This is a genomic window from Extensimonas vulgaris, assembly GCF_003337425.1.
In the GTDB taxonomy this organism is placed as follows: Bacteria; Pseudomonadota; Gammaproteobacteria; order Burkholderiales; family Burkholderiaceae_C; genus Extensimonas; species Extensimonas vulgaris.
Map to the genome: position 1 here is coordinate 506022 of NZ_QPJU01000001.1, position 56918 is coordinate 562939.

General features: G+C 65.3%; 51 protein-coding genes and 2 tRNA genes (1 of these 53 only partly in view). 30 read left to right on the forward strand and 23 right to left on the reverse strand.

Annotated features, from left to right (window positions below; translation table 11 throughout):
• Positions 1-62: 62 nt before the first annotated feature.
• Complete coding sequence (locus DFR45_RS02315; RefSeq protein WP_425320869.1) at positions 63-296, reverse strand: I78 family peptidase inhibitor; 234 nt, start codon at positions 294-296, stop codon at positions 63-65.
• A gap of 329 nt (positions 297-625) precedes the next feature.
• Between DFR45_RS02315 and DFR45_RS02320 the strand changes: the two genes are divergently transcribed.
• Positions 626-1450, forward strand: coding sequence for an undecaprenyl-diphosphate phosphatase (locus tag DFR45_RS02320; protein WP_114482206.1), 825 nt, complete (start codon positions 626-628; stop codon positions 1448-1450).
• A gap of 131 nt (positions 1451-1581) precedes the next feature.
• Here DFR45_RS02320 and mutS read toward each other — a convergent pair whose 3' ends face one another.
• Complete coding sequence (gene mutS, locus DFR45_RS02325; protein WP_114482061.1) at positions 1582-4233, reverse strand: DNA mismatch repair protein MutS; 2652 nt, start codon at positions 4231-4233, stop codon at positions 1582-1584.
• Positions 4234-4256: 23 nt separating this feature from the next.
• A complete protein-coding gene (gene cysM, locus DFR45_RS02330) occupies positions 4257-5159 on the reverse strand; it encodes a cysteine synthase CysM (protein WP_114482062.1) in 903 nt (300 codons plus the stop codon).
• Positions 5160-5198: 39 nt separating this feature from the next.
• Here cysM and DFR45_RS02335 point away from each other — a divergent pair.
• The 3 genes from DFR45_RS02335 (at position 5199) to DFR45_RS02345 (ending at position 6391) form a co-directional block, all read left to right on the forward strand.
• Positions 5199-5283, forward strand: a tRNA-Leu gene (locus DFR45_RS02335).
• 134 nt (positions 5284-5417) lie between these two features.
• Positions 5418-6248 (forward strand): enoyl-CoA hydratase/isomerase family protein, encoded by an 831-nt coding sequence (locus DFR45_RS02340; protein WP_158636989.1) that lies wholly within the window; start codon positions 5418-5420, stop codon positions 6246-6248.
• A 66-nt stretch (positions 6249-6314) separates the two neighbouring features.
• Positions 6315-6391, forward strand: a tRNA-Arg gene (locus tag DFR45_RS02345).
• Positions 6392-6734: 343 nt separating this feature from the next.
• On the opposite strand, the gene eda is transcribed toward DFR45_RS02345, so the two are convergent.
• The 5 genes from eda to DFR45_RS02365 form a co-directional block, all read right to left on the reverse strand.
• Positions 6735-7370: a bifunctional 4-hydroxy-2-oxoglutarate aldolase/2-dehydro-3-deoxy-phosphogluconate aldolase gene (gene eda / locus DFR45_RS02350; RefSeq protein WP_114482064.1), complete on the reverse strand. Its 636-nt coding sequence runs from the start codon at positions 7368-7370 to the stop codon at positions 6735-6737.
• A gap of 97 nt (positions 7371-7467) precedes the next feature.
• Positions 7468-9303: a phosphogluconate dehydratase gene (gene edd, locus DFR45_RS02355; RefSeq protein WP_114482065.1), complete on the reverse strand. Its 1836-nt coding sequence runs from the start codon at positions 9301-9303 to the stop codon at positions 7468-7470.
• Positions 9304-9476: 173 nt separating this feature from the next.
• On the reverse strand, positions 9477-9734 hold the full coding sequence (locus DFR45_RS14310) for a hypothetical protein (protein WP_147269956.1): 258 nt from the start codon (positions 9732-9734) through the stop codon (positions 9477-9479).
• A gap of 95 nt (positions 9735-9829) precedes the next feature.
• Positions 9830-11161 carry an MFS transporter gene (locus DFR45_RS02360; protein WP_114482066.1) on the reverse strand — a complete coding sequence of 444 codons (1332 nt, stop codon included), beginning with the start codon at positions 11159-11161 and terminating at the stop codon, positions 9830-9832.
• Positions 11162-11196: 35 nt separating this feature from the next.
• Positions 11197-11724 carry a gluconokinase gene (locus DFR45_RS02365; RefSeq protein ID WP_241659385.1) on the reverse strand — a complete coding sequence of 176 codons (528 nt, stop codon included), beginning with the start codon at positions 11722-11724 and terminating at the stop codon, positions 11197-11199.
• A 155-nt stretch (positions 11725-11879) separates the two neighbouring features.
• Between DFR45_RS02365 and gntR the strand changes: the two genes are divergently transcribed.
• Complete coding sequence (gene gntR, locus DFR45_RS02370) at positions 11880-12923, forward strand: HTH-type transcriptional regulator GntR (RefSeq protein ID WP_114482067.1); 1044 nt, start codon at positions 11880-11882, stop codon at positions 12921-12923.
• A gap of 235 nt (positions 12924-13158) precedes the next feature.
• The gene (greB, locus tag DFR45_RS02375) at positions 13159-13734 is read left to right on the forward strand and encodes a transcription elongation factor GreB (protein ID WP_114482068.1); all 576 of its coding nucleotides are present in this window, start codon (positions 13159-13161) and stop codon (positions 13732-13734) included.
• 5 nt (positions 13735-13739) lie between these two features.
• Here the strand turns inward: greB and DFR45_RS02380 are convergent, their stop codons facing one another.
• The 4 genes from DFR45_RS02380 to DFR45_RS02395 all read right to left on the reverse strand — a co-directional run bounded on the left by DFR45_RS02380 (position 13740) and on the right by DFR45_RS02395 (position 17924).
• Positions 13740-16004: a RelA/SpoT family protein gene (locus tag DFR45_RS02380; RefSeq protein WP_114482069.1), complete on the reverse strand. Its 2265-nt coding sequence runs from the start codon at positions 16002-16004 to the stop codon at positions 13740-13742.
• 107 nt (positions 16005-16111) lie between these two features.
• A complete protein-coding gene (rpoZ, locus tag DFR45_RS02385; protein WP_114482070.1) occupies positions 16112-16315 on the reverse strand; it encodes a DNA-directed RNA polymerase subunit omega in 204 nt (67 codons plus the stop codon).
• 20 nt (positions 16316-16335) lie between these two features.
• Positions 16336-16956 (reverse strand): guanylate kinase, encoded by a 621-nt coding sequence (gene gmk / locus DFR45_RS02390; protein WP_114482071.1) that lies wholly within the window; start codon positions 16954-16956, stop codon positions 16336-16338.
• Between the two features lie 50 nt (positions 16957-17006).
• A complete protein-coding gene (locus tag DFR45_RS02395) occupies positions 17007-17924 on the reverse strand; it encodes a YicC/YloC family endoribonuclease (RefSeq protein ID WP_170132836.1) in 918 nt (305 codons plus the stop codon).
• Between the two features lie 173 nt (positions 17925-18097).
• Between DFR45_RS02395 and DFR45_RS02400 the strand changes: the two genes are divergently transcribed.
• The 12 genes from DFR45_RS02400 to mgtA all read left to right on the forward strand — a co-directional run bounded on the left by DFR45_RS02400 (position 18098) and on the right by mgtA (position 31580).
• Positions 18098-19105, forward strand: a complete 1008-nt coding sequence (locus DFR45_RS02400) for a serine/threonine protein kinase (protein ID WP_114482073.1) — start codon at positions 18098-18100, stop codon at positions 19103-19105.
• Complete coding sequence (locus tag DFR45_RS02405) at positions 19102-20016, forward strand: PP2C family protein-serine/threonine phosphatase (RefSeq protein WP_114482074.1); 915 nt, start codon at positions 19102-19104, stop codon at positions 20014-20016. Before DFR45_RS02400 ends, DFR45_RS02405 begins: the two co-directional genes overlap by 4 nt.
• Positions 20017-20326: 310 nt before the next feature.
• Entirely contained in the window at positions 20327-21055 is a 729-nt protein-coding gene (gene rph, locus DFR45_RS02410) for a ribonuclease PH (protein ID WP_114482075.1), read from the forward strand.
• 45 nt (positions 21056-21100) lie between these two features.
• Positions 21101-21706 (forward strand): RdgB/HAM1 family non-canonical purine NTP pyrophosphatase, encoded by a 606-nt coding sequence (rdgB, locus tag DFR45_RS02415; RefSeq protein ID WP_114482076.1) that lies wholly within the window; start codon positions 21101-21103, stop codon positions 21704-21706.
• A 7-nt stretch (positions 21707-21713) separates the two neighbouring features.
• Positions 21714-23009: a radical SAM family heme chaperone HemW gene (hemW, locus tag DFR45_RS02420; RefSeq protein WP_114482077.1), complete on the forward strand. Its 1296-nt coding sequence runs from the start codon at positions 21714-21716 to the stop codon at positions 23007-23009.
• 143 nt (positions 23010-23152) lie between these two features.
• Positions 23153-24907 carry a type IV-A pilus assembly ATPase PilB gene (gene pilB, locus DFR45_RS02425; protein WP_114482078.1) on the forward strand — a complete coding sequence of 585 codons (1755 nt, stop codon included), beginning with the start codon at positions 23153-23155 and terminating at the stop codon, positions 24905-24907.
• A 13-nt stretch (positions 24908-24920) separates the two neighbouring features.
• Entirely contained in the window at positions 24921-26141 is a 1221-nt protein-coding gene (locus tag DFR45_RS02430; protein WP_114482079.1) for a type II secretion system F family protein, read from the forward strand.
• Positions 26141-27049 (forward strand): prepilin peptidase, encoded by a 909-nt coding sequence (locus DFR45_RS02435; protein ID WP_114482080.1) that lies wholly within the window; start codon positions 26141-26143, stop codon positions 27047-27049. Before DFR45_RS02430 ends, DFR45_RS02435 begins: the two co-directional genes overlap by 1 nt.
• A gap of 158 nt (positions 27050-27207) precedes the next feature.
• Positions 27208-27828: a dephospho-CoA kinase gene (coaE, locus tag DFR45_RS02440; protein WP_421782333.1), complete on the forward strand. Its 621-nt coding sequence runs from the start codon at positions 27208-27210 to the stop codon at positions 27826-27828.
• Positions 27829-27929: 101 nt separating this feature from the next.
• Positions 27930-28685: a cell division protein ZapD gene (gene zapD / locus DFR45_RS02445; RefSeq protein ID WP_114482209.1), complete on the forward strand. Its 756-nt coding sequence runs from the start codon at positions 27930-27932 to the stop codon at positions 28683-28685.
• Positions 28686-28689: 4 nt separating this feature from the next.
• Positions 28690-28917 carry a DNA gyrase inhibitor YacG gene (locus DFR45_RS02450; RefSeq protein WP_114482081.1) on the forward strand — a complete coding sequence of 76 codons (228 nt, stop codon included), beginning with the start codon at positions 28690-28692 and terminating at the stop codon, positions 28915-28917.
• 89 nt (positions 28918-29006) lie between these two features.
• The gene (gene mgtA / locus DFR45_RS02455) at positions 29007-31580 is read left to right on the forward strand and encodes a magnesium-translocating P-type ATPase (RefSeq protein WP_114482082.1); all 2574 of its coding nucleotides are present in this window, start codon (positions 29007-29009) and stop codon (positions 31578-31580) included.
• 289 nt (positions 31581-31869) lie between these two features.
• On the opposite strand, the gene DFR45_RS02465 is transcribed toward mgtA, so the two are convergent.
• Entirely contained in the window at positions 31870-33699 is a 1830-nt protein-coding gene (locus DFR45_RS02465; protein ID WP_114482084.1) for a glutamine--tRNA ligase/YqeY domain fusion protein, read from the reverse strand.
• 206 nt (positions 33700-33905) lie between these two features.
• Here DFR45_RS02465 and DFR45_RS02470 point away from each other — a divergent pair, with 206 nt between their 5' ends.
• The 7 genes from DFR45_RS02470 to DFR45_RS02500 all read left to right on the forward strand — a co-directional run bounded on the left by DFR45_RS02470 (position 33906) and on the right by DFR45_RS02500 (position 40602).
• The gene (locus DFR45_RS02470; RefSeq protein WP_114482085.1) at positions 33906-34253 is read left to right on the forward strand and encodes a hypothetical protein; all 348 of its coding nucleotides are present in this window, start codon (positions 33906-33908) and stop codon (positions 34251-34253) included.
• A 155-nt stretch (positions 34254-34408) separates the two neighbouring features.
• Positions 34409-34852, forward strand: a complete 444-nt coding sequence (aroQ, locus tag DFR45_RS02475) for a type II 3-dehydroquinate dehydratase (protein ID WP_114482086.1) — start codon at positions 34409-34411, stop codon at positions 34850-34852.
• 5 nt (positions 34853-34857) lie between these two features.
• Positions 34858-35715: an alpha/beta fold hydrolase gene (locus tag DFR45_RS02480; RefSeq protein ID WP_114482087.1), complete on the forward strand. Its 858-nt coding sequence runs from the start codon at positions 34858-34860 to the stop codon at positions 35713-35715.
• Between the two features lie 112 nt (positions 35716-35827).
• A complete protein-coding gene (locus DFR45_RS02485; RefSeq protein ID WP_114482088.1) occupies positions 35828-38722 on the forward strand; it encodes a valine--tRNA ligase in 2895 nt (964 codons plus the stop codon).
• 56 nt (positions 38723-38778) lie between these two features.
• Positions 38779-39666, forward strand: a complete 888-nt coding sequence (gene galU / locus DFR45_RS02490) for a UTP--glucose-1-phosphate uridylyltransferase GalU (protein ID WP_114482089.1) — start codon at positions 38779-38781, stop codon at positions 39664-39666.
• A 115-nt stretch (positions 39667-39781) separates the two neighbouring features.
• A complete protein-coding gene (locus DFR45_RS02495; RefSeq protein WP_114482090.1) occupies positions 39782-40324 on the forward strand; it encodes an NUDIX hydrolase in 543 nt (180 codons plus the stop codon).
• A 50-nt stretch (positions 40325-40374) separates the two neighbouring features.
• Entirely contained in the window at positions 40375-40602 is a 228-nt protein-coding gene (locus tag DFR45_RS02500; protein WP_114482091.1) for a sulfurtransferase TusA family protein, read from the forward strand.
• A gap of 243 nt (positions 40603-40845) precedes the next feature.
• Here DFR45_RS02500 and gshA read toward each other — a convergent pair whose 3' ends face one another.
• The 3 genes from gshA to acnA form a co-directional block, all read right to left on the reverse strand.
• Positions 40846-42408: a glutamate--cysteine ligase gene (gene gshA, locus DFR45_RS02505; RefSeq protein WP_114482092.1), complete on the reverse strand. Its 1563-nt coding sequence runs from the start codon at positions 42406-42408 to the stop codon at positions 40846-40848.
• A 106-nt stretch (positions 42409-42514) separates the two neighbouring features.
• The gene (locus tag DFR45_RS02510) at positions 42515-43777 is read right to left on the reverse strand and encodes an FAD-dependent monooxygenase (protein WP_114482093.1); all 1263 of its coding nucleotides are present in this window, start codon (positions 43775-43777) and stop codon (positions 42515-42517) included.
• An 18-nt stretch (positions 43778-43795) separates the two neighbouring features.
• Entirely contained in the window at positions 43796-46591 is a 2796-nt protein-coding gene (acnA, locus tag DFR45_RS02515; RefSeq protein WP_241659386.1) for an aconitate hydratase AcnA, read from the reverse strand.
• On the opposite strand from acnA, the gene DFR45_RS02520 reads away from it, so the two are divergent.
• A complete protein-coding gene (locus tag DFR45_RS02520; protein ID WP_114482095.1) occupies positions 46590-46850 on the forward strand; it encodes a hypothetical protein in 261 nt (86 codons plus the stop codon). The two genes, acnA and DFR45_RS02520, sit on opposite strands and share 2 nt — an antisense overlap.
• Before the next feature lie 252 nt (positions 46851-47102).
• Here DFR45_RS02520 and DFR45_RS02525 read toward each other — a convergent pair whose 3' ends face one another.
• The 7 genes from DFR45_RS02525 to DFR45_RS02555 all read right to left on the reverse strand — a co-directional run bounded on the left by DFR45_RS02525 (position 47103) and on the right by DFR45_RS02555 (position 53464).
• A complete protein-coding gene (locus tag DFR45_RS02525; protein WP_114482096.1) occupies positions 47103-47402 on the reverse strand; it encodes an H-NS histone family protein in 300 nt (99 codons plus the stop codon).
• 201 nt (positions 47403-47603) lie between these two features.
• Positions 47604-48158 (reverse strand): class I SAM-dependent methyltransferase, encoded by a 555-nt coding sequence (locus DFR45_RS02530; RefSeq protein ID WP_114482097.1) that lies wholly within the window; start codon positions 48156-48158, stop codon positions 47604-47606.
• A gap of 256 nt (positions 48159-48414) precedes the next feature.
• A complete protein-coding gene (locus DFR45_RS02535) occupies positions 48415-49647 on the reverse strand; it encodes an MFS transporter (protein ID WP_241659387.1) in 1233 nt (410 codons plus the stop codon).
• A 25-nt stretch (positions 49648-49672) separates the two neighbouring features.
• Positions 49673-50122 (reverse strand): dUTP diphosphatase, encoded by a 450-nt coding sequence (gene dut / locus DFR45_RS02540; RefSeq protein WP_114482098.1) that lies wholly within the window; start codon positions 50120-50122, stop codon positions 49673-49675.
• A gap of 73 nt (positions 50123-50195) precedes the next feature.
• Positions 50196-51419 carry a bifunctional phosphopantothenoylcysteine decarboxylase/phosphopantothenate--cysteine ligase CoaBC gene (coaBC, locus tag DFR45_RS02545; RefSeq protein WP_114482099.1) on the reverse strand — a complete coding sequence of 408 codons (1224 nt, stop codon included), beginning with the start codon at positions 51417-51419 and terminating at the stop codon, positions 50196-50198.
• A 25-nt stretch (positions 51420-51444) separates the two neighbouring features.
• Positions 51445-52497, reverse strand: coding sequence for an NAD(P)H-dependent flavin oxidoreductase (locus DFR45_RS02550; protein ID WP_114482100.1), 1053 nt, complete (start codon positions 52495-52497; stop codon positions 51445-51447).
• A 25-nt stretch (positions 52498-52522) separates the two neighbouring features.
• Positions 52523-53464, reverse strand: coding sequence for a Bug family tripartite tricarboxylate transporter substrate binding protein (locus tag DFR45_RS02555; protein WP_241659388.1), 942 nt, complete (start codon positions 53462-53464; stop codon positions 52523-52525).
• A gap of 362 nt (positions 53465-53826) precedes the next feature.
• Here DFR45_RS02555 and DFR45_RS02560 point away from each other — a divergent pair, with 362 nt between their 5' ends.
• From DFR45_RS02560 to eno, 4 genes are all read left to right on the forward strand, one after another.
• Positions 53827-55566: a CTP synthase gene (locus DFR45_RS02560; protein WP_114482101.1), complete on the forward strand. Its 1740-nt coding sequence runs from the start codon at positions 53827-53829 to the stop codon at positions 55564-55566.
• Positions 55567-55585: 19 nt separating this feature from the next.
• Entirely contained in the window at positions 55586-56443 is an 858-nt protein-coding gene (gene kdsA / locus DFR45_RS02565; RefSeq protein WP_114482102.1) for a 3-deoxy-8-phosphooctulonate synthase, read from the forward strand.
• A 49-nt stretch (positions 56444-56492) separates the two neighbouring features.
• Positions 56493-56783 carry a DUF1330 domain-containing protein gene (locus DFR45_RS02570; protein ID WP_114482103.1) on the forward strand — a complete coding sequence of 97 codons (291 nt, stop codon included), beginning with the start codon at positions 56493-56495 and terminating at the stop codon, positions 56781-56783.
• Between the two features lie 101 nt (positions 56784-56884).
• Positions 56885-56918: the start of a phosphopyruvate hydratase gene (gene eno, locus DFR45_RS02575; protein WP_114482104.1), read on the forward strand. Its footprint extends 1253 nt past the window's final position; only the first 34 of its 1287 coding nucleotides appear in the window; its start codon is at positions 56885-56887; its stop codon lies off the right edge, out of view.

The following is a 56918-nucleotide window of genomic DNA, read 5'->3' on the forward strand; positions in this document are numbered from 1 at the left end:
TGCGCTCTCGGTACGCTGCACGCAGATAGCGCACACGCCTGCAGCTTTTCAACCGCAGCCCATTAACCGCAGCGCACGGCCGTGATGCGCCCCTGCGCATCGACGATCAGATTCAGCCGCTCGGCGTTGAACTCCAGCGTCACCGCCTGCCCCTGGCGCAGCACCCGCGCCATGGCCGCGCCCGAAAGCACGCGCGCCTGCTCCACCACCGAAGCCGTGCCCTGCTTGCCGATCACGGCCTGGGCCGGCTGCGCATTGCAAACGCCGCCGCGCGGGCCTGGGCTCGGGAATGCCACTTCGTTTGGGCCGGGCGGCGCAGCGCAGCCGGCGAGCAGACCAAGGCCTGTTGCAGTCAGAAAAAGGAAAACGATACGCATCCAAAAACTCCAGAGTTGCAGGGTTGAGCGAGGCCTTGCGCAGGCGGTGCGCAACGATAGCGCCACCCACTTCGCGCCCCGTCACCAACGGTAAGCGCAGAATGCCCGTTCCGGGCGGGGCTGCCGGAGTCTGCGCTGCTCGTGCCACGTCATTGCGAAGGCCGTCTGGGGCATGGCAGCCCATGCGCAAGCGCACGCAGCATAATCGCGGCCACTTTTTCACCCTGCACCCTTTCCCCGGAACCTCCATGGACATCGTTTTGCTGATCAAGGCCGCCGTCATGGGCGTGGTCGAAGGTTTGACCGAGTTTTTGCCCATCTCCTCCACCGGCCACCTGATCCTCGTGGGCGCGCTGCTGCACTTCGACGATGCCAAGGCCAAGGTGTTCGACATCGCGATCCAGACCGGGGCGATTTTTGCCGTGATCCTGGTTTATTGGCCCAAGATTCGCACCACGCTCGCGGGGCTGCCGCGCGAGCGCAGCGCGCAGCGGCTCGCACTCAACGTGCTGATCGCGTTCCTGCCCGCGGTGGTGCTGGGGCTGCTCGCGGGCAAGGCGATCAAGGAACACCTGTTCACGCCGCTGGTCGTGGCCAGCACCTTCATCGCGGGCGGCTTCATCATCCTCTGGGCCGAGCGCCGCGCACCGCGTGCGACGCGCATCGCCACCGTGGACGAGCTCACGGCGTTCGACGCGCTCAAGGTCGGCCTGGTGCAGTGCCTGGCCATGGTGCCGGGCACGAGCCGCAGCGGCGCGACCATCATCGGCGGCATGCTGCTCGGGCTGTCGCGCCAGGCGGCGACGGACTTCTCCTTCTTCCTCGCGATTCCCACGCTGATCGGCGCGGGCGCCTACAGCCTCTACAAAGAGCGCGCGCTGCTGTCGCTGGCCGACATGCCGCTTTTTCTGACGGGGCTGGTGTTTTCGTTTCTCAGCGCCTGGCTGTGCGTGCGCTGGCTGCTGCGCTACATCAGCACGCACGACTTCATCCCGTTTGCCTACTACCGCATCGCCTTCGGCCTGCTCGTGCTGCTCACGGCCTGGACGGGCTGGGTGCAGTGGGTGGAATGAGCGGCACGGGCACCACCGCGTGATGCGCTATGCATTGCGGAGCTGCTTACGCTTGCAACTCGGCCGTCTCAAGCTGTTTTTGCTTGAAGAGCGCATGAAATCAGCGCAAGCAGCTCCTGGAAAAGGAGCAATCACTCCTGCAAGCGCTTGAGCCGGTACAACGCCTCGAGCGCCTCGCGCGGGCTCAGCGCGTCGGGGTCTATGGTGGCAAGCGCCTCTTCGACCGCGCTCGGCGCCGCCAGCGCGGTGTCGGGTTCGGGCGGCGGGGCGAACAAATCGACCTGCAATTGCCCGGCGCGCGCACGTTCTTCGAGCGTGGCGAGCGTGTGGCGCGCGTGCTGCAGCACGGCGGCCGGCATGCCCGCGAGCTTGGCGACCTGGATGCCGTAGCTGCGGCTCGCCGGGCCGGGCTGGATCTCGTGCAAAAACACGATGTCGCTGCCCGACTCGGCCGCGCTCACGTGCACGTTCACGGCGTGGCGCGCGCTCGCGGGCAGCTCGGTGAGCTCGAAATAATGCGTGGCAAACAGCGTGAAAGCGCGCGTCTTGTCGTGCAGGTGCGTGGCGATGCCGCTGGCGAGCGCAAGGCCGTCGAAGGTGCTGGTGCCGCGCCCGATTTCGTCCATCAGCACCAGGCTGTGCGGCGTGGCGCTGTGCAAAATTTGCGCGGCCTCGGTCATCTCGAGCATGAAGGTCGATTGCGCGTTCGCGAGGTCGTCGGCCGCGCCTATGCGCGTGTGGATCGCGTCGATCGGCCCGAGGCGGCAGGCGCGCGCGGGCACGTAGCTGCCCATGCTCGCGAGCAGCACGATCAGCGCCACCTGGCGCATGTAGGTGGACTTGCCGCCCATGTTGGGGCCGGTGATGATCTGCATGCGCATGTTCGCGTTCAGGCGCGTGTGGTTCGCGATGAACGCGCCGCGCGAGGTTTCGGCCAGGCGCGCCTCGACCACCGGGTGGCGCCCGGCTTCGATCTCGATGCAGGGCTCGGGCGCGAACTGCGGCGCGCACCAAGCTAGCGTGAGCGAACGCTCGGCCAGCGCGCACAGCACGTCGAGCGCCGCGAGCGCCTGCGCGAGCCGCGTGAGCGCGGGCACATGCGGCTGGAGCTGGTCGAGCAGCTGCTCGTACAGCCATTTTTCGCGCGCCAGCGCACGCTCCTGCGCCGACAGCGCCTTGTCCTCGAAGGCCTTGAGCTCGGGCGTGATGAAGCGCTCGGCGTTTTTCAGCGTCTGGCGGCGGCGGTAGTCCGCGGGCACGCGCTCCAGGTAGCTGCCCGTGACTTCGATGTAAAACCCGTGCACCTTGTTGAACTGCACGCGCAGATTCGGGATGCCGGTGCGCGCTTTTTCGCGCCCTTCGAGGTCGAGCAGAAAGTCGTCGCAACCGGTTTGGATCGCGCGCAGCTCGTCGAGCTCGGCGTCGAACCCGGGCGCGATCACGCCGCCGTCGCGCACCAGCGCCGCAGGCTCAGGCGCTATCGCGCGCGCGAGCAAATCCACGCAGGCGGCGGGCGGCTGCAGCGCTGCAAAAATTTGCATCAAATACGGCTCTTGCGCAGGTAAATCCTGCGCAAGCAGCTCTGTTTTTTGGAGCGTCCTGCCCAGCGCCAACAACTCGCGCGGACGCACCTGGCGCAAGGCGATGCGCGCCGTGATGCGCTCCACGTCGCTCACGCCCTGCAGCGCAGCGCGCAGCGCCTTCCAGGCGCCATCGCCGTCCATCCCACGCAAAGCCGTGATCGCCGCGAGACGCGCGCGCGCCGCGCTGCGCTCGCGCTGCGGCGTGAGCAGCCAGGTCTTGAGCAAACGGCTGCCCATGCCCGTGCAGCAGGTGTCGAGCAGCGAAAACAGCGTGGGCGCATCGTCGCCGCGCAGCGTCTTGACCAGCTCCAGATTGCGCCGCGTGGCCGGCGGCAGATCGATCAGCGCGTCGTCTCGCTGCACCTGCACGCCGTGGATGTGGCTCAGCGCCCGACCCTGCGTGTGCTCGGCGTAAGCCAGCAAAGCCGCCGCCGCCGCGTGCGCGAGCGGCAAGTCTTGCGCATTCCAGGCGTGCAAGCTCGCTGCGCCCAGCACTTCGAGCAGCTTGCGCTCGCCCAGCGCGCTGTCGAACTGCCAATCGGGCCGCGGGCTCAAAGGGCAGGCCAGCGTGCCGCTGTGGCGCAGCGCTTGCAATTGGTTTTCGAGCGCCGTGCTGCAGCCCGCGCTGTAGATCAACTCGCTCGGCGCGATGCGCGCCAGCCAATCCGCGAGCCCTTGCGCCGTGCATTCGGCCAGGTGCACCAGCCCTTGCGTGACGCTCGCCCACGCCAGCCCATAGCGCCCGCGCGGCCCCTGATGCAGCGCGAGCAACAGCGCCTCGGCCTTGTCGGGCAGCAGCTCGGCGTCTGTCAAGGTGCCGGGCGTGACCACGCGCACCACCTTGCGCTCCACAGGCCCCTTGCTGCTTGCCGGATCGCCCACCTGCTCGCAAATGGCCGCCGATTCACCAAGCCGGATCAGCCGCGCGAGGTAATTGTCGAGCGCATGAAACGGCACCCCCGCCATCGGAATCGGCTGCCCCGCCGAATGCCCGCGCTGCGTCAGCGTGATGTCGAGCAAGCGCGCGGCCTTTTCCGCGTCGGCGTAAAACAGCTCGTAAAAATCGCCCATGCGGTAGAGCAGCAGCGTATCGGGGTACTGGGCCTTGAGGGCCAGGTACTGCTGCATCATGGGCGTGTGGGTCTTGTCGGGCGCGGCGCCCGCTGCGGCCGCGGCAGAAAAGTCGTTGCGTGGCTTCATTTCTGGAACAGCACCGCCCTGCGTCAGACCGGGAACACGCCCGTGGAAAGATAACGGTCGCCGCGGTCGCAGACCACGAACACCACCGTCGCCTGCTGCACGCGCGCGCCGATCTGCTGCGCCGCCCAGCACGCCCCGGCCGCAGAAATGCCCGCAAAAATGCCCTCTTCGCGCGCGAGGCGCCGGCACATGTCCTCGGCGTCGTCCTGGCCAACGTAGATCAGTTCATCGACCAGGCCAGGGTCGTAAATTTTGGGCAGGTATTCCTCGGGCCACTTGCGTATGCCCGGAATGCGCGCGCCCTCCTGCGGCTGCGCACCGATCACTTGAATGGCGGGGTTCTTTTCCTTGAGGAAACGCGCCACACCCGTGATCGTGCCCGTAGTGCCCATGGCGCTCACGAAGTGCGTGATGCGCCCGCCCGTCTGCTCCCACAGCTCGGGCCCCGTGGTTTCGTAGTGGCTGCGCGGGTTGTCAGGGTTGGCGAACTGGTCGAGCACCTTGCCTTCGCCGCGCTTTTGCATGGCTTCGGCGAGGTCGCGCGCGTACTCCATGCCGCCGCTCTTGGGCGTGAGCACGAGCTCGGCGCCAAACGCCTTCATGGTCTGCGCGCGCTCGATCGAGAGGTCTTCGGGCATCACGAGCACCATGCGGTAGCCCTTGATGGCCGCGGCCATGGCCAGCGCAATGCCGGTGTTGCCCGAGGTGGCCTCGATCAGCGTGTCGCCGGGACGGATCTCGCCGCGCTCCTCGGCGCGGCGGATCATCGAAAGCGCAGGCCGGTCTTTCACCGAACCGGCAGGGTTGTTGCCCTCGAGCTTGGCCAAAATGACGTTGCCGCGCGTGGCGCTGTCCTGCGCACCGATGCGCTGCAAGGCCACGAGCGGCGTGCGGCCTACGGTGTCTTCTATGGTTGGGTATTGCATGGCCTAACTGTGCCATAATTGCCGGCTTCATTGCATGCCGCCCGGGTGGTGAAATTGGTAGACGCAGGGGACTCAAAATCCCCCGCCGCGAGGCGTGCCGGTTCGAGTCCGGCCCCGGGCACCAGCGCAAAAAAGAGCCGCTCTGTCGTTTGTGACGTGCGGCTTTTTGCTTTTTCTGGCGCAAAAAGCGGGCTGCAGCCTCAAAAACCATGGCGTAAGATGGCCTTGCCCATCAACAAGAAACGAAGGAGACGCACCATGGAACCAGCCTCGAACGAATTCGACTACAGCACGCCCGCGCCAGGAATCGGCGTCTTGCGCCTGCAGCGGCCGGCGCGCCGCAACGCGCTGCATCTGGCGCTGATGCAAGCGCTGCACCGGCTCTTCGACCAGATCCTGGCCGGCGGCACCCTGCGCGCGCTGGTGCTGTATGGCGAAGGCGGGCATTTTTGCGCCGGGCTCGACCTCAAGGCGTGGGTTGAAGACAAAGGCTTCGATGACTCGGACGTGCTGCAAGCCATGCGTCTGCAGCAGACTTTCGCGGGCTTGATCCAGCGCTTGCGCGCCAGCGACGCGGCCGTGATCGCCGCCGTGGATGGCGTGGCCGTGGGCGCGGGCATGGCGCTGACGCTGGCGGCCGACGTGCGCTTTGGCACCGCGCGCACGCAGTTTCACATCGGCGCCGTGCGCATTGGCCTGACCGCGGGCGAGTGCGGCATCAGCTACCACCTGCCACGCCTGATCGGTGCGGGCCGCGCGTTCGAGTTGATGCTCACGGGTCGCCCCATGCCCGCCGACGAAGCATTGCAAGCGGGCCTGCTCAGCGGCCTCGTGCCGCCCGAGCAGCTGCTGCCGCGCGCGCTCGAATGCGCACAGCAGATCGTCGCCAATCCACCCTACTCCACCGCGCACACCAAGCGGCTCATGTGGCAAAACCTGGACGCGCCCAGCCTGGCGGCCGCGCTCGAACTCGAAAATCACGCGCAAGTGCTCGGGCTGATGACGCCGGACTTCAATGCTGCAGTGCAGTCCTTCGCGCAAAAGAAAGCACCCCTGACTGCCGCTGCAGTGGCGTCCCCGCAAGGCTGAAAACCAGCAAAAGAAGTCGGATATTTTGATCGCCATCGCAAATTCACCACTATAATTCGAGGCTTCGCGGCTGTAGCTCAGCTGGATAGAGTACTTGGCTACGAACCAAGGGGTCGTGGGTTCGATTCCTGCCAGCCGCGCCAGAATTAACGTTCTAGAGCAACGGGTTAGTCACAAAAGTGACTAACCCGTTTTTCTTTGTTGGCGGATTTGACGGCGGCGCCTCAGAGGCTCAGAGTTTTTGAACCTCTGCGTAAATTTCCTGCAATGTGCTCTGGCAAGCACCGGCCCAGCCTACAGTTCGTAAATCCGCGAATCACGCCTTCAGCACGCATCAGTGCAGCCTGATGGCCCTTGCTTCTTGTCATACGCTCGTCCAGCAGCCTGTCGGACTTTGGGCGTCGATAGCGAGAATGGGCCACTGCGGCGCATTCGCAGCCGACGATTCCAAAGTCCGACAGGCTGCCAGGCTCGTCTGGCGATACCTCAGCGCAGCAGGTTGCTCGCCTCGCGCGCCAAAGTCTCGATGCGCGCCCAGTCCTTCTGCGCGATCGCATCCGCAGGAACGACCCACGAGCCGCCAACGCAGGCCACGTTGGCCAGCGATAGGAACTCGGCCGCATTGCCCGCGTGAATACCACCGGTGGGGCAGAATTTGACGTCGCCAAAGGGGCCCTGCCAAGCTTTGAGCATAGGCGCACCACCCGCCTGCAGTGCAGGGAAGAACTTGAGCTGCTGGTAGCCATCTTCCTGAGCCAGCATGATTTCGCTGCTAGTGACTACGCCGGGCAGCAGCGGCATTCCCAAGTCGAGGCAGGCCTTGCCTACGGCGCGGGTGTAGCCCGGACTCACGCCAAAACGCGCGCCGGCCAGCGCGGCGGCTTGGGCATCGGCTGCGCTGCGGATGGTGCCGGCGCCGGCTACGGCCTCAGGCACTTCTTTGGCGATGCGCTCGATGCATTGAAGGGCCACCGGCGTGCGCAGCGTCACTTCGAGCATACGGATGCCGCCGCCAACCAGCGCCCGGGCCAGGGGCGCGGCATCTTGTGGATCGTTCAACACGATGACGGGAATGACGGGCGCATCATGCATCACGTCGAGGGCAGTGAAGGTTGGTGTCATGTCGTTGGATTTTCAGAAGGCGGCCAAACCAGGGGCGGATACGGCGGCAGCGTGCTCGACGCCAGAAACTGCCATCGCGCCCGGTGTCGCCGGTAATTCAGAACCAGGTGCAGGCACCTTGCTCTGCCGTAGCGGCGTTGCGGCGCATGCTGGCAAAAAGTTCGCGGCCCAGGCCACGGCCATTGGCCGCGCACTGGGCAGCCGGCATGGAGGCCGTTTCGCGCTGAGTCCATTCACCCTGCGGCACCAGCACAGCCAGCGTGCCGGCTACGGCGTCGAGGCGGATCAGGTCGCCGTCACGCACCTTGGCCAGCGGTCCACCGGCAGCCGCTTCAGGTGACACGTGGATGGCTGCAGGCACCTTGCCCGACGCACCGCTCATGCGGCCGTCGGTGACCAACGCCACTTTGAAGCCTTTGTCTTGCAACACCGACAGCAGTGGGGTCAACTTGTGCAGCTCGGGCATACCATTGGCCTGCGGCCCTTGCCAGCGCACCACACAGACCACGTCGCACTCCAGCTCGCCGGCGGTGAAGGCATCCTGCAACGCCGCCTGAGAGTCAAAGACCCTCGCCGGAGCCTCGATCACCTTTCGGTCGTCCGGCACCGAGGAAACCTTGATCACGCCACGCCCCAGGTTGCCAGTGAGCAGCCTAAGGCCACCGGTGGCGCTGAATGGGCTGTCGACCGGTCGGGCCACCTCCAAGTTTTTCGACGGCCAGGCGGGCACCCAGTGCAGTCCGGCGCCGCTCTGGGTGACCGCCGGGATCTGGGTGTACTCGGCCAGGCCCCCTGGGCGCACGGTCAGGACGTCGGCGTGCATCAGCCCCGCCTCCAGCAGTTCATGGATCACGAAGCCCGGGCCACCTGCGGCCTGGAAGGCATTTACGTCAGCCGTGCCATTGGGGTACACCCGGGTCAGCAGCGGCACCACGTCTGATAACTGCGAGAAATCGTTCCAGTCAATCAGGATGCCCGCCGCGCGCGCGACAGCCACCCAGTGGATCAAGTGGTTGGTGGAGCCGCCCGTAGCGAGCAGTGCGACCACCGCATTGACGATACAACGCTCGTCCACCAGTTGGCCGATGGGTGGCACCCGGTAGTTGCCCGGCGCGGGGGTCTTGCCGAGCACGGTGCGCACGGCCTCGCGCGTCAGACGCTCGCGCAGGTCGTCACGGGGTTGAATGAAGGCCGTGCCGGGCACATGCAGTCCCATTGCCTCCAACAGCATCTGGTTGCTGTTGGCCGTACCATAAAAAGTGCAGGTGCCTTGGTCGTGGTAGGCCTTCATTTCAGCATCGAGCAGGCCCTCGCGGCCCACCAGGCCCTGGGCGGCCCGCTCGCGCACTTTGGCCTTGGCGCTGTTGGACAGACCAGATGACATGGGGCCGGCCGGCACGAACACTGTGGGTAGATGTCCGAAATGCAGCGCGCCGATCAGCAGGCCGGGCACGATCTTGTCGCAGACGCCCAACATCAGCGCGGCGTCGAACATGTCGTGCGTCAGTGCGATGGCGGTGCCCATGGCGATCACGTCGCGGCTGAACAAGCTCAGATCCATGCCCGCTGTGCCTTGCGTCACCCCATCGCACATGGCAGGCACGCCGCCTGCCACCTGTGCGGTGGCGCCCAATTTGCGGGCCTCGTCCTTGATGACTTCGGGATAGGTGCGCAAGGGTGCATGGGCGGACAGCAGGTCGTTGTAAGCCGTGACGATGCCAATGTTCGGCCCGTGCTCGGCCAGGATGCGCAGCTTGTCATTGGCTGGCAATCCGGCCACCGCATGGGCGACGTTGGCACAGCCCATGCGGTCGGTACCACGCGCGCGAGCACCGATTTTGGCAATCTGCTGCAGGTAAGCCGCGCGCAGATCGCGGCTCTTTTGGCGAATGCGTTCGGTGACGGCGTGGAGCGTTGGGTGGAGCATGGTCATGGCGCGCGGTGAAAGGGAGGGTGCCGCCCTTCTATGAGAGCGGCCAAGCGAACGATTTCGGTTTCATCGGACCTCGTGGCCGGCAGCGGAACCCATGCAGCAAAGGCCCGAATGCTTGCGCACGACGTTGGCAACCGTCTCCATCAAGGCATCGGCTCAACCCAGATGGTTCATTAGGAGACGGGCCGATGGCGAGGCGGCTGGCAAGGCAGTTTGGTTGCGGATGAGGAGTTCCTGGTGCTGTCACGAACGACGAAGCCGCGGCTCAAATGACAGGCTGACGTCCGCCAGCGCCCGCGTAGATGCACAGCACCGCCTAATGAACAATCTGGATTCAAGTCCATGCCGCAGGCTAGGAGCCTGTCGGACTTTGGAATCGTCGGCTGCGAATGCGCCGCAGCGGCCCATTTTTTACCGTCTTCTTGCCCCATAGCACCACTATGGGGCTGCGAATCCGGCAAAAACTGGCCTCGCTGGGGCGCATTCTCGCTATCGACGCCCAAAGTCCGACAGGCTCCTAGGAGCATCAAGCCGATGGCTCGGTGATTGGCTCAATGCGCCCCAGCAGAAACATGAAGGCACCGATGCCGACGATCAGGATCACGCCCGCCAGTAAGAAGGCATTGATGAAAGAGCCGGTGGCACCCACGATGAAGCCGGTGGCGATCGGTGCGGCGGCGCCCATCAGGTTGTTGCCAAAATTCATCAGCCCACCTACCGTGCCGACTCCGCCCTTCGGCGCTATCAGAGAAGGCAGCGACCAGCTCACCGGCGCTGCGGCGGCCAGGCCACCCAGGGCGATGGAGATCCACAAGATGGCCCACACCGGGTCTGTAGTTTGCGTGGCGCCAAACACCGCCAAGCCGAGCACCATGCCGCACACCAGCACCGTTTTTCGCACTATTGACTCAGGATAGCCCTTGGCGATCAGGTGGTCGATCAGCCAACCGCCGACGAACAGATCGGTCAGTGTGGCCACCATCCACGGAATGGCTGCAAAGCCGGCTGACTTGAGGATACTCATGTGCATGGCCTGTACCAGATAACCTGGCAACCATGTCAAAAAAAGATAAAAGGAATAGCCATAGGCAGCGAATCCCAGTATCAAACCCCAAACCTTCGGCTGGCGCAGCAGGAAGCCCAACATGCCGCTCGTGCCGCCGGCCGGCGCACCTTCAGGCGCTGCACCGCCCTCGACGATGTAGCGACGCTCGGCGGCGCTGAGCTTCTCGTCCTGACTCGGATCGCGATAGATCAGCAAGAATGCAAAGAAATAAAGAAAGCTCAGCACCGCACACACCCCAAAACCCCAGCGCCAGCCAAAACCCACCACCACGAAGGCCACCAAAGGCACGCCGATCACATTCGAGAACTTGGCCGCTGCATCGAAGATAGCGGTAGCCAGCGCACGTTCGCTTCGTGGAAACCAATAGCCCGTGGCCTTTGAACTGACCATAAAGCCTGGCGCCTCGGCAATGCCCAGCAACATGCGTGCGGCAAAGATGCCGGCCCAGCCGCTGGCCAGAGCCGTCAACGTCGAGGCAATGCCCCACGCCAGCGCACCCCAGCGCCCGATGCGCGTGGGGCCGTAGCGGTCCAACAGCATGCCGGCCGGCACCTGCAAAAGCGCATAGGTCCAGAAGAAGGCGGAGAGGAAGAAACCAATCTGCTCGGGCGAAAGGTGGAATTCCGCTTGAATCTGCGGCGCTGCCACCGACAAGCTCAGGCGATCGAAATAGTTAACCAGCACACCCGCGCCGAGCAGGCCGCCGATGCGCCAGCGCCGGTTGGGTACAGGGCTCTGCTGCGCTGGGAATTCCGCCGTGCCCGTGGCGAGTGAGGAGGATGTGGTCGTCATGATGTCTTTTATCGAAGGAACGTGATAGGGAAGGATCAGCTGGCAGCCGGTGGTTCCTGCTGCAGCCATGCGCGCACCCGTGCAACGGACTGCGCTAAAGGCGCAGTGGCTTGCACTGCCAGCACCCCGGGCTCGCCGACAGGAGACTCCAGAGTCTGGAACTGGCTGTCCACCAGGCTGGCGGGGAAAATATGCGCTGCTTCACGGGCCTGCACCCTGGCGGCGGCCTCGTTGCGGTCAATCTGCATGAAGATGAAGCACAAGCCTGGAACTGCAGCACGCAGTCGGTCGCGATAGGCACGCTTGAGAGCCGAACAGGTGAGTACTGCGCCGCTTTGGTGAGCCGCCATTTCCTCGCCCAGGCGTTTCAGCCAACCTGCGCGATCAGCGTCGGTCAGGGGGGTGCCGCTTTTCATCTTGCGGATGTTGGATTCCGGATGAAAGTCATCACCCTCGATCAGCGGTAAGCCCAACTCGGTCGCCACCGCATGACCCAAGCTGGACTTGCCGCAACCTGCCACGCCCATGACCACCAGCCAGATGGGTTTGTGCGATGTCTCCATCGGATCTCCTCTTTGGATAGCGCTATCTTCCGGGCGCGGAAAAGAGGTCGCTGCGACCCCCAGGTTGCTTTGGTGAGCCTGCCGATGTGGCGACCCTCTTGGATAGCGCTATCCTAAAGCATAATCATCGTTCAAATTACTAGGGTTTACACCAAATGCTCTGCCCTGACAGGGATGCCAAGTCTCCCCGAAGTGGCCGTCGGAGCACCGGCCGCGTAACTTTGCAGGATGTGGCTCGCGCCGCAGGCGTGAGCCCGATCACCGTCTCGCGCGCGCTACGCGGCGAGCGAGCCGTTGCGCCCGAGCTGGTGGCACGCGCCAGGGCCGCCGCGGAATCACTGGGCTACGTACCTGATCCTGCGGCCCGCGCCCTTGCCTCGCAGCGCAGCAGCCATGTGGCAGTGCTTATCCCTTTGCTGACCAATACCCTGTTCGTCGACTTGCTGGAGGCCGTGCAGTCCACCCTGCGCACTGGCGGTTACCAGACACTTATCGGGGTGACTCACTATGATCCCCACGAGGAAGAGCAATTGCTGCGCGAGCAACTCGCACATCGCCCTGCCGGCCTGATCGTGACCGGCTTCGAACGCAGCGAAGGAGCTCGTACCTTGATCCAGACCAGTGGCGTGCCCTGTGTGCACATGATGGAAATACGCCGCGCCCCTGGCGTGTACTGCGTCGGCTTTTCGCAGCAGGCCGCTGGCCAAGCACTCACCGAGCACCTGCTGGCCCGTGGCGCTCGCCGCATTGCCTATGCCGCGGCACAACTGGATGCCCGGGTGATGCAGCGCGCTGAGGGCTATCGCCGCGCCCTGCAGAACGCGGGCTGTTATGACCCGGCACTGGAATTTCTGTGGCCCGAGCCATCGTCCTTGGCCCTGGGCGCGCAAATGTTTGCTCACATCATGGTCGAGGCCACGCCCGATGCTATCTTTTTCTGTAACGACGACCTGGCCCAAGGCGCGCTGATGGCCGCGCCACGTCTGGGCATCTCGGTGCCCACAGACGTTGCAGTGGCTGGATTCAATGACCTGCCCGCTAGCGAACAACTGGTACCCAGCCTGACCAGCGTCCATACACCACGGCGGGAGATCGGACAGACGGCGGCGCAGATGCTGCTGCAATTGATGCGTGGCGAGCCTATTGAATCTGAGTGCATCGAGCTGGCATGGAAAGTGGTGCAGCGCGAGAGCGCCTGACATGAGATAGGGCCGGCTCTATGCCCTTTCCGCTTTCGGGTGAAACTTGACCCTGGAATCACCATCGGTTGCTGGGCGTGCCTTTTTTCACCTTTAACCCAGATTGTCCATTAGGCGGCGCTGCGCGCCTACGCGGGCGCTGGCGGACGGCTGCCGGTCAAACTGCCTCACCAACCGTCTCGCCATCATCCCGCGTCCTAATGAACAATCTGGGTTTGATTTTCTTTTTCGCGCCATGAGCAAAGCCTTTACCAAGGAAACCGACGCGCCAGAAGATGAAGCGCTGGCGCTGCCGCCGCTGCCTGCAGGCGGCAAAAACTACATCACGCCACAAGGCTACGCGCGCCTGCGCGCCGAACTGCTCGACTTGATCGACAACGAGCGCCCGAAGGTCGTCGAAGTGGTGCACTGGGCTGCGAGCAACGGCGACCGCTCGGAAAACGGCGACTACCTCTACGGCAAAAAACGTCTGCGCGAGATCGACCGGCGCATCCGCTTCCTGACCAAGCGCCTCGAAATCTCCGAAGTGGTCGATCCCTCGCTGCACGCGGGCAGCGACCAGGTATTTTTCGGCGCCACGGTGACCTACGTCGATGACCTGGGGGAAGAGCGCACGGTGACCATCCTCGGCATCGACGAGGCTGACACCACCCAAGGTCAGGTGAGCTGGATTTCACCCGTCGCCCGGGCCCTGTTGCGCGCGCGTGTGGGTGACGAAGTGCAACTGCCGACGCCAGGTGGCGTGCGCACGCTAGAGATTTTGCAGGTGCGCTACCCCGAAAAGCCCGCCGCCCTCACCCCAAAAGCCTGAAAAGTTCAGCCCTGCGGCGTCATGCGCACGGCACGCAGCACTGCGGGCGTGCGCCGCAGGTTGCGCAGGGCCGCTTCGAGGTGGGCTTGGTCGCGCACGGCGATGAGAAAGCGCAGCTCGGTGGTTTCGAGCGCGGCTTCGTCGGGCATGTCCACGTGGATGATGTCCACCTCGGCGTCGGCCAGCGCAGAAGCCACCCGCGCGAGCACGCCCTTGCCGTTCGTCACGGTGACGGTGATGGCCGTCTCGAACAGGCGCGCGGGTTCGTCCGACCAGTCAACGGCGATGAAGCGTTCGCTGTCCTTGTCCTGCAGGCGCTTGGCCACGCTGCAGTGGGCGTTGTGCACCACCAAGCCCTCGCCGCGCCCCAGATAGCCCACGATGGCGTCGCCCGGCACAGGGCGGCAGCAGCTCGCGTATTGCACCGAGGCGCTTTCGCTGCCGTCGAGCATGATCGCACCCTGCGAGAGGGTCTCGTGCGCGGTGTAGCGCTCGCGGCTCATGAGCAGGGCGTCAGGGCGATGACCCAGTTCAGCCAGCAGCGCCACCAGCCGCTTGGCGACGATGCTCGCGATGCGCTTGCCCAGGCCAATGTCGATCATGAGCTCGCTGCGCGTGCGGTTGCCGGTAAAGCGCAGCAGTTTGTCCCAGATCGGCTGGGTTTCGGCGTTGAGCGGCGGCAGTTGCGCCAGACCCTCGGCGCGCAATGCCTGGGTCAACAGCTTTTCGCCCAGCCCTTCAGATTCGGTTTGTGCGAGCGTCTTGAGGTAGTGGCGGATCTTCGAGCGCGCGCGTCCCGTGCGCACGAAGCCCAGCCAGGCCGGGTTCGGTGTGGACACCGGCGCTGTGATGATCTCGACCACGTCGCCGTTGCTGAGCTCGGTGCGCAGGGGCACGAGCTCGCCGTTGATCTTGGCCGCGGTCGCGTGGTCGCCCACGTTGCTGTGAATGGCGTAGGCAAAATCGACCACCGTCGCGCCCCGCGGCAAGGCCATGATCTGGCTCTTGGGCGTGAACACGTAGACGGCATCCGGGAACAGGTCGACCTTGACGTGGTCCCAGAATTCGGCCGCGTCGCGGGTTTCGTTTTGGATGTCCAGCAGCGACTGCAGCCACTTGGTGCCCAGGCGCTCGGCCGCAGTGCCATCGGCGTTCTGCGCCTTGTAGAGCCAGTGCGCAGCCACGCCCGCCTCGGCAACCACGTGCATTTCTTCGGTGCGGATCTGAAACTCGATACTCAGGTTCGCCGGCCCCACCACGGTGGTGTGCAGCGACTGGTATCCGTTGAGCTTGGCGATCGCGATGTGGTCCTTGAACTTGCCCGGCACGGGTTTGTACATCTGGTGCAGCACGCCCAGGGCGGTGTAGCAGTCGGTGACTGTGGGCACGATCACGCGAAAACCGTAGATGTCCGTCACCTGCGCGAAGCTCAGGTGCTTGAGTTGCATCTTCTGGTAGATCGCGTACAGCGTCTTTTCCCGCCCCGCCAGGCGCACCTTCATGCCTATGCGCGAAAAAGCCGCATCGACTTCGGCCTGCACTTTTTTGATCAGGTCGCCACGCCGGTTGCGCGACTTGTTGACGGCCTTGGCCAGCGTGGCGTAGCGCCAGGGGTGCAGATAGCGAAAGGCCAGGTCCTGCAACTCGCGGTAGGTCTGGTTGAGCCCAAGGCGGTGCGCGATCGGCGCGTAGATTTCGAGCGTTTCGCTCGCGATGCGCTGCCACTTGCTGCGCGGCATGTCGGCGAGCGTGCGCATGTTGTGCGTGCGGTCGGCGAGCTTGATGAGGATCACGCGCACGTCGCGCGCCATGGCCAGCAGCATTTTTCGAAACGACTCGGCCTGGTTTTCCTCGCGTGTGTGGAACTGTAGCTTGTCGAGCTTGGTCAGGCCATCGACGAGTTCGGCCACCGTGACGCCGAAGCGCTCGATCAAGTCGGCCTTGGTGACGCCGCAGTCCTCCATCGCGTCGTGCAGCAGCGCCGCCATGAGCGCGGGCGCGTCGAGCTTCCAGCTCGCGCACAGCGCCGCCACGGCGATCGGATGAGTGATGTAGGGCTCGCCGCTGTTGCGCAGCTGGCCCAGGTGCGCCGCGTCGGCAAATCGGTAAGCCTTGCGCACCTGCTCTATGCTGGCGGCGTCGAGGTAGTCTAGGCTGTCCACGAGCGCAGCAAAGCTCGCTGCAGCGGCATTGGCCGCGGCATTCGTGGCCGCAACGGTGCCCCCTGTAGGCGCAGGGTTTGCTGCAAGAGGTGGGAGTGCCGCGTTCATACGTTCAAATGTAGCGTGCAAACGGGAATAATTGCAGCCCGCAAACAAAAAGCACCGCCAAGCGGTGCTTTTTATGATAAGGGCGTGGCCCAAAAGTACCAGAGCGTTCAGCCGGGCACTTTTTTCAGCATTTCGAGGCCGACCTTGCCAGCGGCGATTTCACGCAGCGCCGTGACCGCAGGCTTGTTACGGCTTTCGATGCGCGGTGCATGGCCTTGGCTGAGCATGCGCGCGCGGTACGCTGCGGCGAGCACGAGTTGGAAGCGGTTGGGGATTTTTTCCAGGCAGTCTTCTACGGTGATGCGTGCCATCGATTTTCTCCGGCGGGTGTTCAGATGATGTGCAGCGCTTTGAAGGTCTCGGCGCGGGCGCGCAACTGGGCGGCGTACTTGAGGCGCTGAGCGTGCACTATGGTTTTCAGATCGAAAAGCGCGCGCTCGAAAAGCTCGTTGATTATAACGTAGTCGAATTTGTCCACTTGCCGCATCTCTTGCGCTGCATTCTTGAGGCGCATCTCTATCACTTCAGGAGGATCCTCACCGCGGCGCTCGAGGCGCGCACGCAGCTCTTCCCAACTGGGCGGCAGGATGAAAATGAGCACGGCCTGCGCAAATGCCTGGCGGATCTGCATAGCCCCCTGGAAGTCGATTTCGAGCACCACGTCAACGCCTTGTGCGACTCGCTCCGCTATGGCTTGTTTGGACGTGCCGTAGCGGTTGCCGTGCACGTTCGCCCATTCGACGAACGCCTGCGCCTGCACCATCGCATCGAACTCTTGCGGACTGATGAAATAGTATTCGCGCCCGTGCTTTTCCTGTCCACGCGGTGCGCGCGTGGTGTGCGAAATTGACGGCCGCACATGCGAGTCGAGTTCGAGCAGGGCTTTCACGAGGCTGGATTTACCAGCCCCGCTGGGCGCCGAAACTACGAAGATATTGCCTGGATAGTCCATGGTTTGTCTACACCGGAAGCTATTTTATACATAGCATCAAGCAGCCGCCTTCACTCGATGTTCTGCACCTGCTCGCGCATCTGCTCGATCAGCACCTTCATATCGACGCTGATGCGCGTGAGTTCGAGCGCGGCCGACTTGGAGCCCAGGGTGTTGGCTTCGCGATGCAGCTCCTGGATCAGAAATTCGAGACGCTTGCCGATTTCGCCGCCTTTGTCCAGCAAGCGCTCGATCTCGTCGAGGTGCGCGCTCAGGCGCGTGAGTTCCTCGGCCACGTCGATGCGCAGCGCAAAGGCCGTCGCCTCGGTCAGTGCGCGCTCGCGCGCGGCTTCGGGCGGGACGCTGCCTTCGACGGCAGCCATGGCCTCTTGCCAGCGCTCGAGAAAGCGCTGGCGCTGCTGCTGCACGAGCTGGGGCACGAGCGGCTGCGCCTGCAGCGCAAGCGCGCGCAGTTGCGCGAGCCGGTCGCGCAGCATGGCGGCCAGGCGCTCGCCCTCGCGCGCTCGCGCGGCGCGCAGGGCGTCGAGCGCTTGCTGCGCCAATGGCGTGACGATCGCACTCCAATCTTCAGCGGGCGTCGCACTGTTTGCACACAGACGCAGGGCATCGGCTACGCTCAGCAGCGGCGCTTGCGGCAGCCACGCGCGTATGCCGTCTTGCAACATGTTGAGGCGTTGCAGCAGGCGCGGCGAGAGGTCGGGCAAGTCCACGCCGTCGCTGTTCTCGAGCACGGCACGCACCTCGACCTTGCCGCGTCTGAGCTGAGCGGTCAGCAGGCTGCGCAACGCCGGTTCGGCGGCGCGCAATTCGTCGGGCAAGCGAAAACTCAAGTCGAGAAAGCGGCTGTTGACCGACCGAATCTCGAGCCCGAGCCGGCGCTTCTCACTCACTGCTGGCTCGGCATCGCCCTCTGTGGTGCCAGGGTGGTGCTGCACGCTGGCGTATCCGGTCATACTGTAAACTGGCATGGGATTTTGATGGCTTACTTGACAAGCCGGTGATTATCCTGGTTCCACACGTTGATTCCGGATCACGACTTACGCAAATCGGGGTCAGGCAAGGCGTTCACCCCATGGCAAAACAATTTGCGGCATCCTTGTTTGCTTAAGTCCAGCGGATGATTCCGAGCCTTCACGCACACATGTCCAAAATCAAGCCGGCTCCTTTACCACCCCATACCGTCATCGGAGGCTATCGCGTGGTGCGCCGCTTGGCATCGGGCGGCTTCGGCGTGGTCTATCTGGCCTTGGATGCAGAGGGCAAACAAGTCGCGATCAAGGAATACCTGCCATCCTCGCTGGTGGCACGCGCGCCCGGCGAATGCTTGCCGCAGGTGCCCCCCGAGAAACTCTCGCTGTACCGGCTTGGCCTCAAGAGCTTTTTCGAGGAGGGGCGCTCGCTCGCGCAGATTGCGCACCCTGCAGTGGTTAGCGTGCTCAATTTCTTCCGCGAAAACGAGACTGTCTACATGGTCATGAACTACCTGGAGGGTGCCACCCTGCAGGATTTCATCGTCACTGCGCGCGATCTCAAGCAAGCAAAAATTTTTCGTGAGTCCACCATCCGTTCGCTGTTCGATGAAGTGCTGCGCGGCTTGCGTGTGGTGCACCAGCACAAGATGCTGCACCTGGACATCAAGCCGGCCAACATTTTCATCACTGACGACGACCGGGCCGTGCTGATCGACTTTGGCGCGGCGCGCGAGGTGCTCTCCAAAGAAGGGAACTTCATCCGCCCCATGTATACCCCCGGCTTCGCCGCGCCCGAGATGTATCGGCGCGACAGCGGCATGGGGCCATGGACGGACATCTACGCCATAGGTGCCTGTATCTATGCATGCATGCACGGTTACCCACCGCCCGAGGCACCGCAGCGCGCCGAAAAAGACCGCCTGACGCAAGCGCTGGCGAAGCTGCGCGGCGTGTATTCGGACAGCCTCATCGAAGTCGTGGAATGGTGCATGACGCTCGACCCCGGCTCGCGTCCGCAGTCCGTTTTTGCTTTGCAAAAAGAGCTGGGCCGCGAAGGTGAGCGTCGCTACACCAAGCTCTCGGTCTCTGAAAAAATGCGCCTGCAGCTCGACTCCATCCTCTCCGATCCCAAAAAATCCCTTGCCTCGTCTGCGCGCGACGCAGCCAAGCCCCGATGAAGTTTTCCGTATTCCAGCTCAGCCGCCGTGGCGGGCGCGCAAAAAATGAGGATCGGATGGGTTACTGCTATACGCGCGAAGCCAGCCTGTTTTTGCTCGCCGATGGCATGGGCGGACACCCTGAAGGCGAAGTGGCCGCACAGATTGCGGTGCAAAGCATGGCCGAGATGTTCCAGGCGCAGGCCAAGCCACGGCTTGCAGACGTGCCAGCCTTCCTGGCTTCGGCCCTGCTGGCTGCACACCACCAAATCCTGCGCTACGCCGACGACCAAGGCATGCCCGATGCCCCGCGCACCACGCTGGTGGCCGCCGTGCTGCAAGCCGGTTCGGCCTACTGGATCCACTGCGGCGACTCGCGTCTTTACTTGGTACGCGACGGCCAGCTCGTGGCGCGCACGCAAGACCACTCGTATCTCGCGCAGCACCCTGCGCGCCCGCTGGAGGTTCCCCACGCCAACCGCAATGTGCTGTTCACCTGCCTGGGCTCTCCGCTCAAACCCGTCTCCGACCTCGGGGGGCCCTTTGCGCTCGCACAAGGTGACCGCATTTTGCTGTGCTCGGATGGGCTGTGGGGGGTGCTTGACGACAAGACCATCGCACAGCAAATGGAGCGTCTGCCGATCGACAAAACCGTGCCCACGCTTGTCGATGCTGCGCTGCGCAAGGCCGGCGCAACCAGCGACAACGTCACCGCCATCGCGCTCGAATGGCAAACGCCCGATGATGCAAATACTTCGCTGGGTATTTCCACCGACCACATCGACGAAGACGGATTCGCCTCTTCCTTCGAGGCTGAATCGCTGAATGAGAGCGACGTGGCACAGTTGGACGAGTTCGACGACGCGGCGATCGAGCGCTCGATTGCCGAAATCAACGAGGCCATTCGCCGCTCTGCCGCGCGCCGTCGCTGAACCCAGATGGTTCATGAGGACGCGGGATGATGGCGAGGCGGCTGGCGTGGCAGTTTGGTCGCGGGTGAGAAGTCCATGGCCGGTGCCATGAACGCCGAAGCCGCGGCCAAAATGACCGGCAGACGTCCGCCAGCGCCCGCGTAGGTGCGAAGCACCGCCTCATGGACAATCTGGGTTGAAAGCACGCTGCGGCTGCACCGCGCGACCCATCGTAAGCACGCCTTGCACGGCCGGCGCAGCGCCCCCAACTGTGTGCCGGCCATTGCGTCAATGCAGTCCATCATCACCCTCCTCACTCATCCCACAAGCCATGAGCACCATCTTCCGTAGCAACCAACGCCCCGCCGACGCCTTGCGCCCGGTGCGCATCACACGCAACTACACCATGCACGCCGAAGGCTCGGTGCTGATCGAGCTCGGCAACACGCGCGTGCTGTGCACCGCCTCGGTCGAAGACAAGGTGCCGCCGCACCAGCGCGGCAGCGGCGCGGGCTGGGTCACGGCCGAATACGGCATGCTGCCGCGCGCCACGCACCAGCGCAACGACCGCGAGGCTGCGCGCGGCAAGCAAAGCGGACGCACGCAAGAAATTCAGCGCCTGATCGGGCGCTCGCTGCGCGCGGTGTTCGACCTGCGGCTGCTGGGCGAGCGCACCATCACGCTCGACTGCGACGTGATCCAGGCCGACGGCGGTACGCGCACCGCGGCGATCACCGGCGCCTGGGTGGCCGCGCAGGACGCCGTGCACCAGCTGCTTGCCAGCGGCAAACTGAGCCAGTCGCCCATCCGCGAAGCCGTGGCCGCCGTGTCGGTGGGCATGCTGCAGGGGACGCCGCTGCTGGACCTCGAATACGAGGAAGACCAACGCTGCGACACCGACATGAACGTGGTCATGACCACCGCAGGCGCCTTCATCGAGCTGCAGGGCACGGCCGAAGGGGCGGCGTTCACGCGCGCGCAGCTCGACCAGATGCTCACGCTGGCCGACAAAGGCATCCGCGAGCTGCTCGCGCTGCAACAAAAAGAGCTATATGAATAATAGCTGCTTGCGCTTGATACATAAGGGATAGGTGCCAATTTGACCATGAAAATCGTGCTGGCATCGAACAACCCCGGCAAGCTCGCCGAGCTGCAAGCCATGCTCGCGCCGCTGGGCGTGGAACTGCTGCCCCAAGGCGCGCTCGGCGTCGGCGAAGCCGAGGAGCCGCACTGCACCTTCGTCGAAAACGCGCTCGCCAAGGCGCGCTTTGCCGCGCAGCACACGGGCCTGCCCGCGCTCGCCGACGACGCGGGGCTGTGCGTCGCTGCCTTCGGCGGCCTGCCGGGCGTGCAAACCGCCTACTACGCCACGCAATTCGGCTACGCCAAGGGCGACGCGAACAACGTGCGCGCACTGCTCGAGCAAATGCGCGGCATCACCGACCGGCGCGCCGCGCTCGTGAGCACGCTCGTGGCCGTGCGCAGCCCGCAAGACCCCGAGCCGCTGATCGCCGTGGGCCGCGCCGCAGGCGAGATCACCGAGGCACCGCGCGGCAGCCACGGCTTCGGCTTCGACCCCGTGATGTACCTGCCCGAACTCGGCCAGACCTTTGCCGAGCTGCCGCCCGAAGTCAAAAACGCGCACAGCCACCGTGGCCAGGCGGCGCGGCAGATGATGCAGCTGCTGCGCGAGCGCTGGCTTGCCGGCTGAAATCTCCATGCCCACCATCCCCATCCACCCGGCTGCATCCGATGCGCAGCACGGCGCCGACCCCGCCCCTGCCCTCACTGCCGAGCCCGCCCCGGCCACGCCGCGCGACCTGCAGCAATCCATGCGCCCGGGCGTGCTGCACCTGCCCAGCCTGCCGCCGCTCGCGCTCTACGTGCACCTGCCCTGGTGCCTGAAAAAATGCCCGTACTGCGACTTCAACTCGCACGCGCTGACGGCCAGCGGGGCCGAGGCCGAAGCGCTGCAGTCGCGCTACCTCGACGCGCTCGTCGCCGACCTCGAAGCCGCGCTGCCGCTCGTGTGGGGGCGCAAGGTCTTGAGCGTCTTTCTCGGCGGCGGCACGCCCAGCCTGTTCGCGCCCGAGCGCATCGAAGCGCTGCTGGGCGCGCTCCGCGCGCGGCTGCCGCTGCTGCCGGGCTGCGAGATCACGCTCGAAGCCAACCCCGGCAGCTTCGAGCGCGAGCGTTTTCACGCCTTTCGCGCCGCGGGCGTCACGCGCCTGTCGGTGGGCGTGCAGAGCTTTTCCGACCGCCACCTGCAGGCGCTGGGCCGCGTGCACGACCGCGCGCAAGCCCTGGCCGCCATGCAGGAGGCCGCGCAGGCGTTCGACAATTTCAACCTCGACCTGATGTACGCCCTGCCCGGCCAGACGCTCGCAGAATTAGAGCAGGATGTGCACACTGCGCTTGCCTTTGCGCCGCCGCACCTCTCCATCTACCAGCTCACCGTCGAGCCCAACACCTACTTTGCCAAACACCCGCCGCCCGCGCTGCCCGAGGACGACCTGGCCTACGCCATGCTCGACCGCATCACCGCGCTCACGCAGGCCGCGGGCCTACAGCGCTATGAAGTCTCGGCCTACGCGCGGCCCGGCCACGCCTGCGTGCACAACGGCAATTACTGGCAGTTTGGCGACTACCTGGGCCTGGGCGCGGGTGCACACAGCAAGCTGAGCTTCGCGCACCGCATCGTGCGCCAGGTGCGCTTTCGTGATCCGCAGCGCTACATCGCGCAGGCGCTCACGGGCCAGGCCGTGGCGCAGGACGACGAGGTACGCCGCGCCGACCTGCCGTTCGAATTCATGCTCAACGCACTGCGCCTGCGCGCAGGCTTTGCGCTGCAAGACTACTGCGACCGCACCGGCCTGCCGCTTTCGACCATCGCCCCGGCGCTGGAGCAGGCCGAACGCCAGGGCCTGATCACACGCGACCTGGGCCACGTGCGCCCGACGGCGCGCGGATTTGACTTTTTGAACGACCTGCTCGCGTTCTTTTTGCCGGAGTAGCAGCCTGTCGGACTTTGGGCGTCGATAGCGAGAATGGGCTCCAGCGGCGCATTCGCAGCCGACGACTCCAAAGTCCGACAGGCTGCCAGGTTTGTCTGGTGATAGGATGGCTCACTTGCAGAACTTCACACAGCATTGCTTCCATGGCTGCCACCGCTGACTCTTTGCAAAAGCAAGCCCCTTCGATTGCCCTGCCCGGACTGGTGCGGGCTTTGGTTACTGCGGGGAAACTGTCGCAAAAAACCGCGGAGGAGATTTACAAAAAATCCCAAGCGGGGCGCAACAGTTTCATCGCAGAATTGACGGGATCGGGTGCAGTCTCTGCGGCCGACCTGGCGCACACTGTTGCCGCCGTTTTTGGCACTCCTTTGCTGGATCTCGATGCCGTCGATCCATTGCATTTGCCCAAAGGATTGCTGGATCAGAAAATTTGCAGCGCATATCGCGTCGTTGCCCTCGGCAAAAGAGGAAACCGGCTCATTGTGGCCACGGCAGACCCTACTGACCAGGAAGCCGGCGAGAAAATCAAATTTACAACCCAATTGGGAGTCGAATGGGTCATTGCGGAGTACGATAAACTCAACCGGTTCATTGACGCAAACGCCAAGCCGGCCACCGATTTCAACGAATATACTATCTCTGACGGCAGCGATTTTGAATTCGATTTCGGCATTGAGGCAGGTTCGGACGACGCCGCACCGGAGAGCGTGGACATTGGGGAGTCCGAGGTCGAAGACGCTCCTATCGTCAAATTCCTGCACAAAATGTTGCTCGACGCATTTCACATGCGCGCCTCCGACCTGCATTTCGAGCCTTTTGAAAATCAATATCGTGTCCGTTTTCGTATCGATGGCCAATTGCGTGAGATTGCATCGCCTCCGGTCGCGATCAAAGACAAGCTGGCTTCGCGCATCAAAGTTATTTCGCGACTGGACATATCAGAAAAAAGAGTCCCTCAAGACGGGCGCATGAAACTGAAAATAGGACCCGATCGCGTCATCGATTTTCGCGTCAGTACCTTGCCGACGCTTTTTGGTGAAAAGATCGTCATTCGTATTCTCGATCCAAGTTCTGCAAAAATGGGCATAGACGCCCTGGGTTACGAACAGGAAGAAAAGGAAAGGCTTCTTCAAGCAATCAACCGTCCCTATGGCATGATTCTTGTTACGGGCCCTACCGGCTCAGGCAAAACGGTTTCCCTCTATACCTGCCTGAATTTATTGAACAAGCCTGGAGTCAACATCGCAACAGCCGAAGACCCTGCGGAGATAAATCTTCCGGGCGTCAACCAGGTCAATGTGAATGAAAAAGCAGGATTGACTTTTGCTGTCGCGTTACGCGCCTTTCTGCGCCAAGACCCGGACATCATCATGGTGGGTGAGATTCGCGATCTGGAAACCGCCGATATTTCCATCAAGGCAGCGCAAACCGGACATTTGGTGCTTTCCACCCTGCACACCAATGATGCTCCGACGACCTTGACACGCATGCGCAACATGGGAATTGCGCCATTCAATATCGCTTCGAGTGTCATATTGATTACGGCGCAACGTTTGGCGCGCCGACTTTGCCCTGCATGCAAGCAACCTGCGGACATCCCGATGGAGGCACTGCTGGACGCCGGATTTCACGAACATGAACTCGATGGCACCTGGGCGCCCTATCGCGCCGTTGGCTGTTCAGCCTGCAACAATGGCTATAAGGGCCGTGTCGGCATCTACCAAGTCATGCCCATATCCGAAGAAATCCAGCGCATCATTTTGCGTGACGGCAGTGCAATCGAAATTGCAGAACAATCGCGGCGAGAAGGTGTGCGATCGCTGCGTGAGGCCGGCTTGCACAAGGTCAAATTGGGCTTGACTTCACTGGAAGAAGTGCTGGCCGTCACCAACGATTAAGTGAGGAAGCAGCATGGCGACCGCAATTTCAAAAAGAGATGTCAAGGATTTCGTCTTTGAATGGGAAGGCAAAGACAGAAACGGCAAAGTGGTTCGTGGAGAAACCCGCGCCGGCGGCGAAAACCAAGTGCAGGCGACCCTGCGCCGGCAAGGGGTTTTGCCCACAAAAATCAAAAAGCGCCGCATGCGCGCGGGCAAGCGAATCAAGCCCAAAGACATTGCCCTGTTTACACGCCAGTTGGCTACGATGATGAAGGCGGGCGTGCCGCTTTTGCAGGCTTTCGACATCGTCGGGCGCGGCAATAACAATCCTAGCGTGACCAAACTACTCAACGACATCCGCATGGATGTCGAAACCGGCACCTCTTTGAGCAGCGCTTTTCGCAAATACCCCATGTATTTCGATAGCCTGTACTGCAACCTCGTCGAGGCAGGTGAGGCTGCGGGCATTCTGGATTCGCTGCTCGATCGGCTCGCAACCTATATGGAGAAAACCGAGGCCATCAAATCAAAAATCAAATCTGCCTTGATGTATCCGGTTTCCGTGATCATTGTTGCATTTGTCGTGGTCACGATCATCATGATCTTCGTGATCCCGGCCTTCAAGGAGGTTTTTACCTCTTTTGGCGCCGATCTTCCTGCTCCCACTTTGTTCGTCATCGGGCTCAGCGACACTTTTGTGCGCTGGTGGTGGCTGATTTTTGGGGTGCTTGGCGGAGGCATTTATTTTTTCATGCAAGCCTGGCGGCGTAGTGAAAAAATGCAAATGTTCATGGATCGCTTGCTTTTGCGCCTGCCGATTTTTGGTGATTTGATCAACAAGTCTTGCGTGGCGCGCTGGACACGCACGCTTTCGACCATGTTCGCTGCGGGCGTGCCTCTGGTCGAGGCGCTGGACTCCGTGGGTGGGGCTGCCGGGAATTCGGTCTACGAAATGGCCACGAAAAAAATTCAACAAGAAGTCTCGGTAGGCACCAGTTTGACGGCGGCCATGACCGATGCCAATGTTTTCCCTTCGATGGTGCTGCAAATGTGCGCCATCGGCGAAGAATCCGGCTCCATCGATCACATGCTGGGCAAGGCGGCTGACTTTTATGAAGCCGAGGTCGATGACATGGTCGCGGGCCTCTCGAGCCTGATGGAGCCCATCATCATCGTGTTTCTGGGCGCCATCATCGGCGGCATCGTGGTGTCGATGTACCTGCCGATCTTCAAACTCGGGCAGGTCGTTTGATGGGCCTGGAGCTTTGGCCGCCGGCGGTGCAAGTGGCGCTGGCAGGTGTTTTGGGCCTGCTGCTGGGTAGCTTTCTCAACGTCGTCATCTACCGCCTGCCCAAGATGATGGAGCAGCAATGGGCGGCGGAATGCGCCGAGTTTGTGGCACAGCAGCAATCCGATGGCGCAAAGCCCCCGGCGCACGCTGGGGTGACGGCGCCGGTTGCGCCCGCGCAAGCCTTCAACCTCTGGACGCCACGCTCGCGCTGCCCCGCATGCGGGCACGGCGTGCGCTGGTGGGAAAACATCCCCGTGCTGAGCTTTTTGTATCTGCGCGGGCGCTGCTCGGCCTGCGGCGCGCGCATTGGCTGGCGCTATCCGCTCGTCGAACTGGCGACCGCTGGCCTCTTTGCCTGGTGCATCGCCCGCTGGGGCTGGACGCCTGCGGGACTTTGCTGGTGCGGCTTTGCGGCGGCCTTGCTCGCGCTGGCCTGCATAGACTGGGACACCACGCTGCTGCCCGACGACATCACCCAGCCTTTGCTGTGGGCGGGCTTGCTGGCGTCCGTGCTGGGCTGGAGTGGCGTGCCGCTTTCCCAGGCCGTGGTCGGCGCGGCGGCGGGGTATTTGTCGCTGTGGCTGGTGTATTGGGGCTTCAAGCTCGCCACGGGCAAGGAGGGTATGGGCTTTGGCGATTTCAAGCTGTTTGCCGCCCTGGGTGCCTGGTTTGGCTGGCAGGCGCTGGTGCCCATCATCCTGCTCGCTTCGGTGATCGGCGCGCTGGTGGGCATCGCCATGAAAGTATTCCACACCCTGCGCCCGGGCGGCTACGTGCCTTTTGGGCCCTTTTTGGCTGGTGCGGGCATCGTTGCCATGGTGTTCGGGCCTGGCGCCATCTTGCAGGCCGTCTGGATGCTGCTAGTGTAGTGTTCGACGCTATCTGCGACATCAAACCGCGTCTTTGCGGCCTGGGCCGCGTTGCAAATCCTCGCGATACCGCCCGGTATCGCTGCGGTTTGCGCCTTGCCCAGACCAAAAATCCATCGGTTTTATTTGTCGCATCAAGCATCAAACACTACACTAGGATGAAACACATGCAAAAAACCTTGCGCCTCGGTTTGACGGGTGGCATAGGCAGCGGCAAGAGCACGGTCGCGCAGATGTTCGTTGCGCGCGGTGCCGCATTGATCGATGCCGACCAGATCGCTCGCGCCGTGACGGGGCCGGGCGGCGCGGCCATGGCGGCGATCGCCGAGGCGTTCGGGCCCGAATACGTGGCGCCCGACGGCGCCATGGACCGCGAGCGCATGCGCCGCCTCGCCTTTTCCGACCCGACGGCGCGTGCCCGGCTCGAAGCCATCGTACATCCGTGCGTGCTGCACGAAAACGAGCGCCGCGCCCGCCGCGCGATGGAGCAGGGCAGCGCGTTGATCCTGTTCGACGTGCCTTTGCTCGTGGAGTCCGGCCACTGGGAGCGTCGGCTCGACGGCGTGCTCGTGGTGGACTGCAAGGTCGAGACGCAGATCGAGCGCGTGATGCTGCGCAATGGCCTGGCTCGCGCCACCGTCGAAGCCATCATCGCCGCACAGGCAACGCGCGAGGCGCGCCGCGGCGCGGCCGACGTGGTGATTTACAACGACGACGGCGTGACCTTGGCCGATTTGCAGCGACAAGTGGCGCAAACGCTGCAATGCTTGGGGCTATGATCCCGCACGGCGCTGCCGTTGGTGTGCTGCCTGCTTTTGCGCAGCCGCCGGCAGCCACCGGCAGCAGCCGCGACACCCCGAGCCCCGAGGAAGCCCTCAGCGTGATTCTTTACGAGTACCCCTTCAACGAGCGCATGCGCACTTATCTGCGGCTGGAGCAATTGCTGCTGCGGCTGGGCGAGCTGATTCCGCGTGCGCAGGCGCTGGACCACCACTTCGCGCTCGCCACCCTGTTCGAGCTCATGGACGTGGCCGCGCGCTCCGACCTCAAGGCCGACCTGTTCAAGGACATCGACAAGCACAAGCAGCAGCTCGAGAGCTACCGCGGCAACCCTTCGATCTCGGAGCAGGCGCTCGACGCCGTGCTGGAGCAGCTCGAGCACTGCCATGCCGCGCTCAACGCCGAGCCCGGCAAGATCGGCCAAAGTCTGACCGAAAACGAGTGGCTCATGGGCATACGCAACCGCATCGGCATCCCCGGAGGCACCTGCAGTTTCGACCTGCCCGCCTACCACGCCTGGCAACACCAAAGCCCCGAGGCGCGCCAGCAGGACTTGCAGCACTGGGCGGGAACGCTGGCGCCACTCGCCCAAACCGTGTATTTGCTGCTCAAACTGCTGCGCAATGCCGGCATGCCGCAAAAGGTTGCGGTCGTCGGCGGCCAGTTCCAGCAAAACCTGCCGCAGGGCCGCACCTACCAGCTTTTGCGCCTGCGCATAGACCCTGCGCTGGGTTTGATTCCCGAGATCAGCGGCAACCGCTTGCTCCTATCGGTGCGGCTTTTGCGCCAGCAGGCCGACGGCCGCTTGCTTGCCAGCGGCGAGGACGCCGCATTCGAAATCGCCTTGTGCGCGTAACGCCATGCCGCGCACCCCCGCCCCACCAACACCCGCGCCCGAGCGGCATGTGACTTGCCCGACTTGTGGCGGCGACAGCATCTACGGCCCAAGCAACCCCTACCGGCCATTTTGCAGCGAGCGCTGCAAACAGATCGACCTGGGCGCCTGGGCCAGCGAGTCCTTTCGCGTCCCCACCGAGGCACCGCCCGACGACGCGCCGCATGGCGACCCGCGCCTCGATAAAGCATGAAAATGGCTGCAAGTGCTTATATATCAAGCGCGAACAGCTCTTATTTGAGTAGCATTGTCAGACCTCTGACCCGTCCCCCTGTCTGACCCATGAGCCCCGCGCCCGTGCACACTTTGCCTTTTTGGCAACAAACGCCCGAGGCGCTCTATGCCCAGTTGCAGTGCGGTGCTGCAGGGCTCAGCGCAAGTGAGGTGCAAAACCGGCTCGCACGCTACGGCCCCAACAGCGATGCGCCGCCGCCCAGCCGTGGCCTGCTGCGCGCCATAGGGCGGCGCCTTTTGGAGCCGCTGTCGCTGATCCTGCTGGGCGCGGGTGCCGTTTCCGCTGTCACGGGCGACAACGTGGGCGGCGGCATCATCGTGACCATTCTGGGCCTCTCGATCGGCCTGGACACGCTGCAGGAAGGCCGCGCCACGCGCGCCGCCGAGATGCTGCGCCAGTCCGTGGCGCTGCGCGCCGAGGTGCTGCGCGACGGTGCTTTTCGCCAGGTGCCAGTGCAGGACATCGTGCCCGGCGACGTGATCCGCGTGCGCGCGGGCGACATCATCCCCGCCGACGCGCTGGTGCTGCAAGCTGATGCCTTCACCGCGGGCGAGGCCGCCCTCACGGGCGAGCCCTACCCCGTCGAAAAGCACCCCGGCGTGGTCGATGCCGCCAGCCCGGCCGAAGCGCGCAACGCGCTGTTTCGCGGCGCCGTGGCGCAGACGGGCGAGGCGCTGGCGCTGGTCGTGGGCACGGGGCGCAATACGGTATTCGGCGCCGCCGCGCTGGTGCTCGGCGAGGCGCAGCAGCCCTCACCGTTCGAGCGCGACATGCACGCCTTCGGCCTCATGACGGCACGCCTGACGCTCGCGCTCGTGCTGCTGGTGCTCACGGCGCACATGCTGTTCGGCCGGCCGGTGCTCGAATCGCTGCTGTTCGCCGTGGCGCTGGCCGTGGGGCTCACGCCCGAATTGCTGCCCATGATCACCACCGTGACGCTCGGACGCGGGGCGCTGCGCATGGCGGCGCGCAAGGTGATCGTCAAGCGCCTGGCGAGCATCCACGACCTGGGCGCGATGACGGTGCTGTGCACCGACAAGACCGGCACGCTGACGCGCGCCGAGATCGCGCTCGACCGCAGCCTGGACGCAGACGGCAGCCCCGACCCGCGTGCCGCCCAGCTCGCTGCCATCGCGGCCGATCTGGGCGGCGACCGCGGCGCGCTCGACACGGCGCTGCAGGCCGCGCACCCTGAGGCAGCGCAGGGCTGGACGCTGCTGCGCCGCCAGGCGTTCGACTTCAACCGGCGCTTGGGGAGCGTGCTGGCTGAACACTCCACCGCGTCCAATGCGAATGGAGACGAGCATGAGACGCTATCACAAACAGAGCGCCTACTGATCGTCAAAGGCGCCCCGGAGGCCGTTTTGCCGCTGTGCACGCAGCGGCGCGTGGGCGACCAGCTGCTGCCGCAGGGCGATGCCGAGCGCGCGCAGGACGCCGCGCGCCTGCGCCAGCTCGCGCAGCAGGGTCTGCGCGTGCTCGCCGTGGCCTCGCGGCGCTGGGCGCCGCAGGACGCGGCGCCGCAGGAACTCGAGGAGTCGGGGCTGGTCTTCGAGGGCTTGTGCGCCTTTGCCGATCCGCCCAAGCCGAGCGCGCCCGCAGCGATCGCGCGGCTTGCCGCGGCCGGGGTGCGGCTCAAGATTCTTTCGGGCGACGACCCCGTCGTGGTGCAGCGGCTCGCGCAGCAGATGGGGTTGCGCGCAGAGCAGGTGCTCACAGGCGCCGACATCGCGCAGCTTGGCAACGAGGCGCTCGCGGTGCAGGTGCAGGCGGTGGACGTCTATGGCCGCCTCACGCCCGACCAGAAGGCGCGCATCGTGCATGCGCTGCAGGCCCGCGGCACGGTCACGGGCTTTCTGGGCGACGGCATCAACGACGCACCCGCGCTCAAGGTGGCCGACGTCGGCCTGTCGGTGGAGGGCGCGAGCGGCGTGGCGCAGGCCGCAGCGGACATGATCCTGCTGGCCTCAGACCTCGAAGTCGTGGCCGACGGCGTCGAGGAAGGTCGGCGCACCTTCGTCAACATCCTCAAGTACGTGCGCATGGGGGCGAGTTCCAATTTCGGCAACATGCTGTCCATGGCCGCGGCTTCGCTGCTGCTGCCCTTTTTGCCCATGTTGCCCACGCAGGTGCTGCTCAACAACCTGCTGTACGACTTTTCCGAGATCGGCATCCCTTTCGACACCGTGCGCCCCGAAGCCCTGGCGCGCCCGCAGGTGTGGGACATGCACGGCCTGCTGCGCTTCGCGGGCATCATGGGGCCGCTGTCGTCACTGTTCGACCTGGCGACGTTCGCGGGCCTGCTGTGGCTGTACCGCGCGACGCCCGAGGCCTTTCACACGCTCTGGTTCATGGAATCCATGGCCACGCAGATTCTGGTGATTTTCATCATCCGCACGCGCGCCCTGCCCTGGCAGGACAGGCCGCACCCCGCGCTCACGGCCTCGTCGTTGGTAGCGCTGGCCGTGGCCCTGGTGCTGCCCTTCACGCCGCTCGCCGGCTGGTTCGGCTTCGTGCAGCCGGGCTGGGACATGCTCGGCGGAATGGCGCTGCTGGTGCTTGTCTATCTGCTGTGCGCGCAATGGCTCAAGGGCTTTGCCTTGACCGGGAAATTTGGATAAAAAAAGCGCTTTTCCCAAGGTATATCAAGCGCTTATAGCTATCGTTTCTTATCTTCGCCTGCAGACTTTGGGGGCGTGAAACCCAGCGCTTCCAACGCCTCTGGGGACAGGTGCAACTCCTCGACCTCGGGCTGGCGCCTTTCGATGCTGCGCCGCCGCTCGTGGCGCGTGGGTGGGCCTTGTTCCACCTGGCGTCTGTCCACGGCTGTTCTTTTATCACCCGTCGCTGGCGCGTTGGCTGGGGGTGTCGCGGGTTGATCTTTGCCCATGGAAAGTCCTTTTGCCAGGCTCACTTGCCCCAGCTGTCCTTGAGGCCCACCGCCAGGTTGAACACGGGGCGCTGCGGCGTGTGCTCGACGCGGTCGGCGACGAAGTAACCGTGGCGCTCGAACTGGAACTTGTCGTCAGGGCGTGTCGTGGCGAGCGAGGGCTCGACGATGGCCTGCACCACGCGCAGGCTCTGCGGGTTGAGCAGTTGCAAAAAGTCTTTGCCGCCCGCGTCGGGCTGCGCGTCGGTGAACAGGCGGTCGTACAGGCGCACTTCGGCGCTGATGCCGTCGGCTGCGCCCACCCAAGTGATGGCCGCCTTGACCTTGACGCTGTCCGCGCCCGGCGTGCCGCTCTTGGTGTCCGGCAGCACGCTGGCGTGCACCTCGGTGACCTGGCCGCTCGCGTCCTTCACGCAGCCCGTGCATTCGATCACGAAGCCGCCCTTGAGGCGCACGCGGTTGCCCGGGAACAGGCGCTTGTAGCCCTTGGGCGGCACTTCGGCGAAGTCGTCGCGCTCTATCCAGACCTCTTTGCCCAGCGTGAAGCGGCGCGGCGGCGGCGTGGGCTGGTCTTGCGGCGCATGTGGCAGGGCCGGCAGCTCGCAGGGCTCGAGGTGGCCCGCGCCGAAAAGATCGTCCCAATTCGTGAGCACGAGCTTGAGCGGCTCGAGCACGGCCATCGCGCGCGGCGCCTTGTGCTCGAGCTCGTCGCGCAGCGCGCCTTCGAGGGCGCTGTATTCGATCCAACTGTAATCTTTGGTGACGCCGATGCGCTCGCAAAACAGCTGGATCGCCTCGGGCGTGTAGCCGCGGCGGCGCAGGCCCACGATGGTGGGCATGCGCGGGTCGTCCCAGCCCTGCACGATGCCGGCATCGACCAAGTGTTTGAGCTTGCGCTTGCTCGTGACCACATAGGTCAGGTTCAGGCGCGCGAATTCGTACTGGCGCGGCTGCGGCGTGGCGATCAGCCCGCCCGCGACGAGGTGGTCCAGCAGCCAGTCGTAGAACGGGCGCTGGTCTTCGAATTCGAGCGTGCAAATGCTGTGCGTGATGCGCTCGAGCGCGTCCTCGATCGGGTGCGCGAAGGTGTACATCGGGTAGATGCACCAGCGCGTGCCGGTGGCGTGGTGCGCGGCGTGCTTGATGCGGTAGAGCACCGGATCGCGCAGGTTGATGTTGGGCGAGGCCATGTCGATCTTGGCGCGCAGCACTGCGGCGCCGTCGGGCAGCTCGCCCGCCTTCATCTGGCGAAAGCGCGCGAGGTTCTCGGCCACGCTGCGCGTGCGGTAGGGGCTGTCCACCCCCGGCGTGGCAAAGTCGCCGCGGCGCGCGCGCATTTCTTCGGGCGTTTGCTCATCGACGTAGGCCAGGCCTTGTTCGATCAGGTACTCGGCCGCCCGGTACATGAAGTCGAAATAGCTGCTCGCGTAATAAAGGTGCTCGGTGCCGAAGGCGTGCCAGTCGAAGCCCAGCCAGCGCACGGCGTCGATGATGCCGTCCACGTACTCCTGGTCTTCTTTTTCGGGGTTGGTGTCGTCGAAGCGCAGATGGCACACGCCACCATAGTCGCGCGCCAGACCGAAATTCAGGCAGATGCTCTTGGCGTGGCCGATGTGCAAATAGCCGTTGGGCTCGGGCGGAAAGCGCGTGCGGATGCGCGCCGGATCGAGCGGCCCTGCCGCATGGTGCGCTGCATCACCCGGGCTGCCGCCCCAGCGCGCCTGCGCGAACTTGCCCTGCGCGAGGTCGTGCTCGATGATCTGACGCAAAAAATTGCTGGGCTGTGGGCGCGGCGTGGCAGCACCGTTGTCGCTGCCCTGGACATTGGCGGGGGAATGGGGCGAACTCATGGCAGCGATTGTAGGTGGCGCCCCACGGCACGCCACCGCAACGTACGCCGCACTTGGCGCCCCGGCCTCTCGTGTTTACCTGCAGAAACAAGCTTCACGCAAGCGTGTGACATCCTATGGCGCACTTGCTGCGTTGTATTCGTAGGCCCGGTCGCCTTTGCAGTGCACCGGGCAATAAGGTCAGAGTGACCTTGAAGGAGGTTCCCATGAAAAAAGCACGTTTTTCTTCCCGCTCTGCAGTTGCTGCACTGGGCCTGGGTGCAGCCTTGCTACTGGGCGCCGGTGCCGCACAGGCACGTGACTCGGTGTATTGGTCGGTCGGCGTGGCATCCCCGGGCGTAGCCGTGGGTGTGAGCAACGCTTATCCAGCCGTGGTGGCGCCGGTGGCCCCCGTCGTCGCCGTGGCGCCGGCGCCGGTCTATTACGCCCCGCCACCCGTCGTTTATGCACCGCGCCCCGTCTATTACGCCCCACCCGTGATGGTGGCGCCGCGCGGTTGGTATCGTGGCGGACATCACCATCATGAGCACGGGTGGGAAGGCCATCGACGCTGACTTCCGCTGTCGATCGCCATTGGCACTAGTTTCTTCCGGCTACCGTAGCAGCTCGATCGTGCGCGGCCCTGCGGCTGTTGCGCGCGCCGCATAATCGGCTCCCCACCTTCCTTGCCGCCGCAGGCTGCGGCGGCAGCGTCTGGAGTCGATTCCCTGTGAAAACCGTTTTCGTCCTCAATGGGCCCAACCTGAACCTGCTGGGCACGCGCGAGCCCGCCATCTACGGCGCGCAGACCCTGGCCGATGTCGAACGGCTGTGCGCCGCGGCCTGCGCGCGCCACGGTTTTGCGCTGCGCTTTCACCAAAGCAACCACGAAGGCGCGCTCGTGGACTGGCTGCACGAGGCCGGGCGCCTGCACGCCGCGGGCACGCTCGCGGGCGTGGTGCTCAATGCCGGCGCCTACACACACACCAGCATCGCGCTGCTCGACGCCATCAAGGGCACGGGCGTGCCGCTCGTCGAGCTGCACATCAGCAACGTGCACGCGCGCGAGTCTTTCCGCCACCACTCCTACATCGCCGCCGCGGCCAGGGCGCAGCTGTGCGGCTTCGGCGTGCAAGGCTACGCGCTGGCCATAGACGGCATTGCAAGCTGGTGATTTTTATGGAGCAGGATTTTTCCCTTCCCGAAGCGGCGCGCGCGCTCGAAGCCCAGGCTACGCGCCACACCACGCCCTGCGGCGCGGGCGCGCTGGTCTGGCATGTGTGGGGCCAGGCGCGGCCCGGCGCGGCGCCGCTCGTGCTGTTCCACGGCGGTGCTGGCAGCTGGACGCACTGGCTGCGCAACATCGACGTGCTGGTGGATGCAGGGCACCAGGTCTGGGTGCCCGATCTGCCGGGCTTTGGCGACTCGGCGAGTTCGCCCTTCGGCGGTGACGCCGACGGCGCGGTCGAGCCGCTGCGCGCAGGGCTCGCGCAATTGCTGGGCGGCCAGCCCTGCGATCTGGTCAGCTTTTCGTTCGGCGGGCTCACCGCGGGCCTGCTGCTGGCCGCGCACCCGCAGCTCGCGCGGCGCCTGGTGCTCGTGGGCGCGCCCGCGATGGGCGTGGTGCCCAAGCGCCAGTTCGAGCTCAAGGCCTGGCGCCATCTGCCCACGCTGCAGGAGCAGTTGGACATCCACTGCTACAACCTCGGCGCGCTGATGCTTTGGGACAAGGCGCGCATCGACGACTTCGCGCTGCGGCTGCATGTGGCCAACGTGGTACGCGACCGCGCGCCGCACCGGCGGCTGTCGCACACCGACATCCTCGCGCGCTCGCTGCCGCGCGTGCCCTGCCCCGTGTATGCCATCTACGGCCAGTATGACGCGCTCTACAAAGACTGGATCCACCAGCTCGAAGACGCCTATGCCGCGGCCGCACCCGACTTCCGCGGCCTGACGCTGATCCCGGACGCGGGCCACTGGGTGCAGTTCGAGCGGCCGCAGGCATTCAATGCGGCGCTGCTCGCGGCATTGGCCTGATCGGACGAATATGGGCGCGAATATGGCCGCGTAAGCGCTCGCTAGAATCTTCGTCTTTCCTGCCTTTCAACCCGACGGCATCCGCATGGGGTGCCGTTTTCACGTGCGACCGATGAGCGACATCCCCCAACAGCCCGGCCTGGCCAACCTGTCCAAATCCTTCGACCCTGCCCCGCTCGAAGCCTTCTGGGGCCCCGAGTGGGAGCGCCGCGGCTACGGCCTTGCAGGCTACCGCGGCACGGGCCGCCCGAAGGAAGGCGCGCCGCCGTTTTGCATCCAGCTGCCGCCGCCCAACGTCACGGGCACGCTACACATGGGGCACGCGTTCAACCAGACCATCATGGACAGCCTCACGCGCTACCACCGCATGCGTGGCTACAACACGGTGTGGGTGCCGGGCACCGACCATGCGGGCATCGCCACGCAGATCGTGGTCGAGCGCCAGCTGCAGGAGCAGGGCCTCTCGCGCCACGACCTGGGCGCCACGCCCGAGGAGGCGCGCCGCAACTTCGTCGCCAAGGTGTGGGAGTGGAAGGAGCGCAGCGGCAACATCATCACGCAGCAGATGCGCCGCCTGGGCGACAGCGTGGACTGGAGCCGCGAATACTTCACCATGGACGCGCGCCTGTCGCAGGTGGTCACCGAAACCTTCGTACGCCTGTACGAGCAGGGCCTGATCTACCGTGGCAAACGGCTCGTCAACTGGGACCCGAAGCTGCAATCGGCCGTCTCCGACCTCGAAGTCGAAAACGAGGAGCGCGACGGTTTCCTCTGGCACATCGCCTACCCGCTCGCCGACGGCAGCGGCAGCCTCACGGTGGCCACGACGCGCCCCGAAACCATGCTCGGCGACGTGGCCGTGATGGTGCACCCCGAGGACGAGCGCTACCGCCATCTGATCGGCAAGAGCGTGATCCTGCCGCTCGTGGGGCGCGAGATTCCGGTGATTGCCGACAGCTACGTGGACAAGGAATTCGGCACCGGCGTGGTCAAGGTCACGCCCGCGCACGACGCCAACGACTACGCCGTGGGCCAGCGCCACGGCCTGCCGCTTTTGTGCGTGCTCACGCTGCAGGCCACGATCAACGACAACGCGCCCGAAAAATACCGCGGCCTGGACCGCTTCGTGGCGCGCAAGCGCATCGTCGAAGACCTGCAGGTCGCGGGCGCCCTGGTCGAGACCAAAAAACACAAACTCATGGTGCCGATCTGCACCCGCACCGGCGAGGTGGTCGAGCCCATGCTGACCGACCAGTGGTTCGTGGCCCTGGAAAAAGTCAGCGACCAGGATCCGACGGGCAAAAGCATCGCGCAGAAGGCGCGCGACGCGGTGGAGTCGGGCGCGGTGCGCTTCGTGCCCGAGCAATGGGTCAACACCTACCACCAGTGGATGCACAACATCCAGGACTGGTGCATCAGCCGCCAACTCTGGTGGGGGCACCAGATTCCGGCCTGGTATGCCGAAGATGGTACGGTTTTCGTAGCACGCAGCGCAGACGAGGCGGCCGCCAAAGCGCAAAAAGCCGGTTATTCCGGGGCGCTGCGGCGCGACCCCGACGTGCTCGACACCTGGTATTCGTCGGCGCTCGTGCCCTTCAGCACCATGGGCTGGCCGCACCAGAGCGACGCGCCCACCGACGACTACAACCTCTACCTGCCCAGCAGCGTGCTCGTCACGGGCTACGACATCATCTTCTTCTGGGTGGCGCGCATGATCATGATGACCACCCACTTCACGGGGCGCGTGCCGTTTCGTGATGTGTATATCCACGGCCTGGTGCTCGACGCGCACGGCAAGAAGATGAGCAAGAGCGAAGGCAACGTGCTCGATCCGGTGGACTTGATCGACGGCATCGCACTCGAGCCGCTGATCGCCAAGCGCACCACGGGCCTGCGCCGCCCCGAGACCGCGCCCAAGGTGCGCGAGGCGACGATCAAGGAATTCCCGCAAGGCATCCCCGCCTACGGCGCCGACGCGCTGCGCTTCACCTTCGCGGCGCTCGCGAGCCTGGGGCGCAGCATCAACTTCGACAGCAAGCGCTGCGAAGGCTACCGCAATTTCTGCAACAAGCTCTGGAACGCGAGCCGCTTCGTGCTCATGCACTGCGAGGGGCAGGACTGCGGGCTCGACGCCCACGCCGCGTCGGGCTGCAAGGGCGGTTATCTGGACTTCAGCCAGCCCGACCGCTGGATCGTCTCGCGCCTGCAGCGCGCCGAGGCCGAGGTCGCGCAGGGCTTTGCCGAATACCGCCTGGACCACGTCGCGCATGCGATTTACGACTTCGTCTGGAACGAGTTCTGCGACTGGTACCTCGAGATCGCCAAGGTGCAGATCCAGCGCGGCAACGCGGCGCAGCAGCGCGCCACGCGGCGCACGCTGATCCGCACGCTGGAGACCGTGCTGCGCCTCGCGCATCCCTTGATTCCGTTCATCACCGAGGCGCTGTGGCAGGCCGTCGCGCCCGTCGCGGGCCGCGCGGGCCCTTCGGTGAGCATCGCCGAATACCCGCAGGCGCAGCCCGAGCGCATCGACACCGCGGCCGAGGCGTATGTGGAGCAGCTCAAGGCGCTGGTCGATGCCTGCCGCACGCTGCGCGGCGAGATGAACGTCTCGCCCGCGCAGCGCCTGCCGCTGTACGCCGTGGGCCACGCGGACTTCGTGCGCGGCGTGGCGCCGCTCTTGCAGGCGCTGGCCAAGCTCAGCGAGGTGCAGGTGTTCGACGACGAGGCCGCCTGGGCACAGGCTGCGCAGGCCGCGCCTGTGGCCGTGGTCGGCGAGACGCGCCTGTGCCTGCACATGGAAATCGACGTGGCCGCCGAAAAAGCCCGCCTGGGCAAGGAAGTGGCGCGCCTCGAAGCCGAGATCGCCAAGGCTCAGGGCAAACTGGGCAACGCGGCCTTCGTCGCCAAGGCCCCGCCCGCAGTGATCGAGCAGGAGCAAAAGCGCGTGGCCGACTTCGGCGCCACGCTCGCGCGCCTGCGCGACCAGCTCGCAAGGCTCGGCTGACTCCGCCCAACCGCTTCTCGACACCCGAATTCGTAGCACTTCGTCAAAGGCCCACCATGCCCCACAGCTCCCGCGTCCAAAAAGCCGTGTTCCCCGTCGCCGGCCTGGGCACGCGCTTTCTGCCCGCGACCAAGGCGTCGCCCAAAGAAATGCTGCCCATCGTGGACAAGCCACTGATCCAGTACGCCGTCGAGGAAGCCTACGCCGCGGGCATACGGCACATGATCTTCGTCACCGGGCGCAGCAAGCGCGCGATCGAGGACCACTTCGACACCGCCTACGAGCTCGAAGCCGAGCTCGAAGCCGCGGGCAAGGACGAGCTGCTCGCGCTCGTGCGCTCGGTGCAGCCCAGCGACATGGACTGCGCCTTCGTGCGCCAGCCGCGCTCGCTGGGCCTGGGCCACGCGGTGCTGTGCGCCGAGCCGCTCGTGGGCCAGGAGCCCTTTGCCGTGCTGCTCGCCGACGACCTCATGGTCGGCCCGCCGGGCGGTGCGCCCGTGCTCGCGCAGATGGTGAGCGCGTTCCGCCAGCAGGGCCGCTCGGTCATCGCCGTGCAGGAGGTGCCCGCCGACCAGGTGCACCGCTACGGCATCGTTGCGGGCGAGAGCGCCGGCGGCCCGCTGATCCGCATCCAGCGCATCGTCGAAAAACCCAAGGCCGCCGACGCGCCCTCGCGCATGGGCGTGGCGGGCCGTTACATCCTCACGCCCGGCGTATTCGAGGAGATCCGCCAGCAGCCGCGCGGCGTGGGCGGCGAGATCCAGCTCACCGACGGCATCGCCAGACTCCTCGAAAAAGAGGCCGTTTACGCTTACCAGTACAGCGGCAAGCGCTACGATTGTGGTAGCAAAGAAGGGTTTTTGGAGGCGACCGTGGAGCTGGCCTTGCAGCATCCGCAGGTGGGCGCATCGTTCCGCGAGTACCTGCGCGGCCTGGCGCTCTGAACCCGCGCGCCAGCGTGCACCGCGGGCGCGGGATGCGCGAGAATCGCTTTTGCCTCCCGGACCGTTTTCCGCTCCCCGTTTCCGCTCTCATTGCGACTTCGAAGGTGAACCCTCCATGCGCTACGAAACCCGCTACTGCACCCACTGCGGCACGCCGCTGATGCTCCTGGCTGCCGCCGAAGACGACGGCAACCACAAAGAACGCCTGCGCTGCCCGGCCTGCGGCTGGACGCACTGGAACAACCCCACACCCGTGCTCGCCGCAGTGATCGAGCTCGAAGGGCGCGTGCTGCTCGCGCGCAACGCGGCCTGGCCCAACAAGCAGGCTTTCGGGCTCATCACGGGCTTCATGGAAGCAGGCGAGACGCCGCAGGAAGGGCTGGTGCGCGAGGTCAAGGAAGAAACCAACCTCGACGTGAGCGCGCTCTCGCTCATAGGCGCCTACGACTTCCAGCGCATGAACCAGGTCATCATCGCCTACCACGCCGTCGCGCAGGGCGAGGTGCGGCTCTCGCCCGAACTCGTCGAATACCGCCTCGAAGCGCCTGAAGAGGTGCGCTGCTGGCGCGCGGGCACGGGCTTTGCGCTCGCCGACTGGCTGCGTGCGCGCGGCCACGAGCCAGAATTCGTCGATTTCGCCACGCGCCGCTCCGCCTGAGAAGGTATGAGAGGCTGAGCGCCCCCGCACCGCACCACCCGGAACACGCCATGCACATCGACAAAGAAATCGACACCCGCGGCCTCCACTGCCCGCTGCCCATCCTGAAGGCCAAAAAAGCCCTGGCCGACATGGCCAGCGGCCAATTGCTCAAGGTCGTGGCCACCGACCCGGGTTCGCTGCGCGACTTCCAGGCCTTTGCCAAGCAGACCGGCAACGAACTCGTCGAGCAGCAGACCGTGGGCGAGGAATACATCCACGTGCTGCGCCGGCGCTGAGCGCCGCGCCGCTTCCAAATAAAGAGCTACTAGCGCTTGATAGACGGGCGCTAGCGCCGGTTTTCATTCATATTTTCTAGTGCAGTGTTTGATGCTGGATGCGACCAATAAAACCGATGGATTTTTGGTCTGGGCAAGGCGCAAACCGCAGCGATACCGGGTGGTATCGCGAGGATTTGCAACGCGGCCCAGGCCGAAAAGACGCGGTTTTATGTCGCAGATAGCGTCGAACACTGCACTAGATCAAAGCCCCGGCCCCGGGGTGGCTGCGTGGGCGTCGCCCGGCGCGTCGAGCGCATCGAGCGCGACGTAGCGCTGGCGCCAGGCCTCGAAGGGCAACGTGTCCGCCGCCTCGATGGCCTTTTGCTCGGCCAGCGATGCCTGCGCCATGGCGCGGTAGCGCGCCTGTTGCGCATCCGACCACGGCAGCGCGAGCAAGGCGTCGCGCGCGGCCATCGACTGGTGCAGCGCGAAGTCGGCGTAGCTGTTGCCGTGCGCCTGGGCCATGCGTGCGAGCACGCGCGCCGAGGGCGTCTGCTCGGGCTCGTGCACCCGTGCCAACGCCTGCTGCAAGGCATCGCTGTAATCGCTGCCGCCCTGCGCGGCGTCGAGCGCGGCGGCCAGCGGCACGCAGGCGTCGAGCACTTCCTGCGCCCAGGCAACGAGCGGCACGCTCCGGCCCTGGCGTTGCAGGCACAGGCCGGGCTCGCGCCCGCGCTCGGCGGCCAGCTGCTGGTTGCGCTGCAGCTCGGTGATTTCTTCAGGCGTGTCGGGCGGGCTGTCGCTGAGCAGGCAGTGCAGCAAAAACACGTCGAGCACGCGCATGGTCGCCGCGCTGATGCCGACGGGCTCGAACGGGTCGATGTCCATCAGGCGCACCTCGACGTATTCGACGCCGCGCTCGCGCAGCGCGTGCAAGGGGCGCTCGCCGCTGCGCGTGGTGCGCTTGGGGCGGATGGTGCTGTAAAACTCGTTTTCGATCTGCAGCAAGCTGGTGGCAAGCTGGTTGTAGTCGCCGCCCGGATTGCGTATCCCCACGGCCTCATAGGGCGGATAGGGCCGTGTGAGCGCTTCGTACAGCGAGGCGGCGTAGCCCTCGAGGCTGTTGTAGCTCACCGCAAGGCTGGCCTGCGCCTCGCTCTGGTACCCGAGCCGCCCCATGCGCAGCGAGGTCGCGTGCGGCAGATACAGCGCATTGGGCCCCAGCGGCTGCAGGTTGTGCACGCGCCCTTGCACGAAGCAGGGACACAAGGCAGGCGAGGCGCCGAACAGGTACAGCAGCACGAACGCATGGCGGCGGAAGTTGCGGATCAGCGCAAAGTAGCCCGCGCTGTCCACGCCCGGCAGCGACCAGTTGTAGTGCACCCCTGAAATCATCTGCATGCGTCGGCCGTAGCGGTGCCCCAGGCCCATGCGGTAAACGCTCTTGGCGCGGCCCACGTTGGACGCGCCAAAGCGCGCGAGCGGAATGGTCTCGTCGGTGGGCAGCGTGCAGGGCATGCTCGCGTTCCACAGCAGCTCTCCTTGCGCGTGCAGCGTGCGCGCGACGTATTGGTGGATTTCGGTGAGCTCGTCCACGCACGCGCCCACACCCACGCGCGCGCTGGTGACGAGCTCGAGCTGCGACTCGCTGTAGTCGGTGGTGATGTGCGGGTGCGTGAGCGCAGAGCCGAGCGCGAGCGGATGCGGCGTGAGCGCGAGGCTGCCGTCGGGCAGCACGCGCAGGCCCTCTTTTTCGATGCCGCGGCGCATGCCGGCGATGGCCTGGGGCGCGAGGGCGTGGATTTTTTCTTGCAAGGTGCTCATTGTCGAAATCGGATGGAAATTCGGCCCGGAACTTACCACGGCACCCATGAATGTGCTGAACGGGGGATGAAACGCCGCCCCTGCGCCGGCATGAACGTTCGAAAGCTCAAGCGCCGCGCAATGCGCCCACGCCGCCCCCGTACAGCCAGGGCTGGTCGAGCAATTGCGCCCCGAGCAAGCGCAGCGCTGCGTCGCGCGCCCAGCGCACGGGCCCGCGCGCATGGAAGATCTGGCCGTTGCGCACCGCGCGCTCCTGCACGCGGGCCGCGCGCTGCCAGCGATTGAGCGCGTAGCGGCGCAGGCGCAAGGGCACTTCCAGCGCGTCCATGGCGAGCGCACGTTCGAGTTCGGCCGCGTCCTCGATGGCCATGCCTGCGCCTTGCGCGAGGTAGGGGCGCATCGGGTGGGCCGCGTCGCCCAGCAGCGCGACCAGACCGCGCGCCATCTCGTGCGGCCCGCGCAGCGGCGGGCGGTCGCACAGCGGCCACAGGCGCCAGCCGCAACCCGCCGCGGCCACGCCGTGCACCACGTGCTGCAGCGCACTGCAGCTGCCATGCAGCGCGGCGGCGAGGTCGGCGGCGTTCGCCGCGTGATCCCAGGATTCGAGATTTTGCGGCGCCGGCCCTTCGACGAGCACCACGAGGTTGTGCAGCTCGCTGCGGCGCACCGGGTAGTGCACCGCGTGCAAGCGCGGGCCGAGCCAGAGCGTGACTTGGTTGACATAGTCGCGCCCTGCAAGGCCCGGCAAATCCGCGAGCGCCTCGGGCGGTACGAGCGCGCGGTACGCGAGGTGGCCCGAGACGCGCGGCGGCAGGTCGCCCAGGAGCTGCGCGCGCGTGCGGCTCCACAGGCCGTCGGCGCCGAGCAGCGCGTCGCCTTCGATCGGCTTGCCGGCGCTGCCGCCCCCGGTGACGGTTGTGGCGCCGCTCGCGGTGACGGTGGCGGTGACGGCGCCACCGTCGTCGCTGAAGCGCTCCAGGCGCTGACCCAGGTGCAGCGCGATGTCAGGGTGCGCAATCGCGGCGGCGTGTAACAAGCCATGCAGATCGGCGCGGTGAATGGTCACGTACGGCGCACCGTAGCGCTGCTGCATGGCGGCGCCGAGCGGCAGCACCGCGAGTTCGCGCCCCGAGAGCGCACAGCGCACCTGGATGCGCTGCGGCAGCGCCGCCACGGCCTGCAGCGCCTGCGCAAGCCCCCAACCGTGCAGGATGCGCACCACGTTGGGGCCGAGCTGCACGCCCGCGCCGACTTCGCTAAAGGCCGCGGCGCGCTCATAGAGGCGCACCTGCCAGCCCGCACGCGCCGCGGCGAGCGCGCCCGCCAGGCCGCCGATGCCGCCGCCTGCGATCAGGAGCTGTTTTTGCATCCGCCTGGGATCAGCTTGTCAAGCCACCAGCAGCTGGCGCAACACGAAGGGCAGGATGCCCCCCGCGCGGTAGTAGTCCACCTCGATCGGCGTGTCTATGCGCAGCGTCACGCGCACCTGCTCGCGCGTGCCGTCGGGGCGGTGGATGACCAAGGTGGCGTCGCTTTGCGGCGTGAGCGCAGGGTCGGGCAGCACGTCGATGACCTCGCGTCCCGTGAGCCCCAGCGACTGCCACGAATCGGCCGCCTGGAACTGCAGCGGCAGCACGCCCATGCCCACGAGGTTGGAGCGGTGGATGCGCTCGAAACTGCGCGCCACCACGGCCTTGATGCCCAAGAGCTGCGTGCCCTTGGCCGCCCAGTCGCGGCTCGAACCCGTGCCGTATTCCTCGCCCGCGAACACCACCGTCGGTGTGTGCTCGGCCTGGTAGCGCATGGCGGCGTCGAAGATGAACATCTTTTCGCCCTGCTGCGGGCCGGGGTTCTGGTAGAGCGTGAAGCCGCCCTCCTCGCGCGCGCCGTCGGGCAGCGGCGGCAGCATCAGGTTCTTGATGCGCACGTTCGCGAAGGTGCCGCGCATCATGACCTCGTGGTTGCCGCGGCGTGCGCCATAGCTGTTGAAGTCCTCTTTCTTCACGCCGTGCGCAAGCAGCCACTGCCCTGCGGGCGATTTGACGGGGATGGAGCCCGCGGGCGAGATGTGGTCGGTGGTGATCGAGTCGCCGAACAAGGCCATGATGCGCGCGCCGCGCACGGCGACGGAATCCGCATCATTTTGGCCATTTGCGCCCGTCCCACCTGCGCTGGCAGCTCCTTTATCAAGAGTGAAGTTGGCAAAAAACGGCGGCTCGGCGATATAGGTGCTGGGTGGCCAGGTGTAGGTCGTGCCTTGCACACCTTGAATGTTTTGCCACAGCGCGCCGGGGTCGGACTGGACCTTGGCGTAGTTGGCGCGGAACGCCTCGCCATTGAGCGCAAAACGCAGCAGCGCATGGATTTCTTCGCTGCTCGGCCAGATGTCGCGCAGATAGACGGCACGCCCGTCCTTGCCCTGACCGAGCGGCTCGCGCGTCAAATCGCGCAGGAGCGATCCGGCGATCGCGTAGGCCACGACCAGCGGCGGGCTCGCGAGGTAGTTGGCCTTGAGGTTGGGGTGGATGCGCGCCTCGAAGTTGCGGTTGCCCGAGAGCACTGCCGCACACACCAGATCGTGGGCCGTGATGGCCTCGTTGATTTCGGGCGCGAGGTCGCCCGCGTTGCCTATGCAGGTGGTGCAGCCGTAGCCCGCGAGCGCAAAGCCGAGTTGCTCCAGGTAGGGCAGCAAGCCCGTCTGCGTGAGGTATTCGGTCACCACGCGCGAGCCCGGCGCGAGCGAGGTCTTGATGTGCGGCGCCACCGTGAGCCCGGCTTCCACGGCCTTTTTGGCGAGCAGACCCGCCGCGAGCATCACGCTCGGGTTGGAGGTGTTGGTGCAGCTCGTGATCGCGGCGATCAGCACGTCACCGTTGCCGAGCGTCACGTCAGCATCGCGCTGCGTGGGCAACGACGGGGCACTCACATGCACGGGGTAGCGCTCGCGCAGCTGCGCGGCCGGGCGGTTGAAGCCGTTTTCGGCCGCGGGTTTGCCAAACAGCTCGGTGAACTGCGCCGCCACCTGGCCGAGCTCGACGCGGTCTTGCGGACGCTTGGGGCCGGCCAGGCTGGGCGCGATGCTGCCCAGGTCGAGCCGCAGCACCAACGAGTATTCGACCTCGCCCGCGCGCGGCACACCGAACAGCCCCTGCGCCTTGAAGTAGGCTTCGAAGGCTTCGATCTCGTCGGCGCTGCGACCCGTGCCGCGGAAATATTCGATGGTCTTTTCATCGACCGGGAAAAAGCCCATGGTCGCGCCGTATTCGGGCGCCATGTTGCCCAGCGTGGCGCGGTCGGGCACCGAGAGGGTGCGCGCGCCTTCGCCAAAAAATTCGACAAATTTGCCCACCACCTTGTGGCGGCGCAGCAGCTCGGTCACGGTGAGCACCAGGTCGGTCGCCGTGACGCCCTCGCGCAACTGGCCCGTGAGCTCCAGCCCCACCACGTCGGGCGTGAGGAAATACACGGGCTGCCCGAGCATCGCGGCCTCGGCCTCGATACCGCCCACACCCCAGCCGACCACTCCGATGCCGTTGATCATGGTCGTGTGGCTGTCCGTGCCCACCAGCGTGTCGGGATACACCACGCCGTCCGCCCCCTGGTGCACGCCGCGCGCGAGGTATTCGAGGTTGACCTGGTGCACGATGCCAAAGCCCGGTGGCACCACGCCGAAGGTCTTGAAGGCCTGCATGCCCCATTTCATGAACTGGTAGCGCTCGCGGTTGCGCTGGAATTCGAGCTTCATGTTCAGATCGAGCGCATTGCGCGTGCCGTAGTGGTCCACCATGACCGAGTGGTCCACCACCAAATCGACGGGCACGAGCGGCTCGATCTTTTGCGGGTCTTGGCCGAGCCGCGCGGCCGCGCTGCGCATCGCCGCCAGATCAGCGAGCAGCGGCACGCCCGTGAAATCCTGCAGCACCACGCGCGCGACCACGAACGGAATCTCGTCCTTGCGCTCGGCCTGCGGCGCCCAGTTCGCGAGCTGCTCCACATGTTCGGGCAGCACCTTGCGCCCGTCGCAATGGCGCAGCACCGCCTCGAGCACGATGCGCAGCGACACCGGCAGGCGCTCGATACGGGGAAACTGGCGCGCCAGCGCAGGCAGCGAATAAAAGCGCCCGGTTTTGCCCGAAGCAGTGCGAAACTCTTCGAGCACCGAAGCAAAGGGATGCGCAGACATGTGCACGGAATTTGCCATCATCGATTCTCCCAACGTAGTCAAAGAATGCGCCATTTTGACAAACCTGCGCCGCGCGCAGCGCCGTTTCCAGCAAAACATCACCCCACGCTCGGGCATGGCCGATCCGCCCCGCCGGACCGCCCCTGGAAAGTCAAATGCAAAAAAATCGCCGCCCGCCAAGATATTTCTCAAAACAGCGGCGCCCCGCGCGCAGCAAAGGATGAAAAAAGCCAGGCACTCGCCGCCTGGCTCTTATTAACATCCTCGCGGGGACCGGCTGAGCCCGATCCACGCACACATCGAATCTCTATGGCTTCATGCGGGGTACGATACAAATGAATCAAAGTCGAAGATTCGATGATCCCGATCGCGCACAAAACCACCCAAAGCCCACAAAAACAAGAAAGGCCTCAAAGGCACGGGGAATACAGAGCCGAGACGGCTGAGCCAGATCGGGCAAAATAGAATGCACACCCGCGGAATGCGTGCCAACGCAAACCGCAAACGTCACTCAAATCGCGTATTGCTCGCGATTTTCTTTGGGCATCCACCTCGGCGGCTTGCCACGCCCCGTCCAGGTCTTGCCCGTCACGGGATCACGGTATTTGGGCGGCACTTTGCTGCCTGCCGTCGCGCTGCGCCCGCGGCTGGGTGCGCGCATCGACGGAAATACGTCCTGCACCGTCAAACCGAACTCATCCACCAAAGTACGCACTTGCGCCAGGGCATTCGCCACTTCACGCTCCCGCGCCTCTTTGATTTGCTGCTCCAGGGCTTCACGCTGCTTCAGAAGTTCTTTATAGCTGTTCATGGTATCGATGGAAAGGACATTGTAGAAGTGCCATTATAAACACATAATTTTCCAATTGGATTCAGGCACTTCCCATGAAGCCGCTCAGCACAAAAAGCCCCTTATCGACATCAGCGAGAGACGCGCTGCCTGGCGCGCAAGCCGTCCCCATTGCGACACCGGAACTACGTCCACCGCCACGATAGGACGGTAAAACCCAGCTCAAGGTTGTAATGAAAAGCGCAAAGGGGGATCGCCCGCATTCTTTGCCCCGCTTTCACGTACCGCTGCAATACGTTGCACGAAACGATCCGGTTGTGGCAAAAATCCTTCTTCATACGCGACGATATGCAAGCCTGCGCAGACTTGGAGTAACTCACCCGAACGCAGCAAAAACTCCGGCCGCGCCGGACGTCCCACGGTTTCATTGCCTTGCGCAAAGGTTTCGTAAATCAATACCCCACCGGGTGCCAGGCTTTGCACGAGCGCGGGAAACAAAGGCCGCCACAAATAATTCGTGACGAGCACCGCACCGAAACTGCGCCCGGCAAAAGGCCAGGGGCCGTTTTCGAGGTCGGCGCACACCAGTTCACCCAACCCTGCACAGGCAGACAGGGCCTGCGGCGACGCATCCACACCGACCACCGCGTACCCTTGGGCGTGCAGCCAGCGCAAGTGGCGCCCCGCCCCGCACGCCACGTCGAGCACCGTGCTGCCGGGCGCTACCAGATGCGCCCAGCGGCGCACCCATTCCGATGGAAGCTGCGTACCATGCATCTGCAATTACTCCTGAAAAATGAGCTGCTTGCACTGATTCTGCCTTGGTTTGGCGCCAAAATGACCCAAAAATTTCAGAAACAAGCCCACAACTGGTTCGCGAGCAGCACCATGAAGTCAGGGGCGGTGTACGAAGCAAACACCCCCAGCAATGCCAGGCACACAAGGCCCCAGGCCAGCCAGCGCCACCGGGGACGCCACCGGTTTCTCACGTCGTCGCGCTGAGACCTTGCCGCACCCATGGCCGCGTACCCGCTTACACCGACTGGGCGGCTGCCCTGCGGTACGGTGCCTCTCTGACAGGGAGGTTGACCAGCCCCGCAAACACCCCCAGCGCGATCGCGATGAGCCACACGGTGTCATAGCTGCCGGTTCGATCGTACAAATAACCACCGAGCCAGACGCCCCAAAAGCTGCCGATCTGGTGGCTGAAAAACACCAGCCCGCCGAGCATCGAAAGATGCTGCACGCCAAAAATCTGCGCCACCGTGGCGTTGGTCGGCGGCACGGTGGAAAGCCACAGCAGCCCGATCACGGCAGAAAACACATATACCGAAAGCGGACTGAGCGGCAGCAGCAGGAACACGCTGATCGCCACGGCGCGCGCAAAATAAATGGCCGCCAGAATGAAGCGCTTGGGCATGCGCTGCCCCATCACCCCGGCCGCATAACTGCCCAGCACGTTGAAAAGGCCGATCAGCGCGAGCGCCTGGCTGCCCACCTGCGGTGACAAGCCATGGTCCTTGAGGTAACTGGGCATGTGCACGCCGATGAACACCACCTGGAAGCCGCACACGAAGTAGCCTGCCATCAGCAACAGATAGCTCGGGCAGGCCAGCGCCTCGCGCAGCGCCTGCCCCGCGCTCTGCGCGCGTGGAGCGTGCGCCGCGCCCTGAAACCCCGGCTCGCGCAGGCCCCAGGCCAGCGGCACGATCAAGAGCGCCAGCAGGGCCAGCGCGAGCAGCGCCTGCTGCCAGCCTAGGTGCAAAAGCAGGCCGCCTTCCACCGGCACCATGAGAAACTGCCCGAACGAGCCCGCAGCCGCCGTCACGCCCATGGCCCAGGAGCGCTTGTGCGGCGCGATCTGCCGCCCCAGCACGCCATAGACCACGGCATACGTAGTGCCCGCCTGCGCGGCGCCGATGAGCACGCCCGCGCTCAGGGCAAACAGCAGCGGCGTGCGCGCCCAGGCCATGCCCGCGAGCCCGAGCGCGTACAGCAGCGCCCCGCCGACAAGCACGCGAAAAGCGCCGAAGCGGTCCGCCAGCATGCCCGCGAGCACGCCGAGCAGGCCCCAGGCCAGGTTCTGGATCGCGATCGCGAGCGCAAAGCTCTGGCGCGTCCAGCCCAGCTCCTGCGTGATCGGCTGCAGCCACAGCCCGAAGCCATGGCGTATGCCCATCGACAAGGTGACGATGGCCGCACCGCAGGCGAGCACCTGCAGCATGGGCAGGCTGCCCGCAGAGGAGGAATGGTTTGCTTGTGTCATGAAAAAACCTTGCCCCCATCCACCCTCACGCCGTGCCCGTGGAGCCATAGCCGCCGGTGCCGCGCGCGCTCGGCGCGGCGAAATCGGACACCACGTTGAACTCGGCCTGCAGCACCGGCACGATGACGAGTTGCGCAATGCGCTCCATGGGTTGCAGCGTGTACGCCTGCGCGCTGCGGTTCCAGGCGCTGACCATCAGCTGTCCCTGGTAGTCGCTATCGATCAAACCCACGAGGTTGCCAAGCACGATGCCGTGCTTGTGCCCCAGCCCCGAGCGCGGCAGGATCAAGGCGGCGTAGCCCGGGTCTTGCAAATGGATCGCAATCCCCGTGGGCACGAGCGCGCACGCGCCCGCCTCCAGCGTGAGCGGCGCATCCAGGCAGGCGCGCAAATCCAGGCCCGCGCTGCCGGGCGTGGCGTACGCGGGCAATTGCTGCGCCATGCGCGCATCCAAAATCTTCACATCGACCTTCACGGCATCCTCTCGCACGAAGTAAAAAATGGGACGCGCTGCGCCCCGAACAAAGCGACGAACTCTGCGCGCAGCGTCAATGGTGCGGCAGGCGCGCGGCGATCTCGGCGACGAGCTGCTGCGCGAGCACGCGCTTGGACGCGCGCGGCAGTTCACGGTGGCCATTCGCATCGACGAGCAGCAAGGCGTTGTCGTCCTGCCCGAAGGTCGCCGGGCCGATGTTGCCCACGAGCAGCGGCACACCCTTGCGCAGGCGCTTGGCGCTGGACTGGGCGAGCAAGTCCTCGCTCTCGGCGGCAAAACCCACGCAATACAGCGCGCCGCTGCGCGCCTGCGGCAGTTGCGCCACGGTGGCGAGGATGTCGGGATTTTCCACGAATCGCAGAACCGGCGGCTCGCCCGAGCCATCCTTCTTGATCTTGTGCGCGGCCTGCGTGGCCGGGCGCCAGTCGGCCACGGCCGCGGTGGCAATGAAGACCGAGGCGCTTTGCACCTGCTGCAGCACGGCGTCGAGCATTTGCTGCGCCGACTGCACGTCGATGCGCCGCACGCCACGCGGCGTGGGCAGGTGCACCGGCCCAGCGACGAGCGTGACTTCGGCCCCGGCCGCGCGCGCCGCGCGTGCGATGGCAAAGCCCATCTTGCCGCTCGAATGGTTGGTGATGCCGCGCACCGGGTCTATGGCCTCGAAGGTCGGCCCCGCGGTGATGAGCACCTTGCGCCCGACGAGCAGCTTCGGAGTCAAGAAAGCCGTCAATTCCTCGACCAGCTCGTGCGGCTCGAGCATGCGCCCGTCGCCGGTTTCACCGCAGGCCTGGTCGCCGCAGCCCACGCCCAGCACCGTGGCGCCGTCCTGAGCCACCTGCGCGAGGTTGCGCTGCGTCGCGGGGTGGGCCCACATCTCGCGGTTCATGGCCGGCGCGAGCAGCAGCGGCACACGCTCGCGCGGGCGCGCGAGGCACAGCAGGCTGAGCAGCTCGTCAGCGCGGCCCTGCGCGAGGCGTGCGATGAAGTCGGCGCTCGCAGGCGCGATCAGTACCGCGTCGGCGTTGCGGCTCAGGTTGATGTGCGGCATGTTGTTGGGCTCGCGCGCATCCCACTGCGAACCATAGACGGGCCGCCCCGACAGCGCCTGCATGGTCACGGGCGTGATGAACTGCGCCGCCGCCTCGGTCATCACCACCTGCACCGTGGCGCCCGCGCGCTGCAGCTGGCGGCAAAGCTCCGCGGCCTTGTAACAGGCCACGCCGCCGCTCAGGCCCAGTACGATGTGTTTGCCCGCAAGTTCCTCGTCGTTCATAGCGGCGAATGTAGCAGAGCACACCTCAAAATCCCGCCTCGCGCGCCAGCTGGGCCAGCAGCTGCGCCGCCGGCAGCGCACGCGCCAGCGGCGCGCCCTGCCCCGCCCAATGCGCGGCAAATTCATGCAGACCTTGTCGCACGGCGGCTGCGTGCAACTGCTTGGCCGCGTCGTAGGCCACCGGGTAAGCCGGCGGTGGCGGTGCACCTGCGGCCTTGCCCCATTCGATCAGGCGATTGACCAGGCCGCGCGCTGGGCGCCCCGAGAGCACGCGCGTGAGCCGGGTATGCGATGCGCGCTCGCTCTGCAACTGCGCGCGGTAGGCCTCGGAGGCCGCGGACTCGGGGCACAAGATGAACGCCGTGCCCAACTGCACCGCAGCCGCACCGAGGTCCAGCGCGGCCCGAACCCCCTGTCCGTCCATGATGCCGCCCGCTGCGATCACGGGCAGGCGCGAGTGCTGCCGCAAAAGCCGCACGAGCACGGCGGTGCTCAGACCCTCGTCGGGCGCATCGGGGTCGAACACGCCGCGGTGCCCGCCCGCCTCCATGCCTTGCGCCACGATCGCATCCAGCCCTGCGCGCTCGATCTGCAGCGCCTCGTGCACATCGGTCGCCGTGGCAAGCAGAACAATGCCCGCCGCGCGCAGCGCCTGAATCCGCGCCGCGTCGGGCAGCCCGAAGTGAAAGCTCACCACCGCCGGGCGCAGCTGCAGCAGCAGCTCCACAGTTTGCGCATCGTCACGAAAAGTTGGGTAGATCTCCTGCAAGGCCGCGGGCGGCGTCGCGCCCACTTCGGCAAACAGCGGCGCCAGATGCTGCAACCACGCGGCTTCACCTTGGGCATCGCGCCGTGCGGGAGCATGGCAAAACACGTTCACGTTGAACGGCCGGCCCGTGCGCGCGCGGGTCGCTTCGAGCATGTCGCGTGCCTGCGCGGCGCTGCACGCGCCAATGCCCAATGAACCCAGACCACCCGCGTTGGAAACCGCTGCCGCGAGCTGCGGCGTGGACACCCCGGCCATGGGCGCCTGGATGATGGGCCACTGCAGGCCGAGCCGGGTTTGCAGGTACGACATGGGTGTGCTTTCAGAAAAGGACGATTCACTGCGGCCGGAACCCACTGCCCTGAATGATGCGCGCCCACGCTGCGCGGTAGGCGCGTTCGCGCGCGTCGAGCTGCTCGGGCGCCATGAAGCCTACGCTCAAGCCCATGTCGGTGAGCTGCTGGCGTATGTCCGGCAGCGCCAGCACCTTGGCGAGCGCGCGCGAAAAGTCGGAAACGAACTGCGCCGGCACGCCGCGTGGCGCCCAGACGCCATAAAAAGGCGTGTCCTCCAGCCCCGCAAAGCCCAGCTCGCCGAACGTGGGCACGTCGGGCAAGACCGTCTGGCGCTGGGCGCCGACCACAGCGAGCATGTGCAGCTTGCCGCTGCGCAAATGTTCGATGAAGTCGGCCGACGAACCTATGCCCGCGGGAATCTGCTGGCCCAGCATGTCGGCGATCATCGGCGCACTGCCCTTGTAGGGCACGGCCACCAGGTCCAAGCCATAGCGTTTGGAGAGCAGCTGCACCAGAAATTCGGGTGTGGAGGCCGGCGCGGGGATGCCGATGGCGCTTTTGCCGCCCTGCGCCTTCACCCACGCCACGTACTGCGCCAGACTGCGCGCCGGTGTGCCCGGGGCGACGGCCAGCCCGTTCACGAAGCTGGCCACACCGCCGAGCGGCACGAAATCGGTGTGCGGGTCGTAGCCCGGATGCGCGAGCACCAGCGGCAAGATGGAGATGGTGTGGTCGTGCGACAGCAGCACCGCGCTGCCATCGGCGGGCGCGGCCTTGAGCCACTGCGCCGCGAGCTGCCCGCCCGCACCGGGGCGGTTGTCCACCATGACGGGACGCTGCAGCGCATCCTTGAGCTTTTCGGCGAGCAGGCGGGCGATCACGTCCGAGCCACCCCCGGGCGGAAAACCCACGAGGATGCGCAGGGGCTTGTCCTGCGCCGCAGCCCGGGCAACAGGCCATGCCGCCGCCGCCAACGCGCCCACGAGGAGGCGGCGACGGCTAGTGTAGTGTTTGATGCTTGATGCGACCAATAAAACCGATGGATTTTTGGTCTGGGCAAGGCGCAAACCGCAGCGATACCGGGCGGTATCGCGAGGATTTGCAACGCGGCCCAGGCCGAAAAGACGCGGTTTTATGTCGCAGATAGCGTCGAACACTGCACTAGGAGCCTGTCGAACTTTGGGTATCGAAAGAGGCATGGGTGACATGGATGGCTGCAGAAAAAAGGGGAGTGAAACGACAGGCTGAAATTCTATGGGCCGGCCAGCCCTGACCGGGCACAGCGGCGCAGCCCCACCCCGAAACCGCCCCCTATAATTCCCATTTCCCACCACCCATAAACGACATGACCAAATTCGTCTTCGTCACCGGCGGTGTGGTGTCTTCCCTGGGCAAGGGAATCGCCTCTGCCTCCCTTGCCGCGATCCTCGAATCGCGGGGCCTCAAAGTCACCCTCATCAAGCTCGACCCCTACATCAACGTCGATCCGGGCACCATGAGCCCGTTTCAGCATGGCGAGGTCTTCGTCACCGACGACGGCGCCGAAACCGACCTCGACCTGGGCCACTACGAACGCTTCATCGAAACGCGCATGCGGCGCGCCAACAATTTCACCACGGGCCGCATCTACCAATCCGTGCTCGAAAAAGAGCGCCGCGGCGACTATCTTGGCAAGACGGTGCAGGTGATTCCGCACGTCACGAACGAAATCCAGGAATTCATCCGGCGCGGCGCCGGGGTGGACGGCGAAGACGCTGTCGATGTGGCCATCGTCGAGATCGGCGGCACCGTGGGCGACATCGAATCGCTGCCCTTCCTCGAGGCCGTGCGCCAGATGAGCCTGCGCCTGGGGCCGAACAACGCCGCCTTCGTGCACCTCACCTACGTGCCGTGGATCGCCGCGGCGGGCGAGCTCAAGACCAAGCCCACGCAGCACACGGTGCAAAAACTGCGCGAGATCGGCATCCAGCCCGACGCGCTGCTGTGCCGCGCCGACCGGCGCATCCCCGACGAGGAGCGCGCCAAGATCTCGCTCTTCACCAACGTGCCCGAGTGGGGCGTGATCAGCATGTGGGACGTGGACACCATCTACAAGGTGCCGCGCATGCTGCACGAGCAGGGGCTCGACGGCCTGATCTGCGACAAGCTGCGCCTCAACACGCCGCCCGCCAAGCTCCAGCGCTGGGACGCGCTCGTCTATGAAGCCGAGCACCCGCAGGGCGAGGTGACCATCGCCATGGTGGGCAAGTACGTGGAGCTCTCCGACAGCTACAAGTCGCTCAACGAGGCACTGCGCCACGCGGGCATGCGCAACCATGTGCGCGTCAACATCGTGCACATCGACTCCGAAACCATGGACGCCGAAACGGTGCAGCAGCTTGCCGATTACGACGCCATCCTCGTGCCCGGCGGCTTCGGGCCGCGCGGCGTCGAAGGCAAGATCCGCACGGCCCAGTTCGCGCGCGAGCAGCGCATCCCCTACCTGGGCATCTGCCTGGGTATGCAGGTGGCGACGATCGAATACGCGCGCCACGTGGCTGGCCTTGCGGGTGCCAACAGCACCGAGTTCGACCCGCACACGCCGCACCCCGTGATCGCGCTCATCACCGAGTGGAAAAACGCCGACGGCAGCATCCAAAAGCGCGACGAGCATTCCGACCTCGGCGGCACCATGCGCCTGGGCGCGCAAAGTGCCGACGTGCTGCCTGGCACGCTCGCGCACCAGATCTATGGCGACGTGGTCACCGAACGCCACCGCCACCGCTACGAAGCCAACGTCCACTACCTCGACCGCTTGCGCGAAGCCGGGCTGGTGATCTCGGCCTACACCCAGCGCGAGCACCTGACCGAGATCATCGAGCTGCCGCAGAGCGTGCACCCCTGGTTCATCGGCGTGCAGTTCCACCCCGAATTCAAGAGCACGCCCTGGGATGGGCATCCGCTGTTCAACGCCTTCATCCAGGCCGCACTGCAGCAGCGCGCGCGGCGGCTCGGGGGTGCCGCAGCGGCGCAAATCGGTGCGGCATCCGTGCCCGCGCCAGCCGCAGCCCTTGCGACGGCGGCTTCACCCGCCACCACCGCTTGAGGCCACGAAGGAAGACCCCATGCAACTGTGCGGTTTCGACGTCGGGCTCCAGCAGCCGTTTTTCCTCATCGCCGGCCCCTGCGTGGTCGAGTCCGAGCAGCTGCAGATGGACGTGGCCGGGCAGCTCAAGGAAATCACCTCGGCCCTTGGCATCCCTTTCATCTTCAAGAGCAGCTACGACAAGGCCAACCGCTCGAGCGGCGCGAGCTTTCGCGGCCCAGGCATGGAGCGCGGGCTGGAGATTCTGGCCAAGGTGCGCCGCGAGATCGGCGTGCCCGTCCTCACCGACGTGCACACCGAGGCCGAGGTACCCGCCGTGGCTGCAGTCGTCGATGTGCTGCAAACGCCGGCCTTTTTGTGCCGCCAGACCGACTTCATCCGCGCCGTGGCGCAGTCGGGCAAGCCGGTCAACATCAAAAAAGGCCAGTTTCTCGCGCCACACGACATGAAGAACGTGATCGACAAGGCACGCGCGGCCGCCCGCGAGGCGGGCCTGTCGGAAGATCGCTTTCTCGCGTGCGAGCGCGGCGTGAGCTTTGGCTACAACAACCTCGTGAGCGACATGCGCGCGCTCGCCATCCTGCGCGAGACCGGTGCGCCCGTGGTGTTCGACGCCACGCACAGCGTGCAGCTGCCCGGCGGCCAGGGCACGAGCAGCGGCGGCCAGCGCGAGTTCGTGCCCGTGCTTGCACGCGCGGCCGTGGCCGTGGGCGTGGCGGGCTTGTTCATGGAAACGCACCCCAACCCCGCGCAAGCGCTCTCGGACGGCCCCAACGCCGTGCCGCTCGAGCACATGCGCGCCCTGCTCGAAACCCTGCTCGCGCTCGATACGGTCACCAAGCGCCAGGGCTTTCTCGAAGACGCTTTTCGCTCTTGACCCAGCGTAAAAGGGTCTGTTCCCAAACTCAACCTCGTGGAGACAAAAAATGAGCAGTGCCTACGTCATCGCCTCGGTCACCGTCACCAACCCCGCGCAGTACGACGAATACCGCAAACTCAGCACCGAAGCCATGCGCGTGCACGGCGCCGAAGTGTGCGTGCGCGGCGGCAAGGCCGAGGTGCTCGAAGGCGAGTTCGATCCGGGGCGCATCGTGGTCTTGAAGTTCCCCAGCATGGAAGCCGCGCGCGCCTTTTACGACTCGCCCGAATACCGCAAGGCCCGCGCCGCACGCGAGGGCGCTGCCGTCATGCGCCTGCTGGCCGTCGAGGGCGTGTGAGCCAAGCCCAAAAATCTCACTTTTTGATAGCTGCTTGCGCAGACTGCACAAGCGCCAGAGCCCTGTTTCGCTTATAAACCATTGCAAAAGGAAAAAGCTCCATGAGTGCCATCGTTGACATCGTCGGTCGTGAAA

Bases quoted from the DNA above. Each gene is read 5' to 3' on its own strand.
- DFR45_RS02320 (WP_114482206.1), top strand. From the start codon at position 626: ATGGACATCGTTTTGCTGATCAAGGCCGCCGTCATGGGCGTGGTCGAA.
- mutS (WP_114482061.1), bottom strand. From the start codon at position 4,233: ATGAAGCCACGCAACGACTTTTCTGCCGCGGCCGCAGCGGGCGCCGCG.
- cysM (WP_114482062.1), bottom strand. From the start codon at position 5,159: ATGCAATACCCAACCATAGAAGACACCGTAGGCCGCACGCCGCTCGTG.
- DFR45_RS02340 (WP_158636989.1), top strand. From the start codon at position 5,418: ATGGAACCAGCCTCGAACGAATTCGACTACAGCACGCCCGCGCCAGGA.
- eda (WP_114482064.1), bottom strand. From the start codon at position 7,370: ATGACACCAACCTTCACTGCCCTCGACGTGATGCATGATGCGCCCGTC.
- edd (WP_114482065.1), bottom strand. From the start codon at position 9,303: ATGACCATGCTCCACCCAACGCTCCACGCCGTCACCGAACGCATTCGC.
- DFR45_RS14310 (WP_147269956.1), bottom strand. From the start codon at position 9,734: ATGGGGCAAGAAGACGGTAAAAAATGGGCCGCTGCGGCGCATTCGCAG.
- DFR45_RS02360 (WP_114482066.1), bottom strand. From the start codon at position 11,161: ATGACGACCACATCCTCCTCACTCGCCACGGGCACGGCGGAATTCCCA.
- DFR45_RS02365 (WP_241659385.1), bottom strand. From the start codon at position 11,724: ATGGAGACATCGCACAAACCCATCTGGCTGGTGGTCATGGGCGTGGCA.
- gntR (WP_114482067.1), top strand. From the start codon at position 11,880: ATGCTCTGCCCTGACAGGGATGCCAAGTCTCCCCGAAGTGGCCGTCGG.
- greB (WP_114482068.1), top strand. From the start codon at position 13,159: ATGAGCAAAGCCTTTACCAAGGAAACCGACGCGCCAGAAGATGAAGCG.
- DFR45_RS02380 (WP_114482069.1), bottom strand. From the start codon at position 16,004: ATGAACGCGGCACTCCCACCTCTTGCAGCAAACCCTGCGCCTACAGGG.
- rpoZ (WP_114482070.1), bottom strand. From the start codon at position 16,315: ATGGCACGCATCACCGTAGAAGACTGCCTGGAAAAAATCCCCAACCGC.
- gmk (WP_114482071.1), bottom strand. From the start codon at position 16,956: ATGGACTATCCAGGCAATATCTTCGTAGTTTCGGCGCCCAGCGGGGCT.
- DFR45_RS02395 (WP_170132836.1), bottom strand. From the start codon at position 17,924: ATGCCAGTTTACAGTATGACCGGATACGCCAGCGTGCAGCACCACCCT.
- DFR45_RS02400 (WP_114482073.1), top strand. From the start codon at position 18,098: ATGTCCAAAATCAAGCCGGCTCCTTTACCACCCCATACCGTCATCGGA.
- DFR45_RS02405 (WP_114482074.1), top strand. From the start codon at position 19,102: ATGAAGTTTTCCGTATTCCAGCTCAGCCGCCGTGGCGGGCGCGCAAAA.
- rph (WP_114482075.1), top strand. From the start codon at position 20,327: ATGAGCACCATCTTCCGTAGCAACCAACGCCCCGCCGACGCCTTGCGC.
- rdgB (WP_114482076.1), top strand. From the start codon at position 21,101: ATGAAAATCGTGCTGGCATCGAACAACCCCGGCAAGCTCGCCGAGCTG.
- hemW (WP_114482077.1), top strand. From the start codon at position 21,714: ATGCCCACCATCCCCATCCACCCGGCTGCATCCGATGCGCAGCACGGC.
- pilB (WP_114482078.1), top strand. From the start codon at position 23,153: ATGGCTGCCACCGCTGACTCTTTGCAAAAGCAAGCCCCTTCGATTGCC.
- DFR45_RS02430 (WP_114482079.1), top strand. From the start codon at position 24,921: ATGGCGACCGCAATTTCAAAAAGAGATGTCAAGGATTTCGTCTTTGAA.
- DFR45_RS02435 (WP_114482080.1), top strand. From the start codon at position 26,141: ATGGGCCTGGAGCTTTGGCCGCCGGCGGTGCAAGTGGCGCTGGCAGGT.
- coaE (WP_421782333.1), top strand. From the start codon at position 27,208: ATGAAACACATGCAAAAAACCTTGCGCCTCGGTTTGACGGGTGGCATA.
- DFR45_RS02450 (WP_114482081.1), top strand. From the start codon at position 28,690: ATGCCGCGCACCCCCGCCCCACCAACACCCGCGCCCGAGCGGCATGTG.
- mgtA (WP_114482082.1), top strand. From the start codon at position 29,007: ATGAGCCCCGCGCCCGTGCACACTTTGCCTTTTTGGCAACAAACGCCC.
- DFR45_RS02465 (WP_114482084.1), bottom strand. From the start codon at position 33,699: ATGAGTTCGCCCCATTCCCCCGCCAATGTCCAGGGCAGCGACAACGGT.
- DFR45_RS02470 (WP_114482085.1), top strand. From the start codon at position 33,906: ATGAAAAAAGCACGTTTTTCTTCCCGCTCTGCAGTTGCTGCACTGGGC.
- DFR45_RS02480 (WP_114482087.1), top strand. From the start codon at position 34,858: ATGGAGCAGGATTTTTCCCTTCCCGAAGCGGCGCGCGCGCTCGAAGCC.
- DFR45_RS02485 (WP_114482088.1), top strand. From the start codon at position 35,828: ATGAGCGACATCCCCCAACAGCCCGGCCTGGCCAACCTGTCCAAATCC.
- galU (WP_114482089.1), top strand. From the start codon at position 38,779: ATGCCCCACAGCTCCCGCGTCCAAAAAGCCGTGTTCCCCGTCGCCGGC.
- DFR45_RS02495 (WP_114482090.1), top strand. From the start codon at position 39,782: ATGCGCTACGAAACCCGCTACTGCACCCACTGCGGCACGCCGCTGATG.
- DFR45_RS02500 (WP_114482091.1), top strand. From the start codon at position 40,375: ATGCACATCGACAAAGAAATCGACACCCGCGGCCTCCACTGCCCGCTG.
- gshA (WP_114482092.1), bottom strand. From the start codon at position 42,408: ATGAGCACCTTGCAAGAAAAAATCCACGCCCTCGCGCCCCAGGCCATC.
- DFR45_RS02510 (WP_114482093.1), bottom strand. From the start codon at position 43,777: ATGCAAAAACAGCTCCTGATCGCAGGCGGCGGCATCGGCGGCCTGGCG.
- DFR45_RS02520 (WP_114482095.1), top strand. From the start codon at position 46,590: ATGTGCACGGAATTTGCCATCATCGATTCTCCCAACGTAGTCAAAGAA.
- acnA (WP_241659386.1), bottom strand. From the start codon at position 46,591: ATGTCTGCGCATCCCTTTGCTTCGGTGCTCGAAGAGTTTCGCACTGCT.
- DFR45_RS02525 (WP_114482096.1), bottom strand. From the start codon at position 47,402: ATGAACAGCTATAAAGAACTTCTGAAGCAGCGTGAAGCCCTGGAGCAG.
- DFR45_RS02530 (WP_114482097.1), bottom strand. From the start codon at position 48,158: ATGCATGGTACGCAGCTTCCATCGGAATGGGTGCGCCGCTGGGCGCAT.
- DFR45_RS02535 (WP_241659387.1), bottom strand. From the start codon at position 49,647: ATGACACAAGCAAACCATTCCTCCTCTGCGGGCAGCCTGCCCATGCTG.
- coaBC (WP_114482099.1), bottom strand. From the start codon at position 51,419: ATGAACGACGAGGAACTTGCGGGCAAACACATCGTACTGGGCCTGAGC.
- DFR45_RS02550 (WP_114482100.1), bottom strand. From the start codon at position 52,497: ATGTCGTACCTGCAAACCCGGCTCGGCCTGCAGTGGCCCATCATCCAG.
- DFR45_RS02560 (WP_114482101.1), top strand. From the start codon at position 53,827: ATGACCAAATTCGTCTTCGTCACCGGCGGTGTGGTGTCTTCCCTGGGC.
- kdsA (WP_114482102.1), top strand. From the start codon at position 55,586: ATGCAACTGTGCGGTTTCGACGTCGGGCTCCAGCAGCCGTTTTTCCTC.
- DFR45_RS02570 (WP_114482103.1), top strand. From the start codon at position 56,493: ATGAGCAGTGCCTACGTCATCGCCTCGGTCACCGTCACCAACCCCGCG.